This window comes from Pseudomonas sp. Ps21-P2, from assembly GCF_039672565.1.
GTDB lineage: Bacteria > Pseudomonadota > Gammaproteobacteria > Pseudomonadales > Pseudomonadaceae > Aquipseudomonas.
Genome location: NZ_JBDFPL010000002.1, coordinates 344273 through 401943, shown reverse-complemented (window position 1 = coordinate 401943; position 57671 = coordinate 344273). Strand labels below are relative to the sequence as shown.

General features: G+C 61.5%; 47 protein-coding genes and 1 riboswitch (2 of these 48 running past the window's edge). Of the genes, 29 read left to right on the top strand and 18 right to left on the bottom strand.

Features of this window, described 5'->3' with window-relative positions; genetic code table 11:
- Nucleotides 1-3908, bottom strand: the 5' portion of a protein-coding gene (locus tag ABEH28_RS05690; RefSeq protein WP_346629354.1) for a membrane-targeted effector domain-containing toxin. The gene continues 2140 nt to the left of window position 1, outside the view; 3908 of the gene's 6048 nt are visible here — the first part of the coding sequence; the start codon lies at nucleotides 3906-3908; its stop codon lies beyond the left edge, outside the window.
- Nucleotides 3909-4300: 392 nt separating this feature from the next.
- Here ABEH28_RS05690 and ABEH28_RS05685 point away from each other — a divergent pair, with 392 nt between their 5' ends.
- The 4 genes from ABEH28_RS05685 (at nucleotide 4301) to ABEH28_RS05670 (ending at nucleotide 9339) form a co-directional block, all read left to right on the top strand.
- The gene (locus ABEH28_RS05685; protein WP_192171135.1) at nucleotides 4301-6058 is read left to right on the top strand and encodes a carbamoyltransferase; all 1758 of its coding nucleotides are present in this window, start codon (nucleotides 4301-4303) and stop codon (nucleotides 6056-6058) included.
- Complete coding sequence (locus ABEH28_RS05680; RefSeq protein WP_122625597.1) at nucleotides 6042-7172, top strand: glycosyltransferase; 1131 nt, start codon at nucleotides 6042-6044, stop codon at nucleotides 7170-7172. The genes ABEH28_RS05685 and ABEH28_RS05680 overlap by 17 nt, the downstream gene beginning before the upstream one ends.
- Before the next feature lie 78 nt (nucleotides 7173-7250).
- A complete protein-coding gene (locus ABEH28_RS05675) occupies nucleotides 7251-8459 on the top strand; it encodes an O-antigen ligase family protein (protein ID WP_346629353.1) in 1209 nt (402 codons plus the stop codon).
- Complete coding sequence (locus tag ABEH28_RS05670) at nucleotides 8446-9339, top strand: lipopolysaccharide core biosynthesis protein (RefSeq protein ID WP_346629352.1); 894 nt, start codon at nucleotides 8446-8448, stop codon at nucleotides 9337-9339. Before ABEH28_RS05675 ends, ABEH28_RS05670 begins: the two co-directional genes overlap by 14 nt.
- Here ABEH28_RS05670 and ABEH28_RS05665 read toward each other — a convergent pair.
- Nucleotides 9308-9949: a lipopolysaccharide kinase InaA family protein gene (locus tag ABEH28_RS05665; RefSeq protein WP_346626861.1), complete on the bottom strand. Its 642-nt coding sequence runs from the start codon at nucleotides 9947-9949 to the stop codon at nucleotides 9308-9310. The genes ABEH28_RS05670 and ABEH28_RS05665 overlap by 32 nt on opposite strands.
- 121 nt (nucleotides 9950-10070) lie before the next feature.
- On the opposite strand from ABEH28_RS05665, the gene msbA reads away from it, so the two are divergent.
- From msbA to ABEH28_RS05630, 7 genes are all read left to right on the top strand, one after another.
- Nucleotides 10071-11891, top strand: a complete 1821-nt coding sequence (msbA, locus tag ABEH28_RS05660; RefSeq protein ID WP_192171131.1) for a lipid A export permease/ATP-binding protein MsbA — start codon at nucleotides 10071-10073, stop codon at nucleotides 11889-11891.
- Nucleotides 11885-12781, top strand: coding sequence for a GNAT family N-acetyltransferase (locus ABEH28_RS05655; RefSeq protein ID WP_346629351.1), 897 nt, complete (start codon nucleotides 11885-11887; stop codon nucleotides 12779-12781). The genes msbA and ABEH28_RS05655 overlap by 7 nt, the downstream gene beginning before the upstream one ends.
- Before the next feature lies 1 nt (nucleotide 12782).
- Nucleotides 12783-14186, top strand: a complete 1404-nt coding sequence (locus ABEH28_RS05650; protein ID WP_346629350.1) for a PIG-L family deacetylase — start codon at nucleotides 12783-12785, stop codon at nucleotides 14184-14186.
- 150 nt (nucleotides 14187-14336) lie between these two features.
- Nucleotides 14337-15761 (top strand): bifunctional D-glycero-beta-D-manno-heptose-7-phosphate kinase/D-glycero-beta-D-manno-heptose 1-phosphate adenylyltransferase HldE, encoded by a 1425-nt coding sequence (gene hldE, locus ABEH28_RS05645; RefSeq protein ID WP_192171128.1) that lies wholly within the window; start codon nucleotides 14337-14339, stop codon nucleotides 15759-15761.
- A gap of 73 nt (nucleotides 15762-15834) precedes the next feature.
- A complete protein-coding gene (locus ABEH28_RS05640; RefSeq protein WP_192171127.1) occupies nucleotides 15835-16809 on the top strand; it encodes a glycosyltransferase in 975 nt (324 codons plus the stop codon).
- Complete coding sequence (locus ABEH28_RS05635; protein ID WP_192171126.1) at nucleotides 16809-17519, top strand: hypothetical protein; 711 nt, start codon at nucleotides 16809-16811, stop codon at nucleotides 17517-17519. The genes ABEH28_RS05640 and ABEH28_RS05635 overlap by 1 nt, the downstream gene beginning before the upstream one ends.
- Nucleotides 17520-17586: 67 nt before the next feature.
- A complete protein-coding gene (locus tag ABEH28_RS05630) occupies nucleotides 17587-18399 on the top strand; it encodes a hypothetical protein (protein ID WP_192171125.1) in 813 nt (270 codons plus the stop codon).
- A gap of 8 nt (nucleotides 18400-18407) precedes the next feature.
- Here the strand turns inward: ABEH28_RS05630 and ABEH28_RS05625 are convergent, their stop codons facing one another.
- The 4 genes from ABEH28_RS05625 to ABEH28_RS05610 all read right to left on the bottom strand — a co-directional run bounded on the left by ABEH28_RS05625 (nucleotide 18408) and on the right by ABEH28_RS05610 (nucleotide 21787).
- A complete protein-coding gene (locus ABEH28_RS05625; RefSeq protein ID WP_192171124.1) occupies nucleotides 18408-19373 on the bottom strand; it encodes a metal ABC transporter ATPase in 966 nt (321 codons plus the stop codon).
- A gap of 36 nt (nucleotides 19374-19409) precedes the next feature.
- Nucleotides 19410-20219 carry an aldo/keto reductase gene (locus tag ABEH28_RS05620; protein WP_192171123.1) on the bottom strand — a complete coding sequence of 270 codons (810 nt, stop codon included), beginning with the start codon at nucleotides 20217-20219 and terminating at the stop codon, nucleotides 19410-19412.
- Nucleotides 20216-21391 (bottom strand): FAD-dependent oxidoreductase, encoded by a 1176-nt coding sequence (locus ABEH28_RS05615; protein WP_192171122.1) that lies wholly within the window; start codon nucleotides 21389-21391, stop codon nucleotides 20216-20218. Before ABEH28_RS05615 ends, ABEH28_RS05620 begins: the two co-directional genes overlap by 4 nt.
- 63 nt (nucleotides 21392-21454) lie before the next feature.
- Nucleotides 21455-21787, bottom strand: a complete 333-nt coding sequence (locus ABEH28_RS05610) for an SMR family transporter (protein ID WP_133774590.1) — start codon at nucleotides 21785-21787, stop codon at nucleotides 21455-21457.
- Between the two features lie 171 nt (nucleotides 21788-21958).
- Between ABEH28_RS05610 and waaA the strand changes: the two genes are divergently transcribed.
- Nucleotides 21959-23233, top strand: coding sequence for a lipid IV(A) 3-deoxy-D-manno-octulosonic acid transferase (gene waaA, locus ABEH28_RS05605; protein ID WP_192171121.1), 1275 nt, complete (start codon nucleotides 21959-21961; stop codon nucleotides 23231-23233).
- Nucleotides 23234-23324: 91 nt separating this feature from the next.
- Here waaA and ABEH28_RS05600 read toward each other — a convergent pair whose 3' ends face one another.
- Nucleotides 23325-24764 carry a TolC family outer membrane protein gene (locus ABEH28_RS05600; RefSeq protein WP_192171120.1) on the bottom strand — a complete coding sequence of 480 codons (1440 nt, stop codon included), beginning with the start codon at nucleotides 24762-24764 and terminating at the stop codon, nucleotides 23325-23327.
- Between the two features lie 182 nt (nucleotides 24765-24946).
- A riboswitch (TPP riboswitch) is annotated at nucleotides 24947-25051 on the top strand.
- Between the two features lie 171 nt (nucleotides 25052-25222).
- On the opposite strand from ABEH28_RS05600, the gene thiC reads away from it, so the two are divergent.
- Nucleotides 25223-27139, top strand: coding sequence for a phosphomethylpyrimidine synthase ThiC (gene thiC / locus ABEH28_RS05595; protein WP_346629349.1), 1917 nt, complete (start codon nucleotides 25223-25225; stop codon nucleotides 27137-27139).
- 135 nt (nucleotides 27140-27274) lie between these two features.
- Nucleotides 27275-28606, top strand: coding sequence for a putative hydroxymethylpyrimidine transporter CytX (cytX, locus tag ABEH28_RS05590; RefSeq protein WP_346629348.1), 1332 nt, complete (start codon nucleotides 27275-27277; stop codon nucleotides 28604-28606).
- Nucleotides 28607-28659: 53 nt separating this feature from the next.
- Here cytX and ABEH28_RS05585 read toward each other — a convergent pair whose 3' ends face one another.
- From ABEH28_RS05585 to ABEH28_RS05570, 4 genes are all read right to left on the bottom strand, one after another.
- Nucleotides 28660-29286 (bottom strand): GAD-like domain-containing protein, encoded by a 627-nt coding sequence (locus ABEH28_RS05585; RefSeq protein WP_346629347.1) that lies wholly within the window; start codon nucleotides 29284-29286, stop codon nucleotides 28660-28662.
- A gap of 90 nt (nucleotides 29287-29376) precedes the next feature.
- The gene (locus ABEH28_RS05580) at nucleotides 29377-30003 is read right to left on the bottom strand and encodes a GAD-like domain-containing protein (RefSeq protein WP_192171116.1); all 627 of its coding nucleotides are present in this window, start codon (nucleotides 30001-30003) and stop codon (nucleotides 29377-29379) included.
- A gap of 8 nt (nucleotides 30004-30011) precedes the next feature.
- The gene (locus tag ABEH28_RS05575) at nucleotides 30012-31370 is read right to left on the bottom strand and encodes a DUF6861 domain-containing protein (protein ID WP_346629346.1); all 1359 of its coding nucleotides are present in this window, start codon (nucleotides 31368-31370) and stop codon (nucleotides 30012-30014) included.
- Nucleotides 31371-31619: 249 nt separating this feature from the next.
- On the bottom strand, nucleotides 31620-32366 hold the full coding sequence (locus tag ABEH28_RS05570) for an RsiV family protein (protein WP_192171114.1): 747 nt from the start codon (nucleotides 32364-32366) through the stop codon (nucleotides 31620-31622).
- A gap of 219 nt (nucleotides 32367-32585) precedes the next feature.
- Between ABEH28_RS05570 and ABEH28_RS05565 the strand changes: the two genes are divergently transcribed.
- From ABEH28_RS05565 to ABEH28_RS05525, 9 genes are all read left to right on the top strand, one after another.
- Nucleotides 32586-33203: an NUDIX domain-containing protein gene (locus ABEH28_RS05565; RefSeq protein WP_192171113.1), complete on the top strand. Its 618-nt coding sequence runs from the start codon at nucleotides 32586-32588 to the stop codon at nucleotides 33201-33203.
- On the top strand, nucleotides 33194-33646 hold the full coding sequence (locus tag ABEH28_RS05560; protein WP_065987826.1) for a DUF1249 domain-containing protein: 453 nt from the start codon (nucleotides 33194-33196) through the stop codon (nucleotides 33644-33646). Before ABEH28_RS05565 ends, ABEH28_RS05560 begins: the two co-directional genes overlap by 10 nt.
- 121 nt (nucleotides 33647-33767) lie before the next feature.
- Nucleotides 33768-34577, top strand: coding sequence for a 3',5'-cyclic-AMP phosphodiesterase (cpdA, locus tag ABEH28_RS05555; protein WP_346629345.1), 810 nt, complete (start codon nucleotides 33768-33770; stop codon nucleotides 34575-34577).
- Between the two features lie 143 nt (nucleotides 34578-34720).
- Nucleotides 34721-35338: a YqiA/YcfP family alpha/beta fold hydrolase gene (locus ABEH28_RS05550; RefSeq protein ID WP_346629344.1), complete on the top strand. Its 618-nt coding sequence runs from the start codon at nucleotides 34721-34723 to the stop codon at nucleotides 35336-35338.
- A 90-nt stretch (nucleotides 35339-35428) separates the two neighbouring features.
- A complete protein-coding gene (gene parE, locus ABEH28_RS05545; protein ID WP_282367687.1) occupies nucleotides 35429-37333 on the top strand; it encodes a DNA topoisomerase IV subunit B in 1905 nt (634 codons plus the stop codon).
- The gene (locus ABEH28_RS05540) at nucleotides 37333-38310 is read left to right on the top strand and encodes an esterase-like activity of phytase family protein (protein WP_346629343.1); all 978 of its coding nucleotides are present in this window, start codon (nucleotides 37333-37335) and stop codon (nucleotides 38308-38310) included. Before parE ends, ABEH28_RS05540 begins: the two co-directional genes overlap by 1 nt.
- Before the next feature lie 35 nt (nucleotides 38311-38345).
- The gene (locus tag ABEH28_RS05535; protein ID WP_192171474.1) at nucleotides 38346-38828 is read left to right on the top strand and encodes a TIGR02281 family clan AA aspartic protease; all 483 of its coding nucleotides are present in this window, start codon (nucleotides 38346-38348) and stop codon (nucleotides 38826-38828) included.
- A gap of 10 nt (nucleotides 38829-38838) precedes the next feature.
- Nucleotides 38839-41106 carry a DNA topoisomerase IV subunit A gene (parC, locus tag ABEH28_RS05530; protein WP_192171107.1) on the top strand — a complete coding sequence of 756 codons (2268 nt, stop codon included), beginning with the start codon at nucleotides 38839-38841 and terminating at the stop codon, nucleotides 41104-41106.
- Nucleotides 41107-41286: 180 nt separating this feature from the next.
- Complete coding sequence (locus ABEH28_RS05525) at nucleotides 41287-41994, top strand: PqiC family protein (protein ID WP_282367692.1); 708 nt, start codon at nucleotides 41287-41289, stop codon at nucleotides 41992-41994.
- Between the two features lie 55 nt (nucleotides 41995-42049).
- Here the strand turns inward: ABEH28_RS05525 and ABEH28_RS05520 are convergent, their stop codons facing one another.
- A complete protein-coding gene (locus ABEH28_RS05520) occupies nucleotides 42050-43579 on the bottom strand; it encodes a histidine kinase (RefSeq protein WP_282367694.1) in 1530 nt (509 codons plus the stop codon).
- A 130-nt stretch (nucleotides 43580-43709) separates the two neighbouring features.
- Between ABEH28_RS05520 and serB the strand changes: the two genes are divergently transcribed.
- Nucleotides 43710-44927 (top strand): phosphoserine phosphatase SerB, encoded by a 1218-nt coding sequence (gene serB / locus ABEH28_RS05515; RefSeq protein WP_282367697.1) that lies wholly within the window; start codon nucleotides 43710-43712, stop codon nucleotides 44925-44927.
- Nucleotides 44928-44970: 43 nt separating this feature from the next.
- Here the strand turns inward: serB and ABEH28_RS05510 are convergent, their stop codons facing one another.
- From ABEH28_RS05510 to ABEH28_RS05495, 4 genes are all read right to left on the bottom strand, one after another.
- Nucleotides 44971-46755, bottom strand: coding sequence for a molecular chaperone (locus ABEH28_RS05510; protein WP_346629342.1), 1785 nt, complete (start codon nucleotides 46753-46755; stop codon nucleotides 44971-44973).
- A gap of 286 nt (nucleotides 46756-47041) precedes the next feature.
- Entirely contained in the window at nucleotides 47042-47905 is an 864-nt protein-coding gene (gene asd / locus ABEH28_RS05505; RefSeq protein ID WP_197983592.1) for an archaetidylserine decarboxylase, read from the bottom strand.
- 58 nt (nucleotides 47906-47963) lie between these two features.
- Entirely contained in the window at nucleotides 47964-48779 is an 816-nt protein-coding gene (locus ABEH28_RS05500) for a rhodanese-like domain-containing protein (protein WP_192171102.1), read from the bottom strand.
- A 46-nt stretch (nucleotides 48780-48825) separates the two neighbouring features.
- Nucleotides 48826-50361: an HDOD domain-containing protein gene (locus ABEH28_RS05495; protein ID WP_346629341.1), complete on the bottom strand. Its 1536-nt coding sequence runs from the start codon at nucleotides 50359-50361 to the stop codon at nucleotides 48826-48828.
- Between the two features lie 213 nt (nucleotides 50362-50574).
- Here ABEH28_RS05495 and motA point away from each other — a divergent pair, with 213 nt between their 5' ends.
- On the top strand, nucleotides 50575-51426 hold the full coding sequence (gene motA, locus ABEH28_RS05490) for a flagellar motor stator protein MotA (protein WP_037015764.1): 852 nt from the start codon (nucleotides 50575-50577) through the stop codon (nucleotides 51424-51426).
- 3 nt (nucleotides 51427-51429) lie between these two features.
- Complete coding sequence (gene motB / locus ABEH28_RS05485; RefSeq protein ID WP_282367709.1) at nucleotides 51430-52485, top strand: flagellar motor protein MotB; 1056 nt, start codon at nucleotides 51430-51432, stop codon at nucleotides 52483-52485.
- Nucleotides 52486-52618: 133 nt separating this feature from the next.
- On the opposite strand, the gene rsgA is transcribed toward motB, so the two are convergent.
- The gene (gene rsgA / locus ABEH28_RS05480; RefSeq protein WP_192171099.1) at nucleotides 52619-53650 is read right to left on the bottom strand and encodes a small ribosomal subunit biogenesis GTPase RsgA; all 1032 of its coding nucleotides are present in this window, start codon (nucleotides 53648-53650) and stop codon (nucleotides 52619-52621) included.
- Between the two features lie 113 nt (nucleotides 53651-53763).
- Between rsgA and orn the strand changes: the two genes are divergently transcribed.
- Nucleotides 53764-54300, top strand: coding sequence for an oligoribonuclease (orn, locus tag ABEH28_RS05475; RefSeq protein WP_065987811.1), 537 nt, complete (start codon nucleotides 53764-53766; stop codon nucleotides 54298-54300).
- Between the two features lie 117 nt (nucleotides 54301-54417).
- Nucleotides 54418-55029 (top strand): trimeric intracellular cation channel family protein, encoded by a 612-nt coding sequence (locus ABEH28_RS05470; RefSeq protein WP_122533826.1) that lies wholly within the window; start codon nucleotides 54418-54420, stop codon nucleotides 55027-55029.
- A 12-nt stretch (nucleotides 55030-55041) separates the two neighbouring features.
- Here ABEH28_RS05470 and queG read toward each other — a convergent pair whose 3' ends face one another.
- A complete protein-coding gene (queG, locus tag ABEH28_RS05465) occupies nucleotides 55042-56160 on the bottom strand; it encodes a tRNA epoxyqueuosine(34) reductase QueG (RefSeq protein WP_346629340.1) in 1119 nt (372 codons plus the stop codon).
- A gap of 62 nt (nucleotides 56161-56222) precedes the next feature.
- Between queG and ABEH28_RS05460 the strand changes: the two genes are divergently transcribed.
- On the top strand, nucleotides 56223-57671 hold the 5' portion of the coding sequence (locus ABEH28_RS05460; RefSeq protein WP_346629339.1) for an NAD(P)H-hydrate dehydratase. 48 nt of this gene lie beyond the right edge of the window; the window shows 1449 of its 1497 coding nt (coding positions 1-1449); it begins with the start codon at nucleotides 56223-56225; its stop codon lies off the right edge, out of view.

Sequence of the window (57671 nt, the reverse complement as noted above, 5' to 3'; positions counted from 1 at the left end):
TCGGGTTTACCCGGAAGGGGGGGCTGCTCGAAGAATGCTTTTGCATCGCGGTACAGATTCTGGCGCAACGTCTTGTAGGTCGAACGACCGCCCTGGAAAATGTCGTCGAAAAACTCATGCAGACCAAACGGGCCTTCCTCAAAATGTTCAGCCTGCCTTGGGCTGACGATCCCGAAGACGTAGGGCTGCAGCGATTCCGGCATTTCGTAATCGCTTAAGTCGCCCACCGCCGTGGCGGGGCCTGCGGGGGTTTCGTCCAGTCGGCTGAACGAAGGCAGAACGCCGCCTCGCAAGCGCGCAGGCTCAAGCAGCTGCCACTGGCCCTGGCGGTTGAGGCGCACCGTCTGGCGGCCAAAAAAGGCGAACGGGTTGCGCGGATCGACGATCTGCCAGGCGGCCAGCCTGGCGTCGTACTGGACCTGGTACGTCTGGCCCTGCAGGGCGATGTAAAAGTTGCCACGAACGACGCTGACACCTTGCCCGTGCGGGCGGCTCAGGGGGAGCGCGTCTGTCAGCGATACATCCACCGCGTGCAGCGGAGGTGCGACGGTATTTGCGACCCGCACCGGCGGGGTGTCCTGCTGCAATGCCCTCCAAACGCCGGTCACATCGGTTTGCGCATAACGCCCGGTGGGCTGAAGGGTTTCGGGGATCAGCGCGTGGGTCCGGTACAGCGGGACATGGCGGTTGGCAGACTGAGGCGCGGCCCAGAAGAGTTCGTTCTCCACCGCGACCGGCTGCAGCGTCTCGTCGGTGGCATGGGCAACCGAGCGGGCGTACCTGCCGGCGGTTTTTTGTCCGGTCAGATCCTTCAAAATGCCGCCGAGCCCTTTCATTCCCGAGTGCAGATCGCCCGCAGCGCCCGCCGTGTTGAGCCAGGCGCTGAGCACGTAGAAGCTGGCGGTGGCGTGATCCCGCTCGTCGAGGGCTCGCAGCGCGCGATAACCATCAGCGCTCGCGATGATCATGCCGACGGCAAAGCTGGCAGGCGGGAAGGGCAAGGTCACGGCGGTCGCGATCAGCTCGAGGCTGCTCCAGACCTGTCGGCAGAGCATGTCTGCACGGCCGATCGTGGTGTCCTCGACATCCTGGATCTTGCGCTCGATCACTTGGTTGAAACACACGTCATACAGGTTGCTGAACGGCGCCCTCGGCAGCACCGGTTTGCGACCACCGCCTTTCTTCAGTTCAGCCAGGGCGAATGCCAGCGGCATGCCGGCCTTCACCTGGGCGCGGCTCAGGTAGTAATCGCCCATGCCTTCGCTCAGCAGCGTGTTGCTGAACGCGCTAAGTGGTCGGAAGGCGCGGCCGTCCGGTGCCTGCGGCGTATACAGCAGAACCTGCTCCAGCGTGCTCGCCTCAGGCGGCGCGAGCAGGAAGCAGCCGTGAATGACCTCTGCACGAGACGCGATAGCCATCACGTCCACGCTCAATTGCAGTGGATAGACCCGATAGCGCAGGCGGTCTGCCGGGCTGCTCTGATGCATGTTGACGATGGAGAGGGTGAGCCAGTGCAGCTGGGAGGCGTCGATGTGGCCTTCGAGAAAGCTGCGAAAGGCGTCGGCGCGCATTTGCAATTGCGTCAGCAGCAGGCTCTGTTGACGGCGCCAGTCGTAGCCCTCGCTGGCAGGCGCCAGCAGTTGCCCGCGAATCATTGCGATGTACTGATCGGCTACCCATTGCCCGCGAACCGAGCCAGCGACCTTCTCCGGGCTCAGTGGTGTGAGATCGACGCCCTCGGGGCCGCTGAAAGTGGCGGTGGTATCGGCCGCCGGGTTGAGCAGGCCAAGGGTGTCGTCGTAACCGTCACGTAGCATCTGGGTGTAGGACAGGGTTTCGCGGGGCGTGTGAATGATGATCCGGTCAGGGTCCACCGTTTCCGGCGGCAGACCCAGCAGCGCGTTGATCTTGCGACTGGCAGTCCAATGAACGTAGGCGTTGAAGTCGGTCACCCGGGTGTGTGGGACGGCTTGGTAGATTTCGCCCGCCGCCACGATCGTATCCTCCAGTGCCACCATTTGCTGACGCTGCTCGGCGGATGCCCGCAGGAACCAGTCCGGGGTGTGCAGCCGTTGTTCGGAGAGCATTACCTGCACGCGCGCCGACACCAGCGCACGCACACCGCTGTTGTAATCGGGGAGGGTGGTGTAGCTGATCCAGTCCTGGGCAGGCGCTGGCTTTTCACTCAAATCATGCAGCTGGTCTTTCAGGGCGGCTCTTCTGCCGGCGGTGATCTGCGCCAGCAGGAAGTGGTTCATGTCGGCGGACCGGCTCCAGCTCACCAGCTCGCCGAGCAACTGACGCTCGTTGTCGAAGCGTTGGAAATGTTGGGTGCGCGGGCTGTCCGGGGTGAACATCAGCAACCCGTCCGGCTGACCCGAAGCGTCAAGCTTGCGCAATAGCAGCACGCTGCTCAATACGTCGTGACCGTTCAGCTTGATCTGCTGCACGTTCACGGCAGGATTTCGCGGCGCGGCGGTGTCCGGATTCAGCGACTCGATCAGGCTCAGGTCGGAAGGCTGGATATGCCCCTGCAGTTCGGCGCCACGGGCCTGGGCGATGAGCTGATGATGCATCGCTTCGCCCATCAGGCGCTGGATGGTCGGCGAGCCGAGCGCCAGGCGTTGCGCGGGTCCGAAACGCGTTCGCAGGTCTTGCTGGTTGATGACGTCGGCGAGGTAGGCCGGCGTCATGTCGCTGTACTCAGGCTCAAGCGGCAGACCGTTGTGAGTGATTCGGCTGTGGGTCTGGAAGGCCGAATCTGGGGCTGTGTCGCCAGGATGCAGGCCGTAAAGTGCCAGATGCGTCAGTGTTCGGCGGACGGAGAAGGTCTCACCGGTGATGGGCTGCGTTCGTTCGGTGCTGATCAGGACCTCGTCCGGATCGAGATCAATACCCAGATCATTGGCCAGTCGTGCGCGCAGACGGCTTCGCGCGAATTGCTGCGGGGACGCGGCGTCGTCCATGACGCTCATCAACGCATTGCGCGATCGCTCGTAATCCATCAGGCCCGAGGCGTAGCGCTCACGTTGCTCGGTGCTGGCCATCTCCAGCCAGTCGGGGCGTGCGCGGCGCTCATCTCGCTGGGCGCGACGATCCTGCGCAGCGGCTATGGCGCCGCCCGGGCCCCAGGATTTCAGCTGGTGGAGCAGGTCTTCGAGTCGGGCCTGAAGGGTCTGAGGCGACAGGTTGTGGGCGTTACCAAACAGCGCGTCGATGTCCACACGCTGCCTGGCCAGCAGGCGATCAAAGGCATGGTCGTAGGGCGATCCCTTGATCGGCTGTAGTTGAAAGTCCGAAGGGTGGGTGGGCTCAAGAAATACATCACCGCCGAAGGCAATCTCGAGCCAGGCGTCGCGCGTGCTGTCCTGCATAAGACGCAAGAGTGGCAGGCGCAGGAGTGGGTGATTGATGCGGCGGGCGAGTGCTTGCTGCAATGCCTCGTTCGACACGAAGCCTTCGACGGCCTGGCCGGGCAACCAGAGCAAGGTCTGCCCCGGCTGGGCGGTTGCGACCAGCGCCCCGGCCAGCTCAATGCGACGTTCCGCATCAAGTTGCAGCTCGAGCGCGCTGAACACCACATGCTCCTGGGCGTCCATGCCCGGCAGGCAGCGCGCATAGTCGCGGTGCAGCTCGCCTTCTTCGATGTTCAGCAGCAGGTCGTCACGCAGGGTCAATTCGATGCAGGTCACGAAGAGCTCGCGGCGTGAAATATCACGCGCACTGGCTTCGGCCCAGAAGCGAGTGATGGCCGAGTGCAGCAGCGTTTTCTGCTCCGGGCTCACTGGCAGCGGCGGGGTGTTGAGGCAGGCCTTGGCATCCGGAAGATGCTGAAGCTCGGCGTCAAGTACAGAAGCCAGCGTGGTCAGCCGATCAAGCGCAGGCGGGTTGGGTGAAAAGGTTTCCATGGCGTACAGCATTCCTGAGTGATCTCCGCGCAATGAGCTTGCGCAAGAGCCGGGCAAGCAGCCCGATGATTCGTCGAGCGATCAATCAATCAGAACGCCGGGGCGCGTGGTGCTAAATAGTTAACGCACGAGGTGAGGCGCAAACGTGTAGGACCGGCTTCAGCCGGGAAGGCGTCATTCGTGACGCCGCAAGATTGAGGGCGCTGACACCGGCCTCTTCCCGGCTAAAGCCGGTCCCACCGAGGCATCGCGGGGCAGTTCATTCCCTGCGACCACTTCCAGAGCCATTACGCTATAATCCCGCCCTTTAGCTGTCTGCCGCCGTGGCGCCAGACACACCTTATTTGTCAGGCGCGTGATGCCTGCATGCAGACTTAAGAGGCTAGACCCTAGTGGCATTGACGATCCTTGGCCTGTCCGGCGCCCTTAGCCATGATCCTTCCGCAGCCCTGTACATCGACGGCAAGCTGGTTGCTGCGGCCGAAGAAGAGCGTTTCGTTCGCGACAAGCATGCCAAGAACCGCATGCCCTACGAATCAGCGAAGTTCTGCCTCGAACAAGCGGGCATCAAGCCTTCCGACGTCGATGTCGTGGCCATTCCTTTCGCGCCCATCAGCCTGTTCGGCGAAGCGCGCTGGCACTACGCCAAACGTTACTGGTATGCCCCGGACCGCGCCCTCGACGCGATTCTGATGGGCAACCGCCGCTACAAGCGCTATCGCAACAAAATCGTCTGGTGCCTGGAACAACTGGGTTTTGATCCGAAAAAGATCAAGATCGAGCCCGTCGAGCACCACCTTGCCCACGCTTCCAGCGCCTACCACTGCTCCGGCTTCCAGGAGAAAACCGCGATCCTCGGGATCGACGGCAAGGGTGAGTACGCCACCACGTTCTTCGGCTACGGCGAAAACGGCAAGATCCACAAGATCAAAGAATTCTACGACCCGGATTCCCTCGGCGGGCTGTATGGCGCGATCACCGAATTCCTCGGCTTCGAGATGCTCGACGGCGAATTCAAAGTCATGGGCATGGCGCCGTACGGCGATGCGACCAAATACGATTTCTCGCGCCTGGCCACCTTTGAAAATGGCGAACTGGTGATCAACACCGAATACGCCAACGTCATCGGTCTGCGTCGTTACAAAGAAAAGGGCAAAGGCTTCTACTTCTCGCCGAAACTGATCGAGTGGCTGGGCCCCAAGCGCGAAGGCGACATCGCCGACGAGCCGTACATCCATTACGCCGCCAGCATGCAGGCGCTGTTCGAGAAGCTGTCGCTGCAGATGATCGACCACTATCTGGGTGACATCCTCAAGGAAACCGGCAAGCTCGCTTTTGCCGGCGGCTGTGCGCTGAACGTCAAACTGAACCAGAAAATCATCGCGCGCCCTGACGTCAAAGAGCTGTTCGTTCAGCCAGCGTCGGGTGATGCCGGCACTGCCGTCGGCGCTGCCGCCTATGTTTCCCACGCCCGCGGCGTGCCGGTCGAGAAGATGGAGCACGTGTACCTCGGCCCGTCCTACAGCAACGAAGATGTTATCGCCGCCTGCGCCCGCCACCCGAGCAAGCCGGCCTGGCGCCAGATCGACAACACCCCCGAGCGCATCGCCAAAATCATGGTCGCGGGCAACCCGGTGGCCTGGTTCCAGGGCCGCATGGAATTCGGTCCTCGTGCCCTCGGTGGTCGTTCGATCATCGGCTGCCCGAGCATTGCCGGCGTCGCCGATCGCATCAACCATCAGATCAAGTTCCGCGAGCGCTGGAGGCCTTTCTGCCCGTCGATGCTCGACACCGTCGCCCCGCAGATGATCAAGATCGATCACCCGGCGCCGTTCATGACTTTCACGTTCGAAGTGGCGGAAGAGTGGAAAACCCGTGTGCCGGAGGTCGTCCACGAAGACGGCACCTCCCGCGCCCAGGTGCTGAAGCGCGAATACAACCCGCGTTACTACGACATGATGAAGGCGCTGGAGAACCTGACCGGCAACGGGGTTTCCCTCAATACGTCGCTCAACCGTCGCGGCGAGCCGATGATCTGCTCGCCGACCGATGCGCTGAATATGTTCTTCGGCTCCGATCTGGAGTACCTGATCATGGAAGACATTCTGGTGGTCAAAGACGGCGTGGACACCCATGACACGCTCAGCTGAGCGCCATGTTCTCCAGTTCTGCCACGGCTATGACGGGCCGTTCCTCGACTGCGCCCGTCAATACGCCAGCCTGTTCGTGGGCAGGGGATACCGTGTCACCACGGTATTCCTGACCGGCGCCGCAGATGCCGAGGTTGCAGCCAGTTGCGCGTCGGACGAAGTGCTGTTCATGGAGTACAGCTCCAAGGCCATCGGCGGCATGAAGGTGGGAGCGATCCGCGATCTGCGCAAGATCGCGGCGTCCCGCAGTTTTGAGTTTTGCATCACCCACCGTTTCAAGCCGACCTACATCGCACTGGTCGCGACCCGCTTGCCGGTGATCGGCGTCCATCATGCGTTTGGTGATTACCGGCGCCGCAGCCGCAAGGTGCTGGCGAACCTGTTCCGCTCCCGCCTGAGCCTGCTGGGCGTGTCCGATGCCGTGCGCGATGACATTCGCGCCTGCCTGCCGAAATGGCCGGTCGAGCGTATCCAGACCCTCTATAACCGCATCGATGTCGATCAACTGAGCGCCACGCTGTTGTCCCGTGAGGAGGCCCGCGACGCGTTGGGTCTGGCCCAGGAGGCGTGGGTCGTGGGCAATGTCGGGCGGCTGCATCCCGACAAGGATCAGTCGACGCTGCTGCGCGGATTCGCCCAGGCGTTGCCGAACCTGCCCGCTGACAGCCAACTGGTGATTCTCGGTCAGGGTCGGCTGGAACAGGACCTCAGGCACCTGGCGGCCGAACTGGGTATCGGCCACGAGGTGATGCTGGCGGGGCAGGTGACTCAAGCCAGCCGCTACTTCAAGGCCTTCGACGTGTTCGCACTGAGCTCCGATCACGAACCCTTCGGCATGGTGCTGCTGGAGGCCATGGTGGCCGGCGTGCCTCTGCTGGCAACCGCCTGTGGCGGCGCGAAGGAAGTGGTTGAAGGCGTGGGCATACTGTTTCCCCTGGGCGGAGCCGAGTCTCTGGCTCAGGGGCTGATCCACCTTTCGCGGATGGACGCCGAGCTGCGGCAGTCCTGCGCGGATGCGATGCTGCAACGGCTGCACGACCGTTTCAGCGATGAGGCGGTAAAAGCAGTTTTCTGGCAGTTGCCGCAAGTCGTCGCGCTCACCTCGGAAACCTGATTTCATTCGAACCGCTGGCAGCCATTGGCCTCTGATAGCAATGAACACCCGGCTGCATAGCACAGGATATGGATTGGAATGGTTGTAAAAAATTTGCCGGCACGTGCGGGGTACATCGCAGGTTTACTGCTTGCGGTGGTGATGCTGATCATATTTCTCGGGCCGTTCTGGTGGCCCGGTGAGTCAAGTTCCTGGGCTGCGTTCATTCGCGCGGCGCTGGTCGTTGCCTTGCTTTGCGCAGCGCCGGCGCTGAGTCGGCGATCCTTTTCAGTCAGCCCGCTGACCTATACCGTCCTGCTGCTGTTCGCTTATCTGCTGATCAACAGCCTGATGTCAGACGACGACATGAAATCCCTGCGTCGGCTTCTGCTCATCCTTGTGTTTTTCATCGGCGTTGGCGTGATAAGGGCGAGGGGCACATTCGACTGGGAAAAAATCCTCAAGCTGTCGGTCGTGGTGGTTGCGCTGTTCGCCACATTTTCCATGCTCAATCTCGCCATCCACGGTGCGTTTGTCCTCGGCTATCGGCAGATGTCACTGGCTGGCTCGGGCGTGACCGATGTGGCCGACTTTGGCAACACCATCGTTGCCGGCATGAACTACGGCTTGTTTCTGCTGGCCGGTATCTGGCTGACATTACGCTCAAGGCGCCGTGCCGAAATCGGCCTCTGGCTGCTGTGCTGCGCCCTTATCGCCACGTACATCTACTTCACTTTCGCGCGCAGCGCCTGGCTGGCTTCATCGGTCGGCGGGCTGGTGCTGCTTGGCACTATGACCAGTGGCAAGCTGCGTCGCAATATCCTGATTCCTGCGGCCATCGTCGTCGCGCTTGTGCTCATTTTCGGCTTCAGCGAGCTCGCTTACGAAGTGCAGACCCGTGGCGTGACCGGGCGCAACGAAGTCTGGCTTGCGGTGTTCGAGCGCCTGGCTGACCACTGGTGGTTCGGGGTTGGCGCGGGTACGCCACTGGGCGAGGTTCACCTCTCGACCGGGCAAATCGTGCGCAACACCCACGGTTTGTATTTCGAGGTGCTCTACCAGTTCGGCATCGTCGGTCTGGCGCTGCTGCTGGCGACGATGCTGCACGCTGGCGCGTGTCTGGCCCGAGTGCGCAAGACCTCGGAGATCGCTCGGCTCTGGCTGGCGATCCTCTGCGCCGGTGGCGTGGTCATGACCGTGGAACTGCACACCTTCGTTGGGTCACCCAATCTGGTGTGGGAATGGCTCTGGCTGCCCCTCGCTGGCGCGGTCGCCATCTCGCGGGAGGCGCGGCGTGCTGAGGGTTGAAGCGCGGGGCGAGCAACGCTGGCTGGTAGGGCATGATCTGGAAGTGTGCCTGCAGGACTTTGGGCAATCCCGCGGTTCTGTTACAGGTCCGGTATTGCTGCTGGCGTCCGGCCCCTCGGCGAACGAGTTTCCGCTTCCCCGTTATCGGAGCCTGCCGGTCGTCGCCATGAACGGCTCGATCGTGCGCTGCGTCGACGAGGGCATCCGGCCTTTCTACTACCTGTGCGACGATCCGAATTTCGTCATCGGCCGGCCAGCGCTGGCACTGATGGGGGTTCGCCACGGCGAGCATCTGGCGATGAGTCTGGATGTGCTTCAGGCCATTCATTCGGCCGACGCCACTGCGCTGAACGGCAAGAAGATCTATCTGCTGGAGCGGGTCAATCGCCGGGAAGGCAAGGCGGTCATGTCGGATCGAGCCTATGCGTGGTCAATCCGCAACGACGACGAGCTGATCTCCAACTTCTCCCTGCTGCGTCGCAAGCCCAACCGCATTGGCTTCAGCCTGAACCTCAAACGCGGCTATTTCGGCAGTCGAACCATTCCCTTCGGCGCCTTGCAGCTGGTCTGCCATCTGGGGTTTCGTCAGGTGTTCGTGGTCGGGATGGACCTGCGTCAGGGCGGGGGGCGTTTTTACGAGAAGGGAGAAGCGGCTTTGCCCAGCAGCCTGGACGAGGACTTCGAGCAATACATCCTGCCAAGCTTCGCGTTGATGACTCGCAAGATCCTGCCGCGAACCGGCATGCAGGTGTTCAATCTATCCAGTGTCAGTCGCATGCCGGAGCGGGTCATTCCCAAAATCACCCTGCAGCGCCTCGACGAGCTGCTGGGCGTTCAACCCGACCCTTCTACGCAAACAGCGCCTTCAAACGCGCAGTGAAGTGGGCGCTCCGGCCTTGGGTGTAAGCTGAAATAAAGGCCGTGCCCCCATCGCTTTCCACCAGCCACGCGCGATCTTCCTTATACCTGAGCAGGTGCTGGAAATTGCGCAGCCGCTTCGAATCGCTCAGCGCGCGACGCTGGCACTTCATGTCAGAGATATCGATGAGCCCCAGTTTTGCCTCCGGGGTGAGGATCACATTGCCCATGTGCAGCGAGCGAAAGTAGACGCCGCGATCATGCAGGTGGGCGATAAACGTACCCAATTCAGCCCGCAGTGGCGCGCTTTCACCGTGCTCTTTCAACACCTGGCGGATGGTCAGGCCGGGCAACGGCGTGTAACGCACGGCATCGCGGCTGATGCTGGCAATTCGGTAGGTGGCGATGACGTCGGGGCAGGGAATGCCACGCTTTTTGAGGGCGTCGATGTTGTCGGCGAAGCGTTGCGCGTAGGGAAACAGCAAGGCCGAGCTGATCAGACGCTTGCGGCGGAACAGTTTGAGAATGGTGCCGTCTTCAAGCAACAGAACCTTGTCCCCGGATCCGTCCGCTTCGAGCACGGTGGCGTTTTCTCGCAAGGCCAGATAGGCGCTGTGTTCCATTGGGTGCATCGGCATACTTACCTGAACAAATGCGGCATGTTACCCGAGTCGGCCCCGCTTGGGTCGCGGCAGGGGTCGACAAATATGGGTTGTGCTACCATGCCCGCCTAATTTTTTCGTGCGGATTCCCATGAGCAGTCCTGATCCTCAAGCTAAAACGACCCTGGCGATTTACTTTCGTCTATTGACCTATGTGCGGCCGTACATCGGCCTTTTCTGCTTGAGCATTGTCGGCTTTCTTATCTTTGCGTCCACCCAGCCGATGCTCGCTTACATCCTCAAATACTTCGTCGATGGCCTGGCCAATCCCGAAGCCAGCCTGTTCCCCGGCAACCCTTATATTGGTCACCTGCAATTGCTGCAGGCGGTGCCGCTGATGATCGTTCTGATCGCGGCCTGGCAGGGCGCCGGCTCTTATTTAGGCAACTTCTTCCTGGCCCGCGTTTCCCTCGGGCTGGTGCATGACCTGCGCGTCGTGCTGTTCAACAAATTGCTCACGCTGCCCAACCGCTTCTTCGACAACAGTAACTCAGGGCACCTGATCTCGCGCATCACCTTCAACGTGACCATGGTCACCGGCGCTGCCACCGACGCAATCAAGGTGGTGATTCGCGAAGGCATGACGGTTATCTTTCTGTTTGGCGCGCTGCTGTGGATGAACTGGAAACTGACCTTGGTGATGCTGGCGATACTGCCGCTCATTGCGGTCATGGTGAACAGCACCAGCAAGAAGTTTCGCAAGCAGAGCAAGAAGATTCAGGTGGCCATGGGCGACGTCACCCACGTCGCGTCTGAAACCATTCATGGCTATCGCGTGGTCCGCAGCTTTGGCGGCGAAGATTACGAAAAGGCGCGCTTCGAAAAGGCCAGCCGCAGCAATACAAAAAAGCAGTTGGCGATGACCAAGACCGGTGCGGTTTACACGCCGATGCTGCAATTGGTGACCTACAGCGGCATGGCCATCGTGATGTTCCTTGTCCTTTATCTGCGCGGCGACTCGTCGGCGGGCGATCTGGTGGCCTACATCACCATGGCCGGCCTGCTGCCCAAGCCGATCCGTCAGTTGTCCGAAGTCAGTTCCACCATCCAGAAAGGCGTCGCCGGTGCGGAGAGCATCTTCGAGCAACTGGATGAGCAGACCGAGCAGGACTTGGGCACCGTAGAGCGCGACAAGGTTTCAGGCCGTCTGGAGGTCAAAAACCTCACGTTCACCTACCCAGGCACGGAAAAGCGCGTGCTCAACGACGTGAGTTTTGTCGCCGAAGCCGGCCAGATGGTCGCGCTGGTGGGCCGCTCCGGCAGCGGCAAATCCACGTTGGCGAGCCTGATTCCGCGCTTCTACGATCACGTGCAGGGCCAGATTCTTCTCGATGGCGTCGAAACTCAGGATTACACCCTGCGCAGCCTGCGTCGTCAGATCGCGCTGGTGAACCAGAACGTCACGCTGTTCAACGACACCATCGCCAACAACATCGCGTATGGCGATCTGGCGGGCGTGCCGCTGGAAGAGATCAAGAAAGCCTCGGCCGATGCCTACTCGGACGAGTTCATCGACAAGTTGCCTCAGCAGTACCAGACCCTCGTCGGCGAGAACGGCGTGCTGCTGTCCGGGGGCCAGCGCCAGCGTTTGGCGATTGCCCGCGCGCTGCTGAAAAACGCGCCGCTGCTGATTCTCGACGAAGCGACCTCGGCGCTGGATACCGAGTCCGAGCGCCATATCCAGAAAGCCCTGGAGAAGGTCATGCAGGGCCGCACCACGCTGGTGATCGCCCACCGCCTGACCACCATCGAAAAAGCCGACGTCATTCTGGTCATGGACGAAGGCCGCATTGTCGAGCGCGGCTCCCATGCCGAGCTGCTGGCGCAGAACGGCTACTACACGCGCCTGCATGCCAAACAGTTCGAAGAAGACGAGCCAGTCGAAATCGATCGGGCAGTCGATGCATGCTGAGTCACTTGCGCGCATGGCGTGAGCGAGGCTGGACCCCGATTGATGCGACCACCTACGCCACCGCGTGGCAGCAGTTCGGCGGCAGCGTTGCCACGCACCCGCACGTGATCGAGCGCCTGGCCGGGCTGGCTGACATTCCGGTTCGGTATCTGGGTTGGCTGCAAGACGGCAACATCGTTGCTGCGGTGGCCTGCTGGGGCCGGGATCTGGCGCTGGCCAAGAAGGTACTCAAGCAGCGTAATCGGCGGGTGTTCGATCTGGGCAATGCAGAGATCATTCTGCCGATTGCGCCCGGCGTGACAGTGCCGGTACGCCAGCGCATGAGTTACGTGTCGGAGTTGAACGCCGGTCAGATCAACACCCTCAAGCCGCAAGCCGAGAGCCTGGCGATCGCCCGCGCGCCTGAGGACTATTCCAAGAAATTCCGCTACAACCAGCGCCGTGAACAGCGTTTGCTTGAGGAGGCGGGCGGGGTCGTACAGCCGATGCTGGATTTCACGTCCGAGGAACAAGCCCGCATTTACTCCAGCCTGTTTCATGCGCGCTGGGGCTTCGACGTGCCGGGCAAGGATCATCTGGCCAAGGTGTTCGAGCTGATGCGCGAGTTCATGACCGGCTCGATGATCCTGCTGGAAGGCAAACCCATTGCCGCTCAGGTGCTGTACAGGGTCGAGTCGCCACACTGGGTGTCGGTGGAATACATCAACGGCGGTGTCGATCCGGCCCATCAGGCATTGAGCGCCGGCAGCGTGCTGAGCTTCGTCAACACCCAGAACGCCTGGGCTGACGCGAGGGCGGTGAACAAGCCTTTGCGCTACTCCTTCGGCCGCTCCGATCGCGAATACAAAGACCGCTGGTGCCAGACGGTGCCTGTCTACAAGGTTGGATGACATGTCCGGGCGCAAGCAGCAGCTTCTGAAACGACATCGGCGCAACAAGCGTCTGGCGCTGATCATCGGTCTGGTGCTGCTGATCGGCATTGGCATCTGGGTCGCGTGGTGGCTGGTGCCGTTGCTGATCGTCGCCGCCTGGATCGCCCACGAAGCCTGGTTCTCCGACCATCTGTTTTATTCGCCCAAGAGCGATTACCACTACCAGTTTCCTGACGCGGCCCAGGCGCAGCCTGTTTCTGTCGTCAACGGCATGCTGCAACTGAGCGAGCCACTGGGCGAAGGCGAAACCCTGCTGCTGGAGCTCGACCTGCGCAGCAGCTGGCTCGGTCGCTGGCTGGACCCCTACGTGTTGGCAGGCGACGACCGTCAAGATTTCGAGCGAGGGTTTGCCGGGCGTCGCTACGTGAACCTCACCGGCCAGCGGGACGTCGTCGCGGACAGCACATTGCGCCTCAAAGGCGGCTTCTGCCGCATCGCCAATGCCGGGCGGTTGTTCGTGCTGAGCAACCCGGATTACCGCCAGCAACGGTTGATGATCCTCGCGCCCCACGCCGACGACGCCGAACTGGCAGCCTTTGGCCTGTACAGCCAGGCGGCGGATTGCAGCATCGTTACGGTGACCCAGGGCGAAATCGAGGCCGAACGCTACGAACAACTGGGGCTGAACCGCGCCGATGCTGCCCGGCTCAAGGGGCGTCTGCGTACCTGGGACAGCCTGGCGATTCCGCTGTGGGGCGGTGTGCCCCAGAGCCGGTGCGTGCAACTGGGCTATTACTGCCTGCAACTGCCGGCCATGGCCCAGTCGCCGGATCAGCCGTTTGGTTCTCGCGACTCCTCAGAGACCGACATCCGCAGTGCGCGGCAGCACAATCCTTTGCCGTTGCCGGGTGATCAGGACGGCGCGCCGACCTGGAATAATCTGGTGGCCGATCTCGCGGCGCTGCTCGACGCTTACCGGCCGGACGTCATTGTCATGCCGCACCCGGAACTCGACCCCCACGCTGACCACATCGCCACGACCCAAGCGTTATATGAGGCGGTGAGCAGAAGCGCGCACACCCCCGAGGTGGCGCTGTTCTACGCCAACCACCTGCACGACAACGACCGCTGGCCCATGGGGCTGGCCGGTAAAGGCGTCGCGCTGCCGCCGTTTGTAGAGGCGCCTTCAGTGGATCAGCTCTGGAGTACGTCGCTCAGCTCGGACGTGCAACTGGATAAGGCCATGGCTCTGGCGATGCAGCATGACCTTCAAGGGCCGCTGCCATTGAAAAGGCGCCTGCGCCGGCAGATTCAACGCTGGCTGGCCGGTCGCGAATGGCCGCTGACGGGAGACGACGAATTCTTCCGCAAGGCCGTGCGCCGTCACGAGGTGTTCTGGGTTCGCCGCTTTCCGCGCCCATAGCTGCAACAGTCGATGCGCCATCGTTGCACCAGTTAAAGCGCCATCTGAAGCGCTGTTTGAAGCACTAAGGGATTCGAGGCCAACCGGCCAGCCAGCGCTGATCGCTGTGCTAAGATTCCGTCCTTGTCCATTTCTGCCACGGGTTGTTCGATGAAGTTGTCCATGCCGCGTTTTGATCAGGCTCAAGTGTTAGTTGTCGGCGATGTCATGCTCGACCGCTACTGGCACGGTGGCACTTCCAGAATCTCCCCTGAAGCACCGGTGCCGGTGGTCAAAGTCGACCAGATCGAAGACCGTCCGGGCGGTGCCGCCAACGTGGCGTTGAACATTGCTGCGCTGGGCGCCAAGGCGTCCCTGGTCGGCGTGACGGGCACCGACGAAGCCGCCGACAGCCTGAGCAACAGCCTCAAGGCCGCTGGCGTGATCGCCAGCTTCCAGCGCATCGCCCATCAGCCCACCATCGTCAAATTGCGCGTCATGAGCCGGCATCAACAGCTCCTGCGCATCGACTTCGAAGAACCCTTTGCCACTGACCCCGAGGCCCTGAGCCGCGAGGTCGATGCCTTGCTCGACGGTATCAAGGTGCTGGTCCTGTCCGACTACGGCAAAGGCGCGCTGAAGAATCATCAAGTGCTGATCAAGGCAGCCCGGGACCGTGGCATTCCCGTGCTCGCCGACCCCAAGGGTAAAGACTTCGCGATCTACCGTGGCGCCAGCCTGATTACCCCCAATCTCAGTGAATTTGAAGCCATCGTCGGCCATTGCGTCGACGAGGCAGAGCTGGTCGCCAAAGGCGCGGCGCTGATGAAGGACCTCGATCTGGGGGCGTTGCTGGTCACCCGTGGCGAACACGGCATGACCCTGCTGCGTCCGGATCAGCCAACGCTGCACCTTCCGGCCCGCGCGCGGGAAGTCTTCGACGTGACGGGGGCTGGGGATACGGTCATTTCCACCCTGGCAGCGGCCATTGCGGCGGGTGAGGAGTTGCCGCACGCGGTCGCGCTGGCGAACCTTGCGGCGGGCATCGTCGTGGGCAAGCTCGGCACTGCCGCGATCAGCGCTCCCGAGTTGCGTCGCGCCATCCAGCGCGCCGAAGGTTCCGAGCGCGGCGTGCTGACCCTCGATCAGCTGCTGCTGGCCATCGACGACGCCCGTGCCCACAACGAAACCATCGTCTTCACCAACGGCTGCTTCGACATTCTCCACGCCGGCCATGTCACCTACCTGGAACAGGCTCGCGCCCAGGGCGATCGGCTGATCGTGGCGGTCAACGACGACGCGTCGGTGAGTCGCCTGAAAGGCCCGGGCCGCCCGATCAACAGCGTTGATCGACGCATGGCCGTGCTGGCCGGTCTGGGCGCCGTGGACTGGGTCATCAGCTTCCCCGAAGGCACCCCGGAAAACCTGCTGACCCATGTGCGTCCGGACGTGCTGGTGAAGGGCGGGGACTACTCGGTTGACCAAGTCGTCGGCGCCGACATCGTCGGCTCTTATGGCGGCACCGTGAAAGTGCTGGGACTGGTTGCCAACAGCTCGACGACAGCCATCGTCGACAAGATCCGCAGTCAGGACTGATCCGACGCCCGCAGCGCAGAGTGGCACCCCTTGCCGCTGCCATTTTTGTATTCGCAGTTCGGTATATGAACGTATGAAAGTCATGTTACTGGTGATGGATGAACAGCGCGTCATACTGGACGGTTTGTACGACACCGTGCGGCAGCATTGTGACGACTGCGTCATCTTTCGCCTGAGCAAGCAACAGCAGCTGAATCTCGGGCCGTTTCTGGCCTCGGTCGACTATCAGCGCTACGACCGGGTGGTGATTTTCTCCCGGGTCAAACGGCTTGCTCGCCAGCGCGCGGTGCTCAAGTGCATTCCGGGGCTGATCTTTCTTGAGCACGATGCGTATCAGAACTACATGAGCGCCAGCAAATACCACGGCATGTATTCACGCTTGTACCGGCAGCTGCCGTGGAGTCGCGCACTGGTTTCCGGTGCGGTGGTTGCGCGGCGCATGCGCGGCGAAGGCCTTGATGCGGTGTTCGTGTCCAAGGGCTACGACCAGGAAATGCTGCGCAATCTCGGTCAACCCCGAGACATTCCGGTGGGCTTCCTGGGCAGCCTGAAAAGCCGCGAGTATTCCCAGCGCAAGCAACTGGTGGAAAACCTCGCGCAGCGCGCTGGCATGCTGGTGACGCGCACGGCCTCTGGCGCCGAATACCTTGAAACGCTTAATCGCATCAGGATTTTCGTCAGTGCCGACATCGGCATGGGCGAGTTCATGATCAAGAATTTCGAAGCCATGGCCTGCGGCTGCGTGCTGCTCGCATGGAGCCAGGGTGAAGAGGACGAGCTGCTGGGGTTCGAAGAGGGGCGAAACGTCATGTTCTACCGCTCCGAAGACGAAGCCGTCGAGAAGATCCGCCTGCTGCAGAGTGATCCCGAGCTTGCCGCGCGCATCGCCAGCGAAGGCCAAAAATTCGCCGAAGAGCGCTATGCCTTTGCCCGCGTGGGCCGCGATCTGGCCGATGAAATTCAGAGGCCGATGCGCCCGTGGCAACGTCCGTCGGCGCTGACCCGTGCCTGGGTCAAGTGGCGCCATGGCATGCAGGTGCGGGCCTGATGACGTTGCCGTCGGACCACGACCGTACCGCGCCGAAGGAACCCCTTGTATTGCCGGGCGCCGATCAGGACGTGTTCGGCGCGCTTCCCGCTGCACTGCGCCAGTGCCTGGCGAACGCTGCACGGGTCATCCTGATCGCCAACAATCCAGCCATCACCCCAGCCGATTTCGATGCCTTGGGGGTGGGCGCCGACGATGTGGTGGTCAGCTTCAATCTGTGCATCAAGGCCGCCCTGCTAAAGCCTGAAAGCGTCAACCTGTTCGTGCACGGCTTCAACGCGCCAGACCGTTACTTCTTTGGCCTGCCTTCAACCGATGACGTACAGAAGTTCACTGCCCAACCGGGCTCGCGTTGCTTCACGCTGCTGGTGGGATGCGCCGTGCCGCTGTGCCCGCTGCCTGAGGTTGCGCTGTATTGGGACCGCATTCCGTTGCCGGCCCTGGCCGAGCGTTACCCGGTCGATCGTCCCAACGGCAAGCGCTTCGTCGGTCCTTCCACGGGTTTCAACGTGCTGGTGCTGCTCGACTGGCTGCGCGCTCATGCCGGTTACCGCTACAGGCTCATGACCCTCGGTTTTTCCAACGAAGCCGGCAAGCTCTGGGGCGGCCACGCCTGGGACTATGAGCGCAACTGGCTGCTCGACGCCGACGTCGAAGTGATCGCCCTCAAGCCCCGGAGTTGGTGGCGCACGCTGTTGTTTCGTAAATGAACGAGGCCGTCCGCCGCTTGAGCGCGCATGTCCAGGCGCATCGCCATCGATCCCGGAGAGTTTGTCAGTGCTGAACATTGCGGTCGCGTTTTTTGGTATCCCGCGCAACTCGGAAATCTGTTTTCCTTCCATTGAGGAAAACGTCCTTGGCCCGTTGCCCAAGGGCAGCAACGTCAAATGCTTCTACCACCTCTACAAGATCGACGAAGTGCATAACCAGCGCTCGGCGGAGAAGGGGGAGCTGAAGGCGCAGAACTACGACGTTTTCCAGTCGATGACGGGGGTTCTCGAGTCCACGGACGGCGTGCTGGATCGCTGGGATTTCGAGCGGGTCAAGGCGATGGGCGACACCTGGGGCGACGAGCATGTCTCCCTGCGCAACCTGATCTATCAGCTCAATTCCCTGCACACGGTCACGGGCATGATGGAGTCGTTCGATCCGGACTTCGTGGTGTTCGTGCGCCCGGACAACTTCTTCCATTCGCCGCTGCCGGGTTATGTCTTTCATTCGCCACAGGCACGGCGGCTGAACGCCTATATTCCGGACTGGCAGTGGTGGGGCGGGCTGAACGATCGTTTCGCCATTTGCGGCCGCGACGTCTACCGCGCCTATGGCAAACGGGTGGAGCGCATCTTCGAGTTCTGCGAAGTGACGGGCCGCAAGCTGCACTCGGAGCGTTTGCTCAAGTACGCCCTGCTTGAGGCCGACGCCCGCGTTTGCACGCTGCCAACCACCGCCTCGCGAGTGCGCATCACCGGCGCCTTCGCTGAAGAGTCGTTCTCGCCGAAGCGCGGGATGGGCAAGCGTGAGAACCGCTATTTCCACTTCTTCGCCCGGCTGCGCACCTGGCGTGACAAACGCCTCACTGAAAAGAGCTGAGTGGCGGCCTACTTGTGCAGGCCGCTGCGCACCAGCCTGACCAGCCGCCTCGCTTTGATCCGCAGCTTGGTCAGACCTGATTTGGGCTTTTTCTTCGGCGTCAGGCCCTGCTGCACCAGCCAGTCCTTCCAGCGAATCCGCTCCTCGCGTACCACCCAGCCTTCTTGTGGGGCAAAGCTCTCGGCCAGATAAAGGCCGCGCGTACCGGCGGGCGAAAGCTTGTCTTTCTTCAGGGTGTACAGCTCGGGCAGGGGCGAGCCGTTTTCCAGCGGCATCAGGTACAGATCCGGCTTGCTGCGATTGAGGCGCGCCACCAGCTCGTTGTTCTCCAGGCTTTCATCGACGTGGAACAGGCTCAGCGGGCGAGCCTCTTTCGGCACTTCAAGGCGCATGTCGTAGATCAGTTGCAACGACGCCGTCGGCAAATGCACGTAAGCGCGGGGCCGCTCAATCAGGGTCAGGCTGCCGCAACGTACAGGGCGTGCCGCGCCGGAAAGCGGCGTGAGGCGAAAGGGCATCGCTTCGCGGTAATGCAACGCTGCCGCGTAGGGCGCTGGCAGCCAAGTGTCGTTGAAACGTCCGCCGAGCCAGCCTTGGGGCGTCTCGATCAGGCATTCCTCGGCGACTTCCTGAACCGCCGTGTGCAACGGCAGGTTGAGTTCGTGGGCGGGAACGTAGCCGGAGATCAGCTTGAGCACCACATCGCCACGGTCCTGACGGCGCTGGCGAACCAGCACCCAGTAATCGCGGTTCTGCCAGCGCAGGGTCAGGCGCACCGAGACACCGAGATTGGCCAGTTCGGTGGAAAACCGTTCGCTGTCCTCCACGTCGATCTTGCGACGCCGTGCCAGGGTCTGGGTGAAATTCAGCGGCATCCCGATGCTCTGGTAGGTCAGGCTTTCCGGGGTGGCTTCGACAAATAACGGCAGGGTCTTGAAGTTGCTGGGGTTCTTTCGGATCAGGGTTCGCGGCATATCGGCTCCTTCTTGCGTTGGGGTCGGCCGTTTGTCTCAGGGCTGACGACGGATCACGGCAGCGGCGGTTGCCACGTTATGGGCCAGATGCAGCGGATTGATGGTGCCGACGATAGCACCGGTGACGCCGGGATGTTCAAACAGCAGCTCGAAACTGGCACGCACAGGATCGACACCGGGGCTCAGGCAAACGTGCCCGCTGGCCAGCGCTTTTTTGACCAGCACCCCTTTGCCGTGTGCAGCAGCGTAGTCGAGGACCGGCTTTTCGCCCTGTTCGTTGAGGTTGTACGTGACCATCGCGCAGTCGCCGTCCTCCAGCGCCAGCAGACCGCCTTCGACGGTCTTGCCGGAGAACCCGAACCCGCGAATCTTGCCTTCTCGCTTGAGCTCGGCCAGGGTCTGGTAGACGGCGCAGTCGTTGAGCACGTGCAGATCGTTGCCGTCGGAATGCACCAGCACCAGATCGATGAAGTCGGTTTCCAGGCGCTGCAGGCTGCGCTCCACGGACAGGCGCGTGTGGGCGGCGCTGAAATCGTGCCGTGACTGGCCCGCTTCGAATTCTTCGCCGACCTTGCTGACGATCACCCAGTCCTTGCGCTGCCCGCGTAACAGCGGGCCGAGGCGCTCTTCGCTGCGACCGTACGCCGGGGCGGTGTCGATCAGGTTGATGCCCAGATCCCGCGCCAGCTTCAGCAACATCTGCGCTTCGACGTCGTCGGGAATGGTGAAGCCGTTGGGGTACTTCACGCCCTGATCGCGGCCCAGCTTTACCGTGCCCAGGCCCAAGGGTGAGACGTTGATGCCGAGGCTGCCGAGCGGCCGATGCAGATCGTGCAGGGTCTTCATGGCAGCAGTTGATCCCAGACAGGAATGGCGAGGGGCGGCTTGGGGAAGTCGGTGTGCGGTGGTTGCGGTGTGGGGTGAATGTCATCCCGGGACAGCGAGGCCAGCACGCGATCGGCGAAGTCGGGGGCCAGCGCCAGTTTGGTGGGCCAGCCGACCAGCAAGCGCCCCTGCACGTCGACAAAGGCGTTGTCCGGGCGCACCAGACCGCTTTGCTGCGGCTCGGCGCGGTCCACGCGCAAGGTGGCGAACTGCGCCTGGCTGAGATCCACCCAGGGCAGCAGATTGGCGAGCTCTTTTTTCGCGGCAGCGATCTGCTCGGCGGGGTCGCGGGCAACGCCTTCGGCTTCGGCAATGTCGCCGCCCAGGTACCAGACCCACTGGCCGTCAGCCGCCGGGTGCGTCGTGACGGTGATGCGCGGTTTCGGCCCGCCGCCCAGGCAGTGGGCGTACAGCGGTTTGAGCGTCGGGCCTTTGACCAGCACCATGTGCAGCGGGCGGCGTTGCATGGCCGGCTGGCTGACGTTCAGCGCCTTGAGCAGATCAGCCATGCCTTCACCGGCGCTGAGCACCACTCGCTGCGCATGGATCTCGCGGCCGTCGACGCGCAGACCGACCAGTTCGCCGTCACTGCGCAGCGGCTGGATGTCCTGGCCGGCAAGCAGACTGTCGCCCGCCAGCTCCGCCAGTTTTTTCACCAGACTGGGAATGTCGATGACCAGCTCGGCCAGGCGGTACACCTTGCCCTTGAAGCGCGGATCCTGGAGCGCAGGCGGCAGGTCGCTGCCCTTGACCTGATCAACACGCCCGCGCACGGCCTTGCTGGCGAAGAAGCTGGTGAGGTTGCCGGCGAGGGTGCCGGGCGACCACAGGTAATGGGCTTCCGACAGCAGGCGTACGCCTGAGAGGTTCAGCTCGCCTTTGCCGGCGAGCGCTTCGCGCCAGCGACGTGGCATGTCGGCGATCGCTTCGGAGGCACCGGACAGCGCGCCGTGCAGGGCGTATTTAGCGCCGCCGTGGATGATCCCCTGGGATTTGAGTGTCTGGCCGCCACCCAGGCTGGCCTTTTCCACCACCACCGTCGAAAAGCCCTGATGCCGCAGCCGCGCATTGAGCCAGAGACCGGCAACGCCCGCGCCGACAATCAGGACGTCAGTGGAAATAGCAGATGACATGGGCACCTCAAATGGCGAAACGAATGCCGGCATTATAGGGGAAGGCACTTTTCAGTAACCCCCTTAATGACCGGCCGTCTTCGAGAACAGCTGGATGACCACGACGCCCGCGACGATCAGGCCCATGCCGGCGATGGCGGGCAAGTCCAGTTTCTGGCCGTAAATAAACAGCGCCGCGATGCTGACCATGACGATGCCCATGCCCGCCCACACGGCGTATGCCACGCCGACCGGGATGGTGCGCACCACCAGCGTGAGCATCCAGAACGCAATGGCGTAGCCGACGATTACCAACAGCAGTGGAATCGGCGTGCTCAGGCCTTTGACGGCTTTCATGGACACAGTGCCGATGACCTCGGCACAGATGGCGATGGCCAGCAGGTAGTACGCAGACATGATGTAGCTCCTTTTCAATGGCCGTCATTAAAGCGGCTTACCCGGTACTGAACAACCGGCGCCTTTCGGGCTGGCGGGCTGGCGGGAGGGCGGCTGGCGAAATGCGCCGGGCAAGATATGTGCGAAGCTCCATGGAAATCTGACAGCGTTTGGCTGATAAACTCCGCGCCCATGAATAGAACCCTCTACAGCATCCTGTTCCACCTCGGCCTCCCATTGATCGCCCTGCGCTTGTGGCTGCGTTCGCGCAAGGCGCCGGCCTACGCGAAACGGGTCGGCGAGCGCTTCGCCATGGGCTTGCCCGCCATGCAGCGCGGCGGAATCTGGGTGCATGCCGTGTCGGTGGGCGAGAGCATCGCCGCCGCGCCGATGATTCGCGCCTTGCTGGCCCGCTATCCGCAATTGCCGATCACCATCACCTGCATGACGCCGACCGGCTCCGAGCGCATTCAGTCGCTGTTCGCCAACGAGCCGCGCGTTCAGCATTGCTATTTGCCCTATGACTTTCCGTGGGCAGCCGGGCGTTTTCTCGATCACATCCAGCCGAAGATCGGCGTGATCATGGAAACCGAGCTGTGGCCCAATCACATTCATCAGTGTGCGAAGCGCGGCATTGCGACGGTGCTGGCGAACGCGCGGTTGTCAGAGCGTTCCGCTCGCGGCTACGGACGCTTCGCCGGGCTGACTCGGCCGATGCTGGCAGAGATGAGCCTGATTGCCGTGCAGACCGAAACCGAGGCCCAGCGCTTTCGTGACCTGGGCGCTCGGCCCGAGTGCGTCACCGTGACGGGCTCGATCAAGTTCGACCTGACCATTGATCCGCAATTGCTGGAGCGTGCCGCTCAGCAGCGTGAGCAATGGCAGACCTTGCAGCGTCCGGTGTGGATTGCCGCCAGTACCCACGCGGGCGAAGACGAGGTGGTGTTGGCGGCCCATCGCACGGTAATGGAAACCCATCCCGGCGCGCTGTTGATCCTCGTGCCCCGTCACCCCGAGCGGTTCAATGGCGTGTTTGAGCTGAGTCAGCAGCAAGGATTCGCCAGCGTTCGTCGTTCGACGGCCGAGCCGGTAACGCCGGAGACCTCGGTTCTGGTGGGCGACACCATGGGGGAGCTGCTGTTTCTGTATGCGCTGGCCGACATCGCCTTTGTCGGCGGCAGCCTGGTGCCCAACGGTGGCCATAACCTGCTGGAGCCTGCGGCGCTGGATAAGCCCGTTCTCAGCGGCCCGCACCTGTTCAACTTCCTCGAAATCGCCACGATGCTGCGTAATGCCGGCGCGTTGGAGGAGGTCAGTGACTCGGCCGCACTGGCCGCTGCAGTGCGAGGGTTGATCGACCATCCCGAGAAAGCAAAGGCGATGGCCGATGCCGGATTGGCCGTGATGAAGGCCAATCAGGGGGCGTTGCAGAGGTTGCTGGATGGGATTGGGCGGTTGTTGGGCTGATTGCGCCTGAAACGCCGCCTTCGTGAGCAAGGTGGAGCGCCACACCGGTCACTCCCACAAGTGCAGTAATAGCTACGCGACCGCGCGACATTCACCGCTCCGTCGGCCGCTCAAAATTCTTCGCCGCTTCTTTCGCCAGATCCGGCGGCAGGAAGTCTTTGTCAGGGTTGTAGTCGGCCTTCAGGAAGCGCGAAAGATCCTGCAGATCGCCCGGGCTCAGCGTGCCGGCAGCCTGCTTCAGGCGCAGGTTGTCGAGGATGTAGTCGTAACGCGTGTTGTTGTAGTCGCGCACCGACGCATACAGCTGACGCTGTGCATCGAGCACGTCGACGATGTTGCGCGTCCCCACTTGATAACCGATTTCCGTGGCTTCCAGCGCGCTCTGGTTGGAGATGATTGACTGCTTGCGCGCCTGCACCTGCTCGACATCGGTGTTCACCGCGCGGTGCAGGTTGCGGGTGTTTTCCACCACCTGGCGGCGCAGTCCTTCACGCTGCTGCTCGCTCTGACCGAGACGAGCGTAAGCCTCGCGGACCTGGGAGCTGGTCAGCCCACCGCTGTAAATCGGGATGTTCACCTGCAGGCCGATGGTGCGTTGCTCGACGCTGCCGTGAAAGCTCTGACCGGTGTAATTGGGGTTGGTGAAACCCAGTGGGTCGTTGTCGCCTTTCTCGTACTGCGCCACCGCATCGACCGTGGGTGCGTGGCCCGCCTTGCGCTGACGCAAAGTCTCTTCAGCGGCGCTGACGGCGTAGTTGCTGGCCAGCAAATTCAGGTTTTGCTGGGTTGCCGTGTCGACCCAGGCTTTCGCATCGTTGGGCGTCGGTGCGAGCACTGGCAGGGTGTGCACGATGCCTTCAATGGAGTTGTAGTCGCGGTTGGTCAGGGTGATCAGCGCCTGAAAGGCATCGTCCACCTGGCGCTTGGCAACGATCCGCGCAGCGCGGGCGGTGTCGTAACTGGCTTGGGCCTGCAGCACGTCGGTCTTGTCCGACAGGCCGACGTCGAAGCGTTCATTGGCCTGATCGAGCTGGCGCTTGAACGCCGCTTCCTCTGCCTTGGTCGAGGCCAGATTGTCCTGTGCGCGGAGCACCGCAAAATAGTCTTCGGCGCTTTGCAGAATCAGGTTCTGCTCGGTGGCCGAGAGCTGCAGGATCGCCTGCTCGTTGACGTCCTTCGCAGCCTTGAGCTGGAACCAGCGGTCGGCACGGAAGATCGGCTGACTCAAGGTCGCGCGATAAACTGTGCCGCTGCGGCTGATGACGGCGGAGGGTTGGTCAATCGAGGTGCGGGTGTCATTGATGTCGGCGCCACCGGAGATGTTCGGCAACAGACCGGCGCGTGCCTGAGGCACGATTTCCTTTTGCGCGTCATAGCTGGCGCGGGCTGCCGCGAGATCGGCGTTATTGTTGACCGCTTCCTGATACACACTGACCAAACCGGTCCTGGTCGGCAGCGGCATGTCTGCTGCCCCGGCCATCGCATTCGAAGCACACGACACGGCAATGGCCAGTGAAAGTTTGCGCAGCATAGACATTCCCTAGTAATTCAAGCGGTATGAAGACGGTGACGTTGCGTCTGATCCAGATGGCTTTGGCGACGCGTAGCGAGTGTAGTTCCAGCGGGTAGGGACAACAATCGGGCAAATCAGCCATTTAACGCGCGTTTGAATTCCGCGCTTGGCGTTTGGCCTGCGCCGCGACTAGACTGACGCCGTTCTTGTCGGGGTGCCTTGATATGAGGCTGAGATCGGATAATCCGGATCCCGTTGAACCTGATCAGGTTAGCGCCTGCGTAGGGAACAAGATTTCTCGTCTCCCGGCGAGTCCTCTTGAGTGTCGTCCGGGGTCGTCTTTGTTCATTTTCTGAACAGTCCGCGCCTTTCGATTCTCAGCATCCATGCCGTCTCAGGGTGCATCCGTCCGTGTCCATCAGGCTCAAACTCCGACAATTCATTCCGCTGCTGGATGATGTCCTGGAGAGCCCGTGATGAGTACAACACTAAAAAACGCCAATCTGAGTGAATCCGCCCAAGTCGATTCGGGGTCGGTTCAACCGTTTACCCGCTCGCAGAAAATCTACGTTCAGGGCTCGCGTCCGGACATCCGCGTGCCCATGCGCGAGATCAGCCTGGACGTCACGCCGACGGCCTTCTCTGAAACAAAGAGCTCTGGAACAAACATCGGCGGCGAGATCAACGCACCGGTCTGCGTGTACGACACCTCCGGCCCGTACACTGACCCCAACGTCATCATCGACGTGCGCAAAGGACTGGCCGACGTGCGCTCGCCGTGGATCGAGTCCCGTGCCGACACCGAACGCCTGCCGGGGCTGACCTCGAACTTCGGTCAGCAGCGCCTGGCCGATGCCGAACTGACCCGGCTGCGTTTCGCCCATGTGCGCAATCCGCGTCGGGCAAAGGCGGGCGCCAACGTCAGCCAGATGCACTACGCGCGTCAGGGCATCATCACCGCCGAGATGGAATACGTCGCCATCCGCGAGAACATGAAGCTACAGGAGGCCCGCGCCGCTGGTCTGCTCACCCAGCAGCACCCCGGCCACAGCTTCGGTGCGAGCATTCCGAAAGAGATCACCCCTGAGTTCGTGCGCGAGGAAATCGCCCGCGGTCGCGCGATCATCCCCGCCAACATCAACCACGTTGAGCTCGAGCCGATGATTATCGGGCGCAACTTTCTGGTGAAGATCAACGGCAACATCGGCAACAGCGCGCTGGGTTCGTCCATCGAAGAAGAAGTGGCGAAACTGACCTGGGGCATTCGCTGGGGTTCGGACACGGTCATGGACCTGTCCACCGGCAAGCACATTCACGAAACCCGCGAGTGGATCATCCGCAATTCGCCGGTGCCCATCGGCACCGTGCCGATCTATCAGGCGCTGGAAAAGGTCGGTGGCGCGGCCGAGGACCTGACGTGGGAGCTGTTCCGCGACACGCTGATCGAGCAGGCGGAGCAGGGCGTCGACTATTTCACCATTCACGCTGGTGTACTGCTGCGTTACGTGCCGCTGACCGCCAAGCGCGTGACCGGGATCGTCAGCCGTGGCGGTTCGATCATGGCCAAATGGTGCCTGGCCCATCACAAGGAAAACTTCCTCTACACCCATTTCGACGACATCTGCGAAATCATGAAGGCCTATGACGTCAGCTTCTCCCTGGGCGACGGCCTGCGTCCGGGGTCGATCGCCGACGCCAACGACGAAGCGCAGTTCGGCGAGCTGGAGACCCTCGGCGAGCTGACCAAGATCGCCTGGAAACACGACGTGCAATGCATGATCGAAGGCCCGGGCCACGTGCCGATGCAGTTGATCAAAGAGAACATGGACAAGCAGCTGGAGTGCTGCGACGAGGCGCCGTTCTATACGCTCGGCCCGCTGACCACCGACATCGCACCGGGTTACGACCACATCACGTCGGGCATTGGCGCGGCCATGATCGGCTGGTTTGGCTGCGCGATGCTCTGCTACGTCACGCCCAAGGAACACTTGGGATTGCCGAACAAGGACGACGTCAAGACCGGGATTATTACCTACAAGATCGCCGCCCACGCAGCGGATCTCGCGAAGGGTCATCCCGGTGCGCAGATTCGCGATAACGCACTGAGCAAGGCGCGGTTTGAATTTCGCTGGGAAGACCAGTTCAACCTGGGACTGGACCCGGACACCGCGCGCGCCTACCACGACGAGACCCTGCCGAAAGACTCCGCCAAGGTCGCGCATTTCTGCTCCATGTGCGGGCCGAAATTCTGCTCGATGAAGATCACCCAGGAAGTGCGCGAGTACGCCGCCAACCAGAAGATCAGTGCGGTGGACGTGTCGGTGGACGAAGGCATGCGCGAGCAGGCCGAGCGGTTCAGGCAGGAAGGCAGTCAGCTTTATAAGAAAGTCTGAGCGGCAAGCGGCAAGTCACAAGCTGCAAGGAAAAGCAGGCCGCGATCGTTCCCACGCTCTGCGTGGTAATGCCGCCCCTGACGCTCTGCGTCACTCAGGACGCAGAGCATCCAGGTATGCGTGCCCACGCAGAGCATGGGTACGATCAACCATAAGTTTCAGCGAGACACAAAAGTGAACACACCCGGCACCTATTCACCCGACGCCCCCGTGCCCGCTGCCAAGCGGGTTTTTGGCGGGCGCGATCTGTTCTCTCTGTGGTTTTCCCTCGGCATCGGCCTCATGGTCCTGCAGACCGGCGCGTTGCTTGCGCCGGGATTGGGCATGTCCGGCTCGATGCTGGCGATCCTGCTCGGCACACTGGTGGGCGTTTTGCTGCTCGCCGCGGTTGGCGTGATTGGCAGTGACACCGGCCTGTCATCGATGGCGGCGCTCAAGCTCAGCCTCGGCAGCAAAGGCGCAGGCGTTCCGGCGATTCTCAATCTGCTGCAACTGGTGGGCTGGGGCTCGTTCGAAATCATCGTCATGCGCGACGCCGCCAGCCTGTTGGGCGCGGGCGCCTTTTCCGAAGGCAGCCTCTGGGCCAGCCCGATGCTCTGGACAATCGTCTTCGGTGCCCTCGCGACCTTGCTGGCGGTGAGTGGCCCTTTGGCCTTCGTTCGGCAAATCCTGCGCAAATGGGGCATCTGGCTGCTCTTGGCCGCGTGCGCCTGGCTGACGTTCAATCTGTTCAGCAAGGCTGATTTGACGGCCCTGTGGTCGCGGACGGGAGATGGCTCGATGCCGTTTGCCGTGGGTTTCGATATTGCTATCGCGATGCCGCTGTCGTGGCTGCCGCTGATTGCGGACTACTCGCGGTTCGGCAAGCGCGCCGCCGGCGTGTTCGGCGGCACAGCGCTGGGCTTCTTCATCGGCAATTTCTGGCTGATGTCCCTTGGCGTGGCGTACACCCTGGCCTTCGCGCCGAGTGGTGAAGCCAATGCGCTGTTGCTGGCGCTCGCGGGTGCGGGGATGGGCATTCCGTTGTTGCTGATCCTGCTGGACGAATCGGAAAACGCGTTCGCCGACATTCACTCCGCTGCCGTGTCGAGCGGCCTTCTGCTGAAGGCCAAAGTCGAGCACCTGGCGCTGGCCATTGGCGTCATCTGCACACTGATCGCCTGCTTCGCGCCGCTGGCGCAGTACCAGAACTTCCTGCTGATGATCGCTTCCGTGTTTGCACCGCTATTCGGCGTCGTGCTGGTGGATCACTTCATCCTGCGCCGCCGCCGTCAGGGCATCGCGACAGCGGGCTTGCGCTCGATGACGCTACTGGCCTGGATCGGCGGGATCTGCACTTACCATCTGCTGGCGAACCTGTATCCGGACATCGGCGCGACGCTGCCAGCGCTCGTTGTGGCGGGTGTGTTGCAGTGGGTATTGGCCCGCGGACAGGCGCCTGCATTCGGGGTCGATGTGCGGCATTAACTCAGCGGGCTGGGCCTGGAATAGAAAAACCAGGCTCAATGCCGGCGGGCGACTCAAAGCGAGTCGAGGTCCGGGAATCCCCAATCCGTCAGCGGTGCGAGCTGGGACAGGAAAGTGAGGTGCTCGATGGTTTTGACCTTCTGTAGATGCTTTAGATCGGCGGGGCCGCCGAGGGCGAGGGCTGGGACGAAGCCGTACATTTCATCGGGCTTTAGCGGGCCGAGTTTTTTTAAAGCTTGTTGGAAGAGGTCGTCAAGATCATTGGACTCCCGATCTCGACTTGCAAAAAATAGCGCGATTTCGTCGTCGAACTCATCGCTTCGCACCACCTCTTGGGTTTTATGAAAGCGTGCGTAAGGGGCCGTTACGTCCAGCCAATTCCCAGTCTTCTCATGCCAAAGATAAAGATCGCCGAAAGCACTTCTGGCGATGGTGTGATAAAAGCCGGCATCGGGTATTCCCGAATCATCCAGCCATGCACGAACCAGTTCCTGGTACTCCTCTGGATTAACGGTCCAGAACAGCCCCTCGGCATAGCCGCTCCAGCCATATTCGCGCCACTGTTTCAGTAGTTGTTCGGGGAGCTTATCTGCGTATTTGTTCAGCGAAGAGAGAGGTACCTCTCTTTGCCCCGAAGCTGGCCCCAGCTTCTCGAGGAAATACTCGTAATATTCTTCCATGTGATATCGCTCGTCTGGGTGCAGATGGCTCTAGGCTGACTCGCTGTCGTAATCCTGAGTCAAGGCTTAAGCCCATGTCTTGTGGGGTGATCAAAGGGTATCGAGATCCGGAAATCCCCAGTCCGTCAGCGGTGAAAGCTGGGACAAGAAGGTCAAATGCTCGATTGTTTTAATCCGCTGCAGATGCCTCAAATCGGCTGTGCCGCCGAGTGCGAGAGCAGGGACGAAGCCGTACATTTCGTCGGGTTGTAGTGGACCAAGTGTTTTCAGTGCCCCCTGGAAGAGCCCTTCAAAATCGTTGTTCTCTGGCTTTTTTGCCGCGAAGAAGGATTCCACGCTGATGTCTGGGTCGCGAGTTTGCGAATTAGCTTTGCTGTACAAATAACGTGCGTACGCTGCGCAAATCGTCAGTCGACTCCCTGTCTTCTCTTGCCACAAATACAAGTCACCAAAAGCGCTTCTCGCGATAACGTGAAATGTACAAGGCTCTTCAATTCCCGAATGCTCCAGCCAATCGGCGATCAGCGTAGCGTACTCGGAAGGGTTAACCGTCCAGAATATGCCGTTACCGTAACCGCTCCAACCGTACCTTGCCCAATGAGAAATCAACATTGATGGAAGTTTATCTTTGTATTTTTCAACGGTAGAGAGAGGCACTTCTCTTCGGTGGGTAGATGGTCCCATTCTTTTTAGAAAGTAAGCAAAGTAATCTTCCATATGACCTCCTATTTACAGCGAATTAGCGTCGCGTTTACTTTAATAGTGTGTCGATTCGCCGCGCTAACACTCATCACAGCTTGGTCTAATCTGTCTATGCGACCACGCCACTGAGCTCCGATACTTGAATTAACTCCCCTATCCCCGAAGTCCGATATGACGTCCTTTCCACCTGCGAACAAATCCGGGTTGTGAAGAGCTGCTAGCGTGCGCATTTTTTCATTGGCCAGTCTCTCTGCTTCGCTGCTTGCTTGTTCGAGGGGCATTCCTTGAGCTCTCAGCTCGTTCATCAGATCGTCTATAAGCCTGTCACTCAGTTGCATGCGCGCCTGTTTCCCCACCCTCGGATCCCTAACCTTATCCCCAGCCTTGAACGCCTCCCGCCCCCGCAAATACTCATCCACGGTCAGATCATTCAGCCCTCGTTCCTGCCCCACCAGTTGCCGGTCGAACTCGGGAATTTTGCTGTAGTGCAGGTTGCTCGCGTTAAAGCATGGCACCTTGTATTCCGGCATGCCCAGCGGTTTCTTCACGCCTGGCTCATCGGTTTCCCGATGCGTGCCGGGCGGCGCTTCCGGTGTCATCGGGTCCGCCGTTCGAGGCTGGGCGGGCTGTAGACCAGGGTGCTTTTTCAGCCCCTCTTCATGCTTGACCATCCACTGCGCCAGCCGCGCGCCTTTGCTGCTGGCGCGCATCTGACCGGCGAGTAGCGCCATGTTGCCGCGCCCTCGGGTCAGGTACTCAACCACCGCGCCGAGCAGCAGGATCACCACTTCCGTGTGCCCGCGGGCGATGTGGTGGGCCGCTTGGTCGACCACCCACGGGTCGTCCTGTGAAATCGGGTTTAGCCCATCGTTGCCTTGGGCCCCGTCCCAAGCGACCTGGATACCGCGCACGTAGTGGTCCAGCAGCGCAGGCAGGCCTTTTACGAAAAACTCGGCGACCGATGCCAGCCCAAGCACGCCGAGAATCCAGCTGCTGGCTTGCAACCCGATCGCCATTCCAGCGAATGCGCCGGGCCCCGCGCCTATGCCTCCCGCCAGAGCGCCGACCCCCGCACCCATCGCGCCTCCGGCCAGGACGCTCCCCACAATGATCATCGCCATGTCGCCGACGACGCCTATCAGATCAAACAGCACTTCGGATATGTCGAGGTCTGCGAATCGCTGTCGCAGTAATGCGCTGGCTTCAAATTCGGCGCGGTAAAAAGCAGTTCTGATGTTGTCGACACGACGCAATACAAGTTCGATCGAAAGCGCCTGTTCATTCAGATAACTTCTGAAGTGACCTTGGCCTCTGCTGTTGATTTCATCTCTTAGCCGGTCTTCAATATCAAACCATGACGGCAGGATATTCCATAAGCGCATCCCGTCTCCCTGACAGTTCCAAAAAGTTCAGGGCGGAACTTAATGATTAAGTCAGGATTGCGTCAATAAACAAGAAGTTTAATATTCGAGAGGTCGGGAAGTGTATGTGTTTAAAGTATTAATTTGCGGGTGGGAAAGTGTATGTAGGAAGTGGCGAGGTATAAGAGTTATTTGAATGAGGCGTTTGCAAGAGAGGGCGTTACAAGATAAAGCCGGCGCCTTTTCGAGCGCCGGCCCAGGTTCTACCGATCAGCTCCGACCCGGAAACAGCTCAGGCTTGATGATGCCGTTCAGCTGCGGGTACGGAATCTTCAGCTCGATGTGGCCCATGGCGTAGGGGGCGATGGTTGTCACCGGGTACTTGAGAATCACCGCACCGTACGTCAGAGCAATGTTGGAAGTTTGCTTGAAAGGCCACATGTTCTGGAACTCGGTGTCCTTGTCCAGCTTGCTGCTGATCAGCCAGGCCTGATGCGCCAAGCGGGCCTTGTCCCAGAATGCAGCTTCCTGACCCGGGATCAGCATGTCGGCTAGTGTCAGCACGCGCTGCTGCTGGCGGGAATAGTTGATGAACGCCCGCCCCGGATTGCCCTGACCAGTGCCTGAATCAACGTAGCTGGACAGCTCGACGACCACGATTCCGTCATGCTGCTCACGTACTTTGGCCTGCAGGTAGCTGCTGTTGCGCGCCGGCGCGCGGCTCAGGTATTGCTCCTGATACGCCTTCAGCGTTGGCGGCACCGGACCATCGCTGTCGCTGCGGGTCAGTTGCAGCAGGGTGCGCTGGACGATCTCGTCAAGTTTCGGCTCATCGGGGAAATGCACGGTGTCGATGTTTACCAGCGGGCAATCATCGGTGGTGCAGCCGGGCTTGATCAGCTCGGAGGCGTCACGCTGAACGGTCAGCGGACTGCGCAGGTTGGGTTGGAACAGGCTTTGGCAGGCGCCCAAAATCAGGGCCACGCAGGCCAGTGAAATGATCTTCAGAAAAGACATGTTGATCCTTGGCATCGGCATAAGGGGGCGTCACGTGGGAGGTAACGGCAACGTCCTTCGACTGTAGGTGGCGCAATCAGTTCGCCATCGGGCGGATTAGAGTGCTTTCCCCGGCAGTCGTCTACCCCGGTGACCGGTTTTGCGAACTCAAAGGGCTGCATCCCGCACCACAGCGCGTTAGGATGGGCCCGGACACAGTGCTCAAGCAGTGAGAAATCTATGACGGATAGCAACAGATCGACGCCGACGAATTACGAAATTAAACACCGTGAGACCTGCTTCAAAGGGTTTTACCAGCTCGACCGTCTTCAGTTGCGCCACGAATTGTTCGCGGGCGGCATGGGCCCGGAAATCAAGCGCGAACTGTTCGTTCGCCACGATGCGGTCTGCGTGCTGCCCTACGACGCGAAACGCGATGAAGTCGTGCTCATCGAGCAGTTCCGCGTCGGCGTCATCGGCAAGCATGAAAACCCCTGGCTTATCGAAATGGTCGCCGGACTGATCGATAAAAAAGAGGAGCCCGAGGAGGTTGCTCACCGCGAGGGACAAGAGGAAGCTGGGCTGACGTTCAACGCCCTTTGGCCGATCACCAAATACTTTCCATCGCCGGGCGGCAGCAACGAGTTTGTGCATCTGTACCTGGGCAAATGCGACAGCGAGGGGGCAGGTGGGCTGCACGGGCTGGTAGAAGAAGCCGAGGACATCCGGGTTTCGGTCTGGTCATTCGACGACGCGATGCAAGCCGTCAAAGACGGGCGCATCGTTAACGCCGCAACTATTATTGCAATGCAATGGCTGGCGCTCAATCGCGCCGAAGTAAGGGGGCTATGGTCGTGAATCTTCTGCGCGAGCGCTACCGTGTCGACCTCGCCGGGCTGCAAGCCGCCTGCGAGGCGAACTACGCGCGCTTGATGCGTTTGCTGCCCGATATGCGCAATCAACAACGCTCCCGCCGGGTCGCCGTGACCCAGGGCGACCAGATGCTGGGCGTGCTGGCGGTCGAGGTCATCCTCGATTGCCCGTACACCACCACGCTGCAAGTGCGCCAGGAACACAGCCTGCCGTGGCTGCCGGTGCCCGTGCTCGAAGTGCAGGTCTACCACGACGCCCGCATGGCCGAAGTCATCGGCGCCGAACATGCACGCCGCTTTCAGGGCATCTATCCCTATCCCAACGCCGACATGCACCAGCCCGATGAAAAGGCCCAGCTCAACGTGTTTCTGGGTGAATGGCTGAGCCATTGCCTGGCCTGCGGGCATGAGTTTGAGGCGGTTCGCTGAGACGGCGCGACGCTGCGGCCGGACGTTCTGTGCGCAGATGAGAACCAGGCCCTCTTTCCAGGTTTGCCGCCGCATCAATCTCACACCATAATCCGGCCACATCCGCTCAAGGAGATGGCCATTGTCGAGCGCATCCTCTCATTCCTCATCCGTGTTGGTCGTTCAACTGACCGACAGTCATCTGTTCGCCGAAGCCGACGGCGCGCTGCTGGGCATGCCCACGCGGGCCAGTCTGGATGCGGTGGTCGAGCTTGTGCTGAGCGAGCAGCCGGCGATCGATCTGGTGCTGGCTACCGGTGACTTGTCTCAGGACGGCACGGTCGAGTCGTATCAAGCGTTTCGCGACGCGAGTGACCGCCTGAATGCGCCCGCGCGCTGGATTCCGGGGAATCACGACGAGCTGAGGGAGATGGGGATTGCTGCGCAGAACAGCGACTTTCTCGAACCTGTCGTCGATGTCGGCGGTTGGCGGATCACGATGCTGGATTCCGCTGTTTCCGGGTCTGTCCCCGGCTATCTGCAAGACGGTCAGCTTCAATTGCTCGCTCAGGCCTTGAGCGAAGCGCCGGAGCGGCACCATCTGGTGTGTCTGCATCATCATCCGGTGCCAATCGGGGCGGAGTGGATGGCGCCCATTGGTTTGCGCAATCCCGAGGCGCTGTTCGCTGTGCTGGAGCGTTTTCCCCAGGTGCGTGCGGTGCTCTGGGGTCATGTGCATCAGGAGTTCGATCAGCTTCGCGACGGCGTGCGGCTAATGGCTTCGCCTTCAACCTGCATCCAGTTCGCGCCGAACAGCGTGGATTTCGGGCTCGACGACCTTGCGCCCGGCTATCGCTGGCTGCGTCTTCACAATGATGGCCGGATCGAAACCGGTGTTTCACGCATCGCCCCCGACCTGTTCGACGTCGACATCAACGGCGCGGGCTATTGAAAGACATTTCCTTGATGTGCAGCGATTCATCAACAGGCGAGTCTTTACGCAGTTGACCCTGTAAACTGCGTGGCTTTGCCCTGATGAGCGCCGACAGGCCAGCCCGTCCGGGATGTATCGATTGCCGTTTGGGAGGCAACTGCGTGGACCAGGATCAATCGACGCTTCTTTATATTCATGGTTTGAACAGCTCGGCCAGGTCGCAGAAAGCCACACAGCTGACGACGCTGATGGCGCGTTTGGGTTTGAGCGAATACGTGCGGGTGCCCGAGCTGCATGATCATCCGCGGCAGGCGCTGGTTCAGTTGGAGGCCGCGATCGAGGAGCTCGGTCGGCCGCTGCTGGTCGGCAGCTCGCTCGGCGGCTACTATGCGACTCACCTGGCTGAGCGCTACGGCCTCAAGGCTGTGCTGATCAACCCGGCGGTCAATCCGCATCAGCTCTTCGATGGTTTTCTCGGCACCCAACAAAACCTTTATACCGGCGAGAGCTGGGAGCTGACGCACGACCACGTGACGGCGCTGGCCGAGCTGGAAGTGCCTGCTCCACAGGATCCGCAGCGTATTCAGGTGTGGCTGCAAACGGGCGACGAAACGCTGGATTACCGCCGCGCCCAGAGCTTCTATCGGGCCTGTGCATTGCGCATCGAAGCAGGCGGCGATCACGGCTTTCAGGGCTTCGCTGCAAAAATACCAGCGCTGTTGAGCTTTGCCGGGTTCGCCCCCGCATTGCTCCAGGGCGTTGATCTGAGCGGGCTCTGACCTGAGCCATTGCTGCAACAAATATGTAGAACAGTCTTGTAAAACCAGTGCTACTCCGAAATTTCATGAACGACTTGATGACGAGACCCCATGGCCAATCCCAGCGCTAGCTCTTATAACGCAGACGCCATCGAAGTCCTCTCGGGCCTCGACCCGGTTCGCAAACGGCCGGGCATGTACACCGACACCTCACGCCCCAACCACCTGGCGCAGGAAGTCATCGACAACAGTGTCGACGAAGCGCTGGCAGGCCACGCCCGATCCGTGCAGGTCATTCTGCACGCCGACAACTCGCTGGAAGTCTCCGACGATGGTCGCGGCATGCCCGTGGACATCCACCCGGAAGAGGGCGTGTCGGGCGTCGAGCTGATCCTCACCAAGCTCCACGCCGGCGGCAAGTTTTCCAACAAGAACTATCAGTTCTCAGGCGGTCTGCACGGCGTCGGGATTTCCGTGGTCAACGCGCTTTCTACCCAGGTTCGGGTGCGGGTCAAGCGCGATGGCAACGAATATGAAATGTCCTTCGCTGACGGCTACAAGGCCAGCGAACTGGCCGTGGTTGGCACCGTCGGCAAGCGCAACACCGGCACCAGCGTGTACTTCGCGCCGGACCCCAAATACTTCGACACCCCGAAATTCTCGGTCAGCCGCCTCAAGCACGTGCTCAAGGCCAAGGCCGTTCTGTGCCCAGGCCTGCTGGTCAGTTTCGAAGACAAAGGCACCGGCGAGAAAGTCGAGTGGCATTACGAGGACGGCCTGCGCTCGTACCTGCAGGACTCGGTGGTCGATTTCCTGCGTCTGCCGGACGAGCCGTTCTGCGGCGTGTTCGCGGGCAACAAAGAGGCCGTCGACTGGGCGCTGCTGTGGTTGCCCGAGGGCGGCGACAGCGTTCAGGAAAGCTACGTCAACTTGATCCCCACCGCCCAGGGCGGCACCCACGTCAACGGGCTGCGTCAGGGCCTGCTGGACGCGATGCGTGACTTCTGTGAGTTCCGTAATCTGCTGCCGCGCGGCGTGAAGCTGGCACCCGAAGACGTCTGGGAGCGCATCGCTTTCGTGCTGTCGATGAAGATGCAGGAGCCACAATTCTCCGGCCAGACCAAAGAGCGGCTGTCGTCCCGCGAGGCGGCGGCGTTCGTCTCCGGTGTGGTCAAGGATGCTTTCAGCCTGTGGCTCAATGCGCACCCGGAAATGGGCATGCAACTGGCTGAACTGGCGATCAGCAACGCCGGTCGTCGTCTGAAGGCGAGCAAGAAGGTCGAGCGCAAACGCATCACGTCAGGCCCGGCACTGCCGGGCAAGCTGGCGGATTGCGCGGGTCAGGATCCGATGCGCTCCGAGCTGTTCCTGGTCGAAGGTGACTCCGCTGGCGGCTCCGCCAAACAGGCGCGGGACAAGGAATTTCAGGCCATCCTGCCGTTGCGCGGGAAGATCCTGAACACTTGGGAAGTCGACGGCGGCGAAGTGCTTGCCAGCCAGGAAGTGCACAACATCGCCGTGGCGATCGGGGTCGACCCGGGGGCTGCAGACATCAGCCAGCTGCGGTACGGCAAAATCTGCATTCTGGCCGACGCCGACTCCGACGGCCTGCACATCGCGACGCTGCTGTGTGCCTTGTTCGTCCAGCATTTCCGCCCGCTGGTAGATGCCGGTCACGTCTACGTTGCCATGCCGCCGCTGTACCGCATCGACCTGGGCAAAGACATTTATTACGCACTGGACGAAGCCGAACGCGACGGCATTCTCGACCGACTCGTGGCGGAGAAGAAGCGCGGCAAGCCGCAGGTCACCCGATTCAAAGGCCTGGGTGAGATGAACCCGCCGCAGTTGCGCGAAACCACCATGGACCCGAACACCCGTCGACTGGTGCAGTTGACCCTGGATGACTTCACAGCCACGTCGGAAATGATGGACATGCTGCTGGCCAAGAAACGCGCGGGCGACCGCAAGAGCTGGCTCGAATCCAAAGGCAATCTGGCCGAGGTGCTGGTCTGATGCGGGGCTGGTTTGCAGCGCTGTTGTTGATCGCTTCGCCTGTTTTCGCTGCGCCATTGCCCGAGCTCAAGCTGCTGTCGGAGCATCCGGTGGATGACATGATAGGCGGCAACCTGTCCGGCCTTGCGTCCTGCAACGGCGTGCTGTGGACCGTTTCGGACCGCGACGACACCCTGCTTTATAGCCTCGACACCTCGGCAACGGTCTGGAAAGCCAAGGCACAGACACTGGAAGTCCCGCCGATCCCGGACAGCGGCTTGTCCGCTACCCTGCGCAGCATGGCCAAAGCCTCGGCGCTGATTCGTGGCGGTGATCTGGACTTTGAAGGTGTGAGTTGCGACGCAGCGGGCAACCGTTACCTCGTCAGCGAAGCCTATGCCGCCGTGCTGAAGGTGCCAGTCGAAGGCGCGCCGGTCTGGCTGGATCTGCCCAAAAAGGTCGTCGAGGAAGCGCAGTCGGCCGGGATGCTGCAGCATTTCAACGCCATCTTCGAAGGCATCGCGGTCAACCCGGCAGGCGATCAACTATGGCTCGCCGCCGAGCGTGACAAGCGTGGCCTGCTGACCGCCAGGCTTGGCAAGGACGGCTGGGCCTGTGATGCCAGTTGCATCCTGAGAGTCGACTCGGGCAATGACATTTTGCCGCCTGAGCTGGGTGGCAAGGCGGTCTCCAAGGACTATTCCGACATCTCGCTGTACAAGGGCAAGCTGTACACCCTGGAGCGCGCGGCTTACCGCATCTGCCGCCGGACGCTGGCGACAGGTCAGCTGGAAACCTGCTGGTCGTTCGCCAAAGAGGCGCTGCAGCCCAACCGGCTGTACGACCAGAAATACGGCCTGACCGAAGCGCTGATCGTTGACGAGAAAGGCGCGTGGGTCGGTACGGACAACAACTTCGGTGCCCGCGCCGATGGCGAAAAACGTCCCGTCGTCTGGCGCTTTGCCGCGCCCGAGGGTGGCTGGAGCGGCAAGCCTTGACCCAGGCACTTCCCGGCAAACGCGCCGGGCGGCTGATGATGATCATCGCCTGGGCGGCGGCGCTGTTTCTGGCAACGCGGTTTTTTGGCGAGTGGGAGCAGCGGCAGGAAAATCCGAATACCATCGTCGCCTCCGAACATGGGGACGGCTATGTCGAGGTGACACTGGCGAGCAATCGTGACGGGCATTTCGTCATGACCGGGCAAATCAATACCCGCCCCGTGCAGTTCATGCTCGACACCGGCGCGACCAATGTCGCCGTGCCGGAGAGCGTCGCGCAGACGCTGCGCCTTGAGCGCGGCGAGCGCGTTCAGGTGAGCACGGCCAACGGACGCACCGATGCATTCCGGACCACCCTGCAACGGTTGCAGATTGGCGACATCGTCCTGAACAACGTGCGCGCCCTGGTGGTGCCCGGTCTGGACGGTGAACAGGTACTGCTGGGCATGAGCGCCGTGAAACAACTCGAATTCACACAGCGCGGCGGCACATTGTTGCTGCGCCAGACGACAAAATGATGAGGCCCGCATGAGCGACTCCCTTGACCTCAGCCTGGATGGCGTAGAACGCCGATCGCTGGCTGACTTCACCGAACAGGCCTATCTCAACTATTCCATGTACGTGATCATGGACCGGGCGTTGCCGCATATCGGTGATGGCCTGAAGCCCGTGCAGCGACGCATCGTCTACGCGATGAGCGAGCTGGGCCTGGATGCTGACGCCAAGCACAAGAAGTCGGCACGCACCGTCGGTGACGTGCTCGGCAAGTTCCACCCCCACGGCGACTCGGCCTGCTACGAAGCCATGGTGCTGATGGCGCAGCCCTTCAGCTATCGCTACACGCTGGTCGACGGCCAGGGCAACTGGGGTGCGCCGGACGATCCCAAGTCATTCGCGGCCATGCGCTACACCGAAGCGCGTCTGTCGCGTTACTCCGAAGTGCTGCTTTCCGAACTGGGGCAGGGCACCGCGGACTGGGTGCCGAACTTTGACGGCACGCTGGACGAACCCGCTGTTTTGCCCGCGCGCCTGCCGAACATTCTGCTCAATGGCACCACCGGCATCGCCGTGGGCATGGCCACCGACGTACCGCCGCACAACCTGCGTGAAGTCGCGACAGCCTGTGTGCGTTTGCTCGATGAGCCCAAGGCAACGGTCGAACAGCTCTGTGAGCACATCCAGGGCCCGGACTACCCGACCGAAGCGGAAATCATCACGCCCCGCGCCGACCTGCTGAAAATGTACGAAACCGGCAAGGGCTCGGTGCGTATGCGCGCCGTGTACCACATCGAAGACGGCGACATCATTGTCACCGCGCTGCCGCATCAGGTGTCCGGTGCCAAGGTGCTGGAGCAGATCGCGGCGATGATGCAGGCCAAGCCGTCAAAGGCCCCGCAGATCGCTGACCTGCGTGACGAGTCCGACCACGAAAACCCGTGCCGGATCGTGATCATCCCGGGCGCCCGCAAGCATTTCGACCACGATGCGCTGATGCAGCACCTGTTCGCCAGCACCGACCTGGAGTCGAGCTATAGGGTCAACATCAACATCATTGGCCTGGACGGCAAGCCGCAGCTGAAAAACCTGCGCGCACTGCTGGTCGAATGGTTGGAGTTCCGGGTACAGACCGTGCGTCGCCGCCTGCAATTCCGCCTCGACAAGGTTGAGCGTCGCTTGCACCTGTTGGATGGTTTGTTGATCGCTTACCTCAACCTGGATGAAGTGATTCACATCATCCGCACCGAGGAACACCCGAAAGCCGCGCTGATCGCGCGTTTCGCCCTCAGCGAAATCCAGGCTGATTACATTCTCGACACCCGTTTGCGTCAGTTGGCGCGACTGGAAGAAATGAAGTTGCGTGCCGAGCAGGATGAATTGCTCAAGGAACAAGCCAAGCTGCAAGCCCTGTTGGGCAGCGAGGCCAAGCTGAAGAAACTGGTACGCACCGAGCTGATCAAGGATGCCGAAACCTATGGCGACGACCGTCGTTCGCCTATCGTCGAGCGTACCGAAGCCAAAGCCCTGACCGAACACGATCTGCTGCCGAACGAGAAGGTTACGGTCGTGTTGTCGGAAAAAGGCTGGGTTCGCTCCGCCAAAGGTCATGAAATCGACGCCACCGGGCTCTCTTACAAGGCCGGGGATGGCTTCAAGGCCCTGGCGCCGGGTCGTTCCAACCAGTTTGCGGTGTTTATCGACTCCACCGGTCGCAGTTATTCAGTGCCGTCGCACACCTTGCCATCGGCCCGTGGCCAAGGCGAACCGCTGACCGGTCGTCTGACGCCGCCGCCCGGTGCGACTTTCGAATGTGTGCTGATGCCGGAAGACGATTCGCTGTATGTGGTGGCGTCCGACGCCGGCTACGGTTTCGTGGTCAAGGGCGAAGACCTGCAGGCCAAGAACAAGGCCGGCAAGGCGTTGCTGAGTTTGCCGGCCGGGGCGAAGGTGATCCTGCCGCGTCCAGTGCCCGATCGCGAGCAGAACTGGCTCGCCGCCGTGACCACCGAAGGCCGCTTGCTGGTGTTCAAAATCAGCGATCTGCCGCAGCTGGGCAAGGGCAAAGGCAACAAGATCATTGGCATTCCGGGCGAGCGCGTTGCCAGTCGGGAAGAGTACGTGACTGATCTGGCCGTAGTTCCCGACGGCGCCACGCTGGTGCTGCAGGCGGGCAAGCGCAATCTGTCGCTCAAGCCTGACGATCTGGAGCACTACAAGGGCGAACGTGGACGACGGGGCAACAAACTGCCCCGTGGTTTCCAGCGCGTCGATGCGCTGTTGGTGGAAACCGCGGGCTAAAGCGGTTGGTTCGGCAGTCGCTCTTCGTTTCGTCACGAGAGCGACGCAGAATCGCTGGAGTCAACGCGCATATTCACGGATGATATGACGTCCTCTGGCGCCGCCATGGCGGAATGCCTTCATGTTTTCAAAGTATTTAACAGCGTGGACGCGTTACACGGCGTTCACTTGGAAGGGATGATGAATTTTCTACGTGTTCCCTGTGTGCTGTTGTTGACCGGCGTTCTGGGTTTGGCCGGTTGTAGCGTTCATCAGCCCACGTCGCTCTATCAGTTGGACAGCGGCGATCCTGGGCAACCGAAACATACCGGCGGGGTCGCCGTTTTACTGGGCCCTGTGGCGATTGCTGACTATCTGCAACGTGAAACATTATTACAGCGGCAACCGGACGGCAGCCTCAAGGCGTCCACCGACGGTCGCTGGGCGGGCAGTCTTTCTGCCGATATCGATCAACTGCTGCTGCGCCAGCTCGCCTGGAAGCTCGACAGTCAACGCGTGGTGATGGCGCCGGCCGCTGCCAACTTCACGCCGGATGTCCAGGTGGTGTTGTCCATCACCCGCCTGGATTCAGGCGAGAAGCAGCCGGCGGTACTGGATGCCCAGTGGCGCTTGCTCGATCGTCGCGGCAATGTGCGCGACAGCAAGCTGGTTCACCTGGAAGAACCCCATGCAGGCTCTTCAGCTGCGCAGGTCAAGGCTCAAGGGATTCTGCTGCAACGCCTGGCGGACAAGCTGAGCGTCGCGGTCAAGCCTATCGCCAGCCAGCCGTATGTGGCAGACGTGCCGAAGAAGGCCGCAACGCCGGCAAAAACCCGGACTGATCAGGACAAGCCAAAGATCCCGATGGCATCACCGATTCGCACCGATCTGGAAGTGTTCCGCTTCTAGACTCAGCGCCCACAAAAAAGCCCGCAGCGATGCGGGCTTTTTTTGTGGCTGACGCTTAGACCTTGCGCGCCTCGTGCATGCGCGCCAGTTGGCGCTCCAGCATTGACGGATACGGCTCCATCAGACGCTCCACGCAGCTGGCACCTTCGGGGCTCGCGATCGGGCGGATACGTGCACGCTGGCGAATGGTCGGGTCTTCGCTGATCTTGCGCTCCACCAGCAGCAGGTTGCGGCTGTGTTGCGACAGGGCCAGGGCATCCTGGGCGGTTTCGGTCAGCAGCAGATCGATCTGGTTCATGCCGTGCAAGCCTTCGCCCAGTGTCAGGCCCAGCTGCAGTTGCAAGGTGATGCCGCTGTCGGCGACTTCGATCTGCAACGCATGGCTCAACGCACGTAGCAACTCGCCACAGCAGATGGCGTTGGTCAGGTAGTCATCGCCGCTGTCCTGGGTGCTGAACACCATCAGCGAACTGCCGTCGTTCAGGGTGTGCAGCTCGCTGTCGTAGAGCGAAGCGGCCTGATCGATGCAGTCACGGTAGCGCTCGAGCAGCTCGGTCAGACGCGTGCGCGGCAGGCGGCGAAGTTGCTCCTGCGAACCCAGCTGCACGGCCAGCACAGCGCTGTACTGCGGCTGCGATGGAACGACCGGAAGGATCGGACGCGGCGCAGGCTTTGGCGCGGCGGGAGAGTGATCGCGAAGGTCCGCGAACGGATCCTCCTCGTCGTCTTCATCTTCCTCGGCGACAATACGTCGAGCCGGGATCACCGTCGCGCGTGGCTTGGGCGCGTCGTCGAAGTCAGGGTCGTTCAGGTCGCTGCTGTCAAACTCGGGGGAGGCGTCGTCTTCTTCCTCGACCTGTGCAGGCTCGGGAATGGGAGCCGGTTCCGGTTCTGGCGGCGCGTAGGAAGTCTTCAGCTGGCGCGCCAGATCGCCGATCTCGTCCTGACGATCAGTGGCCGGCGTGTACGGATCGATGTAGCGCAGCCACATGCGCAGTTGCAGCATCGGCGTGGAGATATGGCGCCCCAGGCGCAAGCTCAAGGCCAGCGCCAGTGCCAGCAGGATCCCGGCCAGAATCGCCATGCTCTGGAGGCTGATGGTCAGCGGCTGTTGAAACTGAGCCATGTCCAGGCTGATGCGCAGCGTGCCGGCGACCACGTCCTGGAAGGTGATCTTGATCTCGTAGAGACCTTCTGCCTCGCCCAGCAAGCCGTTTTTCGGACGCTGACCGGCTTCGGCAAGAATGCGGTTGTCGGGGCTATAAATAGCCGCGTGGGCCACCAGCGGGTTTTTCACCAGATTGCCCAGCAGCACGTTGAGGCTGAGGATGTCGTTGGACACCAGCAGTTCAGTGGCGGAGGTGGCGGTCTGCGTGGTCAGGGCTTGCCCCAATGCGTCGGCCTGTTCGTGCATGGCTTGCTTGAATTGCAAACCCATGACGCAGGCGTAGATCACCAGAGCCAGCGCGACGAGGATCACGTTATGGCTGGCGATGCGCAAAGCAATCGGTACACGTCGGTGACGCAATGCCCGGAAGATCAGCAAGAAGAAATTATCGGTTTTTACTGGCGTGGGCCGGTTCACTGAGCACGGCTCTCTTGGTGAAGTTGGGGCGCAGTATAGCGAGCGACCCTGTGGCGGCAAAGCGCTGGCTGTGCCCGGCGGTCACTGAAAGTGCGTAGAATGCGGTTTTTTTCCACTGCGGGGGTGCGCCTTGCGCGAAATCGTCCTGATAAACATCACCGGTGAAGACCGTCCGGGTCTCACTGCGGCCATCACCGGTGTGCTGGCCCAAGGCGGCGTGAACATTCTCGACATCGGTCAGGCGGTGATTCACGACGCGCTGTCGTTCGGCCTCCTGGTCGAAATCCCCGACACCGAGGCAGGCGCGGCAGTGCGCCAGAACGTGCAGGCGACAGTCGACGAACTGGGGCAGCAAGTCCGTTTCACCCACGTGTCCGAAGCTGATTATCAGCACTGGGTCGACGGTCAGGGCAAGGCGCGGCACATCGTGACGCTGCTGACCCGTAAGGTCACCGCCGAGCAACTGCAGACGGTCAGCGCGATCACTGCCAAGTATGGCTTGAACATCGACCGCATCGACCGCCTTTCCGGGCGGATGCCGCTGGACATGCCCACCGAGAAGAGCAAGGGTTGCATCGAGTTTTCCGTGCGCGGCGAGCCAGTCGATCCCCAGCAGATGCAGGCCGAATTCCTTCACGTTGCCCAAGAGCTGAACGTTGATATCGCGTTCCAGCAGGATTCACTGTTCCGCCGCAACCGGCGTCTGGCAGTGTTCGACATGGATTCGACCCTGATCGAGGCCGAGGTCATCGACGAACTGGCCAAGGCCCACGGCGTCGGCGAGCGCGTGTCGGAGATCACCGAGCGCGCCATGCGTGGCGAGCTGGACTTCCGCGCCAGTTTCAAAGAGCGACTGGCGCTGCTCAAAGGCTTGGATGTGAAGGTGCTGGACGAGATCGGCGCCTCGTTGCGTTTGACCGAAGGCGCTGAAACGCTGTTCGCCGAACTCAAGCGGCTGGGTTACAAGACCGCGATCCTGTCAGGCGGTTTTACCTACTTCGCTCGCCAGTTGCAGGCCAAACTGGGCATCGACTACATCTTCGCCAATGAGCTGGAAGTGGTGGACGGCAAGTGCACGGGCAACGCGATCGAGCCGATCGTCGATGCCCAGCGCAAGGCCGATCTGCTGCGCGAACTCGCCGGCAAGGAAGGGTTGAGTCTGGAGCAGACCATCGCAGTGGGCGATGGCGCCAATGACCTGCCGATGCTCGCCATCGCCGGCCTGGGTGTGGCGTTCCGCGCCAAGCCGCTGGTCAAGCAGTCAGCGAAACAGGCTATCTCGACGCTGGGCCTGGATGGCGTGCTGTATTTGCTGGGGTTCCGCGACCGGGAAGGGCGCAGCGCTTAACAAGCGTGGAGGTTGAGGCATCTGCAACGGATGCCTCGATAGCTCAGAGCACCGTCCACAGCGAATCGAATTCCTGCTCCGGGCCGCCGGCGTCTGGCGTCGCAACCTTTTTCGGCCCTTCAAGAATCTGATACTCAAACTGGTTGTAGCTGCCCGTCGTCGCCCGACGATTGCTCAGGCTCGCGCGTCGCTGTTCGCCACTGGTATTGATCAGCACCTTGGAGCCGTCCTCGAACGGCAGGCGCGGAGCGATGACCGTCGCTGGCACGTCGATGGCGCGAACTTCCGGCAACAGCAACGCGCGCAAAAACTGACTGCTCTGCTCGGCACGGGTCAGTTGCATGCCACATGCCTGAGCGAAAGGGGCTATGAGTTCGACACCCATCTGCATGCCACCGCCACGGACCTGCCGCACCCAGCGGACCACCGCGATGCTCCAGCCGTGCCCATGGTCCTGAATGCCGATCATCTCACCGGCCTGCAACTGGTCCGGGACTTCCTTCGGCCAGGCCAGGCAGTAGCCACCCGGACTGTGATTGACGATGTGCAGCGTGTACGTTGGAAAACTCTTTTGCCCGTCGGACGCCGCATTGCCTTCAGCGTCATCACGTTTGTATTCGATTTCCTCGAACGGCAACATGCTGTCGGACGTGCCATTGCGTTGCGCGTCCGCCGTCTGCGCCCACGGATCATGCTTGACCGGCTTCAAGGGCTGCAGCGTGTATTCGGCGACTTTGGACAGGGTCGACATTTGCAGCAGGTCGCTGAAAGACTGCTGGCCGCCGACGTAATAATGCAGAGCGCTCATGCCCACGCAGACGGTGAGGGTGCCTTGCCCCGGGGTGCGTTGAAACGCACGTTCTGAGACATCACCCCAAGCAGCGGCAAGGTGCTGGAGGACGTCAATGGACAACCCCGGTGGCACTTTCAGCGCGGATTTCGAGCGTTCTTCAACAGGCGTTTCGGTGTAACGCTCCAGTGCAGCCGACAGAGGACGGGGGTCGATGCCGAGCAGGTTCGGCCGCTGATCGTCGTCGTACAGCGCGGCGTAGCGCGGTGCCGTGTCCGTACCCGGAGACACGGCGTACAGGCTGTTGCTGTCCAGCGGCTGCTGCAGCGTAACCATCGCGCTCCACGCATCCAGCGCCTCTGCCAGCTTGCCGATGTTGTGCTGGCGCATCTGATTACAGCGCGAGCAGCCCATCAGCAGCGCGACGACGTAAGTCTGTTCAACGCTCATCGCCTGGGTGTTGTGGGCGAGGCTGTCGGCGACGGGCACGTTGTGCAACTGATGCTGGCGGGCGATCTGATAGATCTGGTGCAGCTCAAGCCACAGGCCGTCCTGCACCGGGCAGTAAAGCTGATTGGCGCGGATCAGCGGGCCGTTCAGGCAGCTGAGCGCGCGCTGAAGGGCGGTGGTCAGCAGGCCGATGCGGTCTTTGCTGAGCTTGACGGCCACCCGCGCGATGATCTGTTTGTAGCCAATGGCGAGGTGGTTTTGCAGGGCCTGGCACAGATTGGCGACCTTGCGCGGACGCTCTTCGAGAACCACGGACTGGTTCAGGAAGTGACGCTCCAGATGCTTGCACACGAAAAAAACTTCCGGGCGAAGCAGTTCAAGGAGCTGCATGCGGTTGTCGCTGGGGGTGAGCAACTGGTTCAGCTCGCCGAGCCCTTGATAGAGCTGGCGGGCCATTTCACCGAGATTGGCCTTGGGCAGCGTAGCGATCCAGCGCTTCAAGTCTTTGGGCGTCGCGTCACAGAACGACAGGCTCGACTGCGTCGGCACAGGTGCGCGCAACAACAGTGGGAGACTTAAATTACTCATGTGACCGGCAAACTCCAACGACGACAGGACTGAACGGCGGCGTCCAACTCCGGGGGCAAGCACCCTCGCCGAGCGAAAAGAGCACGTTTACGTCCACTGAAAGCGAAGTTTCCTACAGCGCTGACAACTGGACTTTAGCAGCATCCTGCAACGGTCGCAGCCTGGGCACATTGTCCTGCGCCCAGCCCCGGCAATCCCTGGTTAAGCGTGATGTGGCGCGACGGCTTAAAGCAGTTCGCGCCAGAAAAACAGCATCACGCCTCTCGGGTAAGAGTTAAGGCAAGAATCAGGCCTGCAATGGCAGCGCGATGCCCTGACCCATCTGAACGGCAGAACCGGCCGCCAGCAGCTCGGACCACTTCACCTGATTGGGCCCGAACAGCACGATGGCCGTAGAACCCAGTTTAAAGCGACCCAGCTCGGCGCCTTTTTCCAGATGAATGGGTGCGCGCGCGGCTTCGTCGTAACGGAAAGTCTTGAGCTCGCGTTTCGGTGGCGTGACCAGACCGGCCCAGACGGTTTCGATCGAGGCAACGATCATGGCACCGACCAGCACGACGGCCATCGGTCCGCGTTCGGTGTCGAACAGGCACACGACGCGTTCGTTACGGGCGAACAGCTCTGGTACGTTTTCCGCCGTGGTCTGGTTTACCGAGAACAGCCGGCCGGGCACATAGACCATCTCGCGCAGGGTGCCGGCGAGCGGCATGTGAACACGGTGATAGTCCTTCGGCGACAGGTAAACGGTGGCGAATTCGCCACCCATGAACGGCGCGGACAGGCGCGCATCGCCGCCGAGCAGTTCCAGTACGCTGTAGCTATGGCCTTTGGCCTGGAAGATGCGGCCGTGTTCAATTGGGCCCAGTTGGCTGACCGCGCCATCGGCAGGAGAAAGGATCGCGCCCGGCGTTGGGTCCAGTGGACGCGCGCCCGGTTTGAGGGCGCGGGTGAAGAAGTCGTTGAAGTGCGGGTACCCGGTGATGTCCTCAACCTGAGCCTGAGACATGTCGACCTGGTAGCGTCGCGCAAACCATTGGGTGAAGGCATTTTTGAACCAGCGCACGCGGCATTCGGCCACGCAGCCCGCCAGTTGCGACAGCAGATGATGGGGAAGCAGATACTGGAAAAGGATAAACAGACGCTGTTTCATCAAGGTTCCTAAAACGTTTGAAAAAGGGAATACGGATCTATGCCACGTCGGGCGCCGATTATTTCTCGACCGGGGTGTCCGGATGGTTGCCCCACTCGCCCCATGAGCCTGCGTAGCCCTTGACCCTCGGGTAACCCAGCGCCTTGGCCACCAGATAGGTGAAGCCCGAACGATGATGGGTCTGGCAGTGGGTAATGATTTCTTTCTCCGGGGTAATGCCCAGGTCTTTGAGGATCTGCGGCATGTCCTTGCGGATGCGCAGGTGGCGTGCCTGGTCCATGCCGGCGGTCCATTCGAAGTTCACGGCGCCGGGAATATGACCTCCCTTGGCGGCGACGACTTTCTCGCCGGAATATTCAGTTGGCGCGCGAGCGTCCCAGATCGCCAGGTCATCGGCGCCGAGGCGGCTTTGCAGGTATTCGCGGGTGGCCGTGGGCTCGTCGTGCAAGGTGAGCGAGACCGGACCGCCGACTGCTTGTGGCACCTCTGACGACAGCGGCAGACCTTCGGCCTGCCAGGCGAGCAGGCCACCGTCGATATAGTGATACTTTTTGTGTCCGATGACGTCGAGCAGCCAGATGAAGCGGCCGGCCCAACCGCCGCCTTCGTCGTCGTAGACCACGTACACCGCATCGGGGTTGTGGCCCAGCTCGCCGAACAACGCTTCAAGATGGCTGTGCGAGGGCAGCAGTCCCGGCGCAGGTGGCAGGCCCAGTTGCGTGCGTTTCGGATCGACGAATCGCGCGCCGGGAATGTGGCCGGCCTCGTAGCGGGCCGGGCTGGTCAGGTCGACCAGAATCAGCTCTGGCGCGCTGAGGCGTGCTTGCAGGTCTGCGGGCTCGATGACCAGCGGCAAGCTTGAAAAGGCAGACATCTAGCGTCTCCGGATCGCGAAAAGGTTGCGAATTGTAGCTCAGCCGTCAGCCATTGCGATGGCTAAAGGTGGTCAGCGCTTTCTCGATGCACTGACCGGTTTTTCCGAACGCCTGGACGGACACTTCGGAAAACGGTCCGCCGCCCTGATCAGCCACCACCATCATCACCACACGGCCATTGCTGGCCAGTGAGCGAATCAGCAGGTTTTCGCCGCTGAACAGATTGCGCAGCTGCGGCGGCAGCAGCGCCGAAAACTGGGCGTTGTTGGCCGGTGTCAGGCGCAATTGCGTGGGTTGAGCGAGCAAGCGTTGCAGCACGGTGCTGTCTTTGTAGGGCACCAGCAACGCAGCGGCCGACTTGTCCACGCCTGCGATCTGATGCACGCGCAGGCTGTCGGTCTTGCGATCGGTCATCAGCAACACCACTCGCTGCATGCCCGCCGCCACCAATGCATCCCGGGCGCAGGTGGTCAGGTGTATCGCGTTGATGAAAATGCCGGGCTCTTTCAACAGATCGGCGCAGTGCTTGCGCCACAGCTGCAAGGCGTCGGGCGAGGGGGGCGGTGCAGGCAGCAAGCCTTTATGTACTCGTCGTGCACTCCACGGCCAAAGCAAAGCCTGCGCCGGGTGCCAGATATCCGGGCCGGAATGCTGGCGAGCGCTGGCCGCCGCATTCTGGTGAACCTGCTGCTGGAGATGATCCAGTGACTGTTGCAGATACAGGCTGGTCAGCAGTTGCCAGCGCAGGTTATGCGGCGTGTCCCAGGCCTGGTGCGCCGACAGCGCGAGGCCGTTGGCCAGCAGAATTGTATTGGCGGGCTGGTTAAGCCAGCGCCGCAGCGGCAGATCGGCGTCGAGTTGCTGTTGCTGCTTGAGTGGGTCGTTGTTGCTATGGGCGATGCGCAGCACTTTCACCAGATTGCGTTGCTGGGAGGTCAGCAGTTCGTAGCCCTGGGTCACCCAGATCGGCAGGCGCCAGTGCTGCGCCAGCCCCTGACACAAACGCACCAGCCGCACGCCAAACAGTGCCTGCTCCACGGTCTTGGCAGATTCGCCCTTGTGGATAACCCGCAATTCCCATTCTTCCAGCAGTTTGGGGTGGGCCAGCGCCAACGGCCAGAGGGGCGAGAGAAACAGCAGGCTGCCCAGATGGATGTCCTGCCACAGCCGGGCCAGTTGATTGGCGAACAGGCCGTAAGCCTGTTGCATGGCGTGCTGACTGATCAGTTGTATCTGGCGCAGCGCCATAGGGATATCCCGAGCATCGACACTCGGCAACCGCGCCAGCAGCGCCTCGGTACGCGCCAGACCCAGGCGGTTGATGGCGACTTCAAGACTCTCCGCAGGCTGAGCCGTGGCGGGGCTGTTCAGGTTGGCTTCGCGCAAAATGTTGAGCACCAGCGCCGGGCTGTCCTGCATGAGATCGGCAATATCGCGCAGCGAGCGGCGGCTGTCGGTCAATGCCGCCTGCACGCGCTGATACGCCACCGCGGGCACCGGCAATGCGATGCTGTCGAGCTGCTTTATCCAGGTATCGAGGGTGCGCGGAACAGGGAGCGAAGTAGCTTTATCTGATTGCATTCACAACACCCGTACGGCTGGGAGGTTTTGATCAATGTCGGGTACTGGCATCATGCTGGCCCTCATGGACGCAACGTCCTGCGCCACGCATCGGTCAGCATTTTCCTGTGATCTGACTATAGTCTGGCGCATTCATGCCGATAAGCAGGACAAGAGTTTCAAGCGCTTCTCGCACAATGACCATGAACCCGACTCAGTAAGTATTCTCTACCTATGGCAAAAATTATCGGCATCATCGTCGTTTTCGCGAGCGTTCTCGGCGGATACGTACTGTCCCACGGTCAGATCGCTGCGTTGATCCAGCCTTTCGAGGTCATGATCATCGGCGGTGCGGCGCTGGGCGCATTCCTGCAAGCCAACCCGGGCTATATGACCATGCTGGTCATCAAGAAGTCCTTGAAGATGTTCAGCACCCGGTTCACCCACGGCTACTACCTCGAAGTGCTGGGCCTGGTCTACGAGATCCTCAACAAGAGTCGCCGCGAAGGCATGATGGCCATCGAAGGCGACATTGAAGAGCCCGAGAACAGCCCGATTTTCGCCAAATACCCTGGCGTGCTCAAAGACACCCGCATGATCGCTTTCATCTGCGATTACCTGCGCATCATGTCTTCCGGCAACATGGCACCCCACGAGCTGGAAGGCTTGTTCGACATGGAATTGCTGAGCATGAAAGAAGAGCTCGAGCATCCTTCCCACGCAGTGACCGGTGTCGCCGACGCCATGCCGGGTTTCGGTATCGTTGCTGCGGTACTGGGTATCGTGGTGACCATGGCCTCCCTGGGTTCCGGCGACAAAGCCGCGATCGGCATGCACGTCGGCGCGGCGCTGGTGGGGACCTTCTTCGGTATTCTTGCGGCGTACGGTTTCTTCGGTCCGTTGGCCACTTCCCTGGCCCACGATGCCAAGGAAGAAATGAACGTCTATGAATCGATCAAGGCTTCGCTCGTAGCGTCGGCGTCCGGCGTGCCGCCTTCGCTGGCCGTGGAGTTCGGTCGCAAGGTTCTGTATCCGGCCCATCGCCCCAGCTTCAGCGAGCTGGAACAAGCTGTCCGCGGTCGTTGATCCATGGAAAATAATCAGCCGATTATCATAAAGCGCGTCAAGCGCTACGGCGGGGGGCATCACGGCGGCGCCTGGAAAATTGCCTTTGCCGACTTCGCGACGGCGATGATGGCGTTCTTTCTGGTGCTGTGGCTGATGTCGTCGGCCACCCCCGAGCAACTGCTCGCCATCGCCGGTTACTTCAAGGACCCGGTCGGTTTTTCCGACAGCGGCTCGCCCTATGTGATTGACCTGGGCGGTTCGCCGGAAATGTCCCCTAACCAGACGCTCAACCCGGAAGTGCAATCCACGCCTGCGCCGGATCGCGTGCCCGTTGATGCAGACCAACAGGATGCCGCCGCCGAGCAGGTCGAGCAGGACCGTCTGGAGATGTTGCTGCAAGAGTTGCAGACCAAGATCAACGAGAATCCGCAACTGGCGAAGTTCAAGGACCAGATTCTGTTCGAGATCACCCAGGACGGTTTGCGCATCCAGATCATGGACGCCGAAAACCGCCCGATGTTTGACATCGGCAGCGCAAAGCTCAAACCGTATTTCGAAGACATCTTGCTGGCCATGGCCGACACCATCAAAGCGGTGCCGAACAAAGTCAGCATCAGCGGACACACCGACGCGACGCCCTTTGTTGGTAACAATGGCTTCGGTAACTGGGAGCTGTCGTCCGGTCGAGCGAACGCCGCACGCCGGGCGCTCGTCGCGGGAGGGTATCCGGATCAGCAGGTGGCGCGCGTAGTGGGTTATGCGTCTTCTGCACTGTATGACAAGGAGCACCCGCAAAACCCGATCAACCGTCGCATCGACATTGTGGTGATGACCAAGAAAGCGCAGCAGCGGATCGAAGGCGCGCAGAATTCAGGTGAAGCGCCGCAAACCCCGGATGCACCAGGAGCTCCTGCGCCATCGCCTGTACCTGGCGCTACAGCGCCGGCCAATCAGCCAGGGGCGTCCACTTCCACACCTGCCGTTGACCCACAGGCTTATGCCCAGCCCCACGAGATTCGGCAGAAGCTGAACATCTTCGATCAGGGCCAGTTGAAGATCGACGACACCAAGAACTGATACTGGGTTGCAGACACAAAAACGCCGCGATGATCGCGGCGTTTTTGTGTGCGCGTTTCAATTAACGGGCCCGCAGTCAGTAGGACCGGCTTCAGCCGGGAAGGCCTAAATCGGATTGGCCACTACCGCTGAATCAATAACTGCTTTCCGGCAGGCTCGCGATAATCGAGCGATAGCTGTTCATGCGCTGCTGCTGCACGCGTCCGTCTGCAAGGCCCTGCAACAACGCACAACCGGGTTCGCGGTCGTGTTTGCAGTCGCGGAAGCGGCATCGGCCGAGCAGATCATTGAACTCGATAAAGCCCGCTTCGACGTCGGCACGGCTGACGTGGCCCAGGCCGAATTCACGAATACCCGGTGAGTCGATCAGGTCGCCGCCGCGCGGGAAGTGGAACAGGCGCGCGGTGGTCGTGGTGTGCGTACCTTGGCCCGAATACTCCGACAACGGCCCGACGCGGGTGCCGACTTCCGGCAGCAGGCTGTTGACCAGCGAGGATTTGCCGACGCCGGACTGGCCGACGAACACACTGATGTGGCCATCCAGCTGGTCCTGCAATTGCTGCATGCCGTCGCCGTGGTGGGCCGACACTTCCAGCACCGGGTAACCCAGCGTGCGATAAACGGCCAGCAGCGCATTGAGCGCCGGGGCGTTCTGATCGTCGATCAAGTCAAACTTGTTCAACAGCAACAGCGGGCGAATCCCCGCGTGCTCGGCAGCCACCAGGTAACGATCGATCAGGTTGGCATGGGGTTCGGGCATCGGTGCGAAAACGATGACGATCAGGTCAACGTTGGCGGCGACCGGCTTGAGCTGGCCCCGGCTGTCCGGGCGGCTCAGTTCTGTATCGCGGGGCAGTTGCGCAACGATCACGCCGATGCCCTGATTGCCCGCGCGCCAGACGACTCGGTCGCCGGTCACCAGTGCTGGCAGGTTGGCGCGCAAGTGGCAGCGGAAAACCTGACCCTGCAGCTCGCCTTCCTGCGCTTCGACTTCTACCTGCACGCCAAAATGCGCGATGACCAGCCCCGTTTGTTCGGGACCGAGATCGCCGCCTTCCAGCGTTTCGAGAGCGGTTGATTCACGTTTTGCGGCACGCGCTGCGCGTTCGCCCTGAATCTTTTCGATGCGCCAGTTCTGGCGGCGATTGAGTTGGCGTTTGGCCATGGGTGTTCAGTGTTCCGTTTGAAGACGCATAAAGGTGCTGATTTGATAAAGCGCGAGCGAGTCTAGCACGCCCGGGTGGGCTAAACTGCGCGCCAACGCTGAGGAGCCGACATATGCAGAACAAACAGAATCTGATCTGGATCGACCTGGAAATGACCGGTCTGGACCCTGATAACGACGTCATCATCGAGATGGCAACGATCATCACCGACAGCGAACTCAACACCCTGGCCGAAGGCCCGGTCATCGCGGTTCACCAGAGCGATGAGCTGCTGAACGGCATGGACGAGTGGAACACCCGCCAGCACGGTGGCTCCGGTCTGACCCAGCGCGTGCGCGAAAGCAAGATTTCCAACGACGAAGCCGAGGCCATGACGCTTGAGTTCATCAAGCAGTGGGTTCCCGAGCGCAGTTCGCCCATCTGCGGCAACAGCATCTGCCAGGATCGTCGCTTCCTGTACAAGCGCATGCCGACGCTGGAAAACTACTTTCACTACCGCAACCTCGACGTCTCGACGCTTAAGGAGCTGGCCGCACGTTGGTCGCCTGATCTCAAGTTCAAGAAGGGCAGCACTCACCTGGCGCTGGACGATATCCGTGAGTCGATCGCCGAGCTGCGTTTCTATCGCGAGCACTTCATCAAGTCCTGATGACAGGGCGCCGGCAGCCAAGCGCGGTCGCCTGGAGAGGGAGCAAAGCTAAACGCTCTCTTTTGGTGCCCCGGTCGAGTGGTTAGACTGCGCCCCTTTCTCGCAGGGACTGCCGCCATGTTGTTGATGCTCTACCTGATCGCTATTACGGCCGAGGCCATGACCGGCGCGCTGTCCGCAGGCCGTCGCGGCATGGACTGGTTCGGTGTGGTGCTGATCGCGTGCATCACGGCATTGGGTGGCGGTTCGGTTCGCGACGTGCTGCTGGGGCATTACCCGCTGACGTGGGTCAAGCATCCGGAATATCTGATCCTCACCAGCGTCGCGGCGCTGGTGACGATTTTCATCGCACCGCTGATGCGCCATCTGCGCTCGCTGTTTCTGGTGCTCGATGCGCTGGGGTTGGTGGCGTTCACACTGATCGGCTGCATGACCGCGCTGGACATGGGCTTGAGCATGACCGTCGCCGCCGTGAGCGGGGTGATTACGGGCGTGTTTGGCGGGATCCTGCGGGATATTTTCTGCAACGACATCCCTCTCATCTTCCGCCGCGAGCTGTATGCCAGCGTGTCGTTCGCCGCCGCGTGGTGCTTTTTACTGTGTCAGTACGCCGGCTTGCCGGTGGAGCAGGGCACGCTGATCACTCTGTTTGGCGGGCTGTTGCTGCGGCTGCTGGCGATCAGGTTTCGCTGGGAAATGCCGAAGTTTGTTTACAAGGATGGGCATTGAGTCAGCGCGTTATTACAGCAAGCGTCCTGGGGCCCTGGCTTCATGCTGCCGCAACGCCCATTCCACATGCTCGCGCACCATCTCTGACGGATGCTCCCGCCGCGCTTTCAGCGCTTCGATCACCGGGATGCTAGACGGCGCGTTACCCAGCCCCACGGCCAGATTTCTGAGCCACCGCTCATACCCGGCGCGCCGCAACGGTGAGCCTTCGGTGTTGCTCAGGAAGGTCGTTTCATCCCACAAAAAAAGCGTCGTCAATTCGGCGTTATCAAGGCCGTGCCGCGGCTTGAAGTCTGTCTGATCGGTGGGCCGGGCGAAGCGATTCCACGGGCAGACGATCTGGCAGTCATCGCAGCCAAACACCCGATTGCCGATCAGTGAGCGCAAGTCTTCGGGGATCGACGTCTTTAGCTCGATGGTCAGGTAGGAAATGCACTTGCGCGCATCCAGTACGTAGGGCCCGACGAACGCATTGGTCGGGCAGACGTCCAGGCACGCCGTGCAGCGCCCGCAATGCTCGGTGGCGTGTGGCGCGTCTACCGGTAGCGGCAGGTCGACGAACAGTTCGCTGAGGAAGAAATAACTGCCGGCCTTGCGATTGAGCACCAGGGTGTTCTTGCCGATCCAGCCCAGCCCGGCCTGCTCGGCAATGGCCTTCTCCAGCACCGGTGCGCTGTCGACGAACGCGCGAAACCCGAATGGCCCGATCGCCTGTTGAATACGCTCCGCCAGTTGCTGCACGCGCTTGCGGATCAGCTTGTGGTAATCACGGCCCAGCGCGTAACGGGAAACGTAGGCTTTCTCGGGCTGCCCCAGCAGTTGGGCCATCTGCGTGTCGCCGGGAAGATAGTCCATGCGCAACGACACCACGCGCAGGGTTCCTGGCACCAGCTCGTCCGGATGCGAACGTTTGCTGCCATGCGCTGCCATATAGTCCATCTCGCCGTGGTACCCGGCGTCGAGCCATCGCTCCAAGTGCTGCTCGTGCTCAGCCAGGTCCAGCCCCGAGATCCCGACTTGCTGAAAGCCAAGCTCGCGCCCCCAACCCTTGATCGATTGGGCAAGGTCGGTCAGCCCGGCCGCCGAGAGGGGCGTTGAGGCTGTGGATGGATCTACAGTTATCGCGGACATGCAAGGAGGACACCGGGGCGCAGGTGCGTATAATTCTGCCAGACATCGGAGCCCAAAGACGCATGTTGCACAGCAAACCCCCATTTCCCGACGCACTGTACAGCGCCGCTCAGGTCCGCGACCTCGATGCGCGCCTGATTGCCGCCGGCACGCCCGGCTTCGAGCTGATGCAACGGGCCGCCCATGCCGCGTGGCGGGCAATACGCCGCCGTTGGCCTGAGGACAAACAGCTGACGGTGATGGCCGGTCGCGGCAAGAACGCAGGTGACGGCTATCTCATTGCTGCGCTGGCCCGACGTGCCGGTTGGCAAGTTAACGTGCTGGCCGTGGATGATTGCGACGCGCTGGCCGGCGATGCCCGTTCGGCCTATGAAGAGGCCGTCGCCGCCAATGTCGATATTCAGTCATGGCAACAGCAGGCGCTGGCCGGCATCGTGGTCGACGCGTTACTGGGGACTGGACTGACGGGCGACGTGCGCGCGCCTTACGCTGCGGCCATCGAAGCCATCAACGACAGTGAGTTGCCGGTCGTGGCCATCGATCTCCCTTCGGGACTGTGCGCAGATACGGGGCGAACCCTCGGCTGTGCCGTTCACGCCGATCTCACCGTCACCTTCATCGGCCTCAAGGTCGGGCTGTTTACCGGCGATGCGCCCGAGCTGGTGGGTGAGCTGGTGTTCGATGACTTGCAGGCGGACGCCGAGATCATTCGGCAGACGCCAGTGAGCGTCAAACGGCTGGATACTTTCAATCTGCCCACCCTGGCCCCTCGCTCACGCACTGCGCACAAGGGCATGTTCGGCCGCGTGCTGGTGGTGGGCGGCGACCGGGGTTTCGGCGGCGCGGCATTGCTCGCCACTGAAAGCACGCTGCGCACCGGCGCGGGCATGGTCACGCTGGCAACGCGGCCGGAACATGTCAGCGCCGCGCTGACGCGATTCCCCGAAGTCATGAGCGCCGGCATCAGCTCGGCCAACCAGTTGCGCGCCTTGATCGAGCCCGCGTCGGTGCTGGTGGTCGGTCCGGGCCTCGGTCAGCACAGTTGGGGGAAAAGCCTGTTGTCGGCGGCTGCCAACGCGCCGTTGCCGCAGGTCTGGGATGCCGACGCATTGAATGAGCTGGCGACCGGCACGGTGCAACTGCCGGAGGGCAGCGTAATCACCCCGCATCCTGGCGAAGCCGCGCGGCTGCTGGGCGCCGATACCAAACAGATTCAGGCCGATCGTCCGGCTGCGGCGCGGGCGCTGGCTAAAAAATTTAACGCTGTATGCGTTTTAAAAGGCAGCGGCAGCCTGATCGCCAACCCTGCCGGTGACCTCGCACTGGCCGATCACGGCCATCCGGCGATGGCAACCGGCGGGCTGGGCGATGTGCTGTCCGGTGTCATCGGCGCGCTGATGGCGCAAAAGATGAGCGCCTACGACGCTGCCTGTCTGGGCGTCTGGCTGCACGCCCTCGCCGGTGAGCAATGTGGCGCCAGCGGGCGAGGGCTCGCTGCCGCTGATCTGATT

Excerpts from the sequence above, each read along its gene's own strand:
- ABEH28_RS05540 (WP_346629343.1), top strand. The coding sequence starts at position 37,333 with ATGCGGGGCTGGTTTGCAGCGCTGTTGTTGATCGCTTCGCCTGTTTTC.
- waaA (WP_192171121.1), top strand. The coding sequence starts at position 21,959 with ATGAATAGAACCCTCTACAGCATCCTGTTCCACCTCGGCCTCCCATTG.
- rsgA (WP_192171099.1), bottom strand. The coding sequence starts at position 53,650 with ATGGCCAAACGCCAACTCAATCGCCGCCAGAACTGGCGCATCGAAAAG.
- ABEH28_RS05610 (WP_133774590.1), bottom strand. The coding sequence starts at position 21,787 with ATGTCTGCGTACTACCTGCTGGCCATCGCCATCTGTGCCGAGGTCATC.
- thiC (WP_346629349.1), top strand. The coding sequence starts at position 25,223 with ATGAGTACAACACTAAAAAACGCCAATCTGAGTGAATCCGCCCAAGTC.
- queG (WP_346629340.1), bottom strand. The coding sequence starts at position 56,160 with ATGTCCGCGATAACTGTAGATCCATCCACAGCCTCAACGCCCCTCTCG.
- ABEH28_RS05640 (WP_192171127.1), top strand. The coding sequence starts at position 15,835 with ATGAAAGTCATGTTACTGGTGATGGATGAACAGCGCGTCATACTGGAC.
- ABEH28_RS05680 (WP_122625597.1), top strand. The coding sequence starts at position 6,042 with ATGACACGCTCAGCTGAGCGCCATGTTCTCCAGTTCTGCCACGGCTAT.
- motA (WP_037015764.1), top strand. The coding sequence starts at position 50,575 with ATGGCAAAAATTATCGGCATCATCGTCGTTTTCGCGAGCGTTCTCGGC.
- ABEH28_RS05535 (WP_192171474.1), top strand. The coding sequence starts at position 38,346 with ATGATGATCATCGCCTGGGCGGCGGCGCTGTTTCTGGCAACGCGGTTT.
- motB (WP_282367709.1), top strand. The coding sequence starts at position 51,430 with ATGGAAAATAATCAGCCGATTATCATAAAGCGCGTCAAGCGCTACGGC.
- ABEH28_RS05500 (WP_192171102.1), bottom strand. The coding sequence starts at position 48,779 with ATGTCTGCCTTTTCAAGCTTGCCGCTGGTCATCGAGCCCGCAGACCTG.
- ABEH28_RS05655 (WP_346629351.1), top strand. The coding sequence starts at position 11,885 with ATGCTGAGTCACTTGCGCGCATGGCGTGAGCGAGGCTGGACCCCGATT.
- ABEH28_RS05560 (WP_065987826.1), top strand. The coding sequence starts at position 33,194 with ATGGTCGTGAATCTTCTGCGCGAGCGCTACCGTGTCGACCTCGCCGGG.
- ABEH28_RS05600 (WP_192171120.1), bottom strand. The coding sequence starts at position 24,764 with ATGCTGCGCAAACTTTCACTGGCCATTGCCGTGTCGTGTGCTTCGAAT.
- ABEH28_RS05510 (WP_346629342.1), bottom strand. The coding sequence starts at position 46,755 with ATGAGTAATTTAAGTCTCCCACTGTTGTTGCGCGCACCTGTGCCGACG.
- parC (WP_192171107.1), top strand. The coding sequence starts at position 38,839 with ATGAGCGACTCCCTTGACCTCAGCCTGGATGGCGTAGAACGCCGATCG.
- ABEH28_RS05620 (WP_192171123.1), bottom strand. The coding sequence starts at position 20,219 with ATGAAGACCCTGCACGATCTGCATCGGCCGCTCGGCAGCCTCGGCATC.
- cytX (WP_346629348.1), top strand. The coding sequence starts at position 27,275 with ATGGGTACGATCAACCATAAGTTTCAGCGAGACACAAAAGTGAACACA.
- ABEH28_RS05580 (WP_192171116.1), bottom strand. The coding sequence starts at position 30,003 with ATGGAAGATTACTTTGCTTACTTTCTAAAAAGAATGGGACCATCTACC.
- ABEH28_RS05495 (WP_346629341.1), bottom strand. The coding sequence starts at position 50,361 with ATGCAATCAGATAAAGCTACTTCGCTCCCTGTTCCGCGCACCCTCGAT.
- ABEH28_RS05665 (WP_346626861.1), bottom strand. The coding sequence starts at position 9,949 with ATGCACCCAATGGAACACAGCGCCTATCTGGCCTTGCGAGAAAACGCC.
- ABEH28_RS05570 (WP_192171114.1), bottom strand. The coding sequence starts at position 32,366 with ATGTCTTTTCTGAAGATCATTTCACTGGCCTGCGTGGCCCTGATTTTG.
- orn (WP_065987811.1), top strand. The coding sequence starts at position 53,764 with ATGCAGAACAAACAGAATCTGATCTGGATCGACCTGGAAATGACCGGT.
- ABEH28_RS05525 (WP_282367692.1), top strand. The coding sequence starts at position 41,287 with ATGAATTTTCTACGTGTTCCCTGTGTGCTGTTGTTGACCGGCGTTCTG.
- ABEH28_RS05470 (WP_122533826.1), top strand. The coding sequence starts at position 54,418 with ATGTTGTTGATGCTCTACCTGATCGCTATTACGGCCGAGGCCATGACC.
- ABEH28_RS05585 (WP_346629347.1), bottom strand. The coding sequence starts at position 29,286 with ATGGAAGAATATTACGAGTATTTCCTCGAGAAGCTGGGGCCAGCTTCG.
- ABEH28_RS05565 (WP_192171113.1), top strand. The coding sequence starts at position 32,586 with ATGACGGATAGCAACAGATCGACGCCGACGAATTACGAAATTAAACAC.
- msbA (WP_192171131.1), top strand. The coding sequence starts at position 10,071 with ATGAGCAGTCCTGATCCTCAAGCTAAAACGACCCTGGCGATTTACTTT.
- hldE (WP_192171128.1), top strand. The coding sequence starts at position 14,337 with ATGAAGTTGTCCATGCCGCGTTTTGATCAGGCTCAAGTGTTAGTTGTC.
- asd (WP_197983592.1), bottom strand. The coding sequence starts at position 47,905 with ATGAAACAGCGTCTGTTTATCCTTTTCCAGTATCTGCTTCCCCATCAT.
- ABEH28_RS05675 (WP_346629353.1), top strand. The coding sequence starts at position 7,251 with ATGGTTGTAAAAAATTTGCCGGCACGTGCGGGGTACATCGCAGGTTTA.
- ABEH28_RS05635 (WP_192171126.1), top strand. The coding sequence starts at position 16,809 with ATGACGTTGCCGTCGGACCACGACCGTACCGCGCCGAAGGAACCCCTT.
- ABEH28_RS05615 (WP_192171122.1), bottom strand. The coding sequence starts at position 21,391 with ATGTCATCTGCTATTTCCACTGACGTCCTGATTGTCGGCGCGGGCGTT.
- parE (WP_282367687.1), top strand. The coding sequence starts at position 35,429 with ATGGCCAATCCCAGCGCTAGCTCTTATAACGCAGACGCCATCGAAGTC.
- ABEH28_RS05625 (WP_192171124.1), bottom strand. The coding sequence starts at position 19,373 with ATGCCGCGAACCCTGATCCGAAAGAACCCCAGCAACTTCAAGACCCTG.
- ABEH28_RS05575 (WP_346629346.1), bottom strand. The coding sequence starts at position 31,370 with ATGCGCTTATGGAATATCCTGCCGTCATGGTTTGATATTGAAGACCGG.
- ABEH28_RS05650 (WP_346629350.1), top strand. The coding sequence starts at position 12,783 with ATGTCCGGGCGCAAGCAGCAGCTTCTGAAACGACATCGGCGCAACAAG.